The organism is Kitasatospora sp. NPDC091335 (assembly GCF_044757205.1).
GTDB lineage: Bacteria > Actinomycetota > Actinomycetes > Streptomycetales > Streptomycetaceae > Kitasatospora.
This window is the reverse complement of sequence record NZ_JBIVUM010000004.1, coordinates 284,035-340,803: the sequence shown is the minus strand read 5'-3', so window position 1 is coordinate 340,803 and position 56,769 is coordinate 284,035. Positions and strand designations below refer to the sequence as shown.

At 71.5% G+C, this 56,769-nt stretch carries 52 protein-coding genes and 2 riboswitches (2 of these 54 cut by a window edge); of the genes, 32 read left to right on the top strand and 20 right to left on the bottom strand.

Annotation, left to right across the window (positions count from 1 at the left end):
* From ACIQOW_RS12980 to ACIQOW_RS12960, 5 genes are all read left to right on the top strand, one after another.
* Positions 1–1,532, top strand: partial view of a multifunctional oxoglutarate decarboxylase/oxoglutarate dehydrogenase thiamine pyrophosphate-binding subunit/dihydrolipoyllysine-residue succinyltransferase subunit gene (locus ACIQOW_RS12980; protein WP_401083480.1) — the end only. It extends 2,215 nt beyond the left edge of the window; the window shows 1,532 of its 3,747 coding nt (coding positions 2,216–3,747); its start codon lies beyond the left edge, outside the window; its stop codon occupies positions 1,530–1,532.
* Between the two features lie 252 nt (positions 1,533–1,784).
* A complete protein-coding gene (locus tag ACIQOW_RS12975) occupies positions 1,785–3,740 on the top strand; it encodes a protein kinase (RefSeq protein ID WP_401083478.1) in 1,956 nt (651 codons plus the stop codon).
* Between the two features lie 46 nt (positions 3,741–3,786).
* Complete coding sequence (locus ACIQOW_RS12970; protein ID WP_188300118.1) at positions 3,787–3,966, top strand: DUF6104 family protein; 180 nt, start codon at positions 3,787–3,789, stop codon at positions 3,964–3,966.
* Between the two features lie 220 nt (positions 3,967–4,186).
* Positions 4,187–5,095, top strand: a complete 909-nt coding sequence (locus tag ACIQOW_RS12965) for a DUF4097 family beta strand repeat-containing protein (RefSeq protein WP_401083476.1) — start codon at positions 4,187–4,189, stop codon at positions 5,093–5,095.
* Position 5,096: 1 nt separating this feature from the next.
* Positions 5,097–6,137 (top strand): PadR family transcriptional regulator, encoded by a 1,041-nt coding sequence (locus ACIQOW_RS12960; protein ID WP_401083474.1) that lies wholly within the window; start codon positions 5,097–5,099, stop codon positions 6,135–6,137.
* Positions 6,138–6,278: 141 nt separating this feature from the next.
* Here ACIQOW_RS12960 and ACIQOW_RS12955 read toward each other — a convergent pair whose 3' ends face one another.
* Both ACIQOW_RS12955 and ACIQOW_RS12950 read right to left on the bottom strand, forming a co-directional pair.
* The gene (locus ACIQOW_RS12955) at positions 6,279–7,241 is read right to left on the bottom strand and encodes a zinc-binding dehydrogenase (RefSeq protein WP_401083472.1); all 963 of its coding nucleotides are present in this window, start codon (positions 7,239–7,241) and stop codon (positions 6,279–6,281) included.
* A gap of 98 nt (positions 7,242–7,339) precedes the next feature.
* Complete coding sequence (locus tag ACIQOW_RS12950) at positions 7,340–8,536, bottom strand: NADP-dependent malic enzyme (protein ID WP_401083471.1); 1,197 nt, start codon at positions 8,534–8,536, stop codon at positions 7,340–7,342.
* A gap of 942 nt (positions 8,537–9,478) precedes the next feature.
* On the opposite strand from ACIQOW_RS12950, the gene ACIQOW_RS12945 reads away from it, so the two are divergent.
* The 4 genes from ACIQOW_RS12945 to ACIQOW_RS12930 all read left to right on the top strand — a co-directional run bounded on the left by ACIQOW_RS12945 (position 9,479) and on the right by ACIQOW_RS12930 (position 12,965).
* Positions 9,479–10,405, top strand: a complete 927-nt coding sequence (locus ACIQOW_RS12945) for an ABC transporter substrate-binding protein (protein ID WP_401083470.1) — start codon at positions 9,479–9,481, stop codon at positions 10,403–10,405.
* A 37-nt stretch (positions 10,406–10,442) separates the two neighbouring features.
* On the top strand, positions 10,443–11,417 hold the full coding sequence (locus ACIQOW_RS12940; protein WP_317620390.1) for an amino acid ABC transporter permease: 975 nt from the start codon (positions 10,443–10,445) through the stop codon (positions 11,415–11,417).
* Positions 11,414–12,217 (top strand): amino acid ABC transporter ATP-binding protein, encoded by an 804-nt coding sequence (locus ACIQOW_RS12935; RefSeq protein WP_401083468.1) that lies wholly within the window; start codon positions 11,414–11,416, stop codon positions 12,215–12,217. The genes ACIQOW_RS12940 and ACIQOW_RS12935 overlap by 4 nt, the downstream gene beginning before the upstream one ends.
* Positions 12,218–12,377: 160 nt before the next feature.
* Positions 12,378–12,965, top strand: coding sequence for a CGNR zinc finger domain-containing protein (locus ACIQOW_RS12930; RefSeq protein WP_401083467.1), 588 nt, complete (start codon positions 12,378–12,380; stop codon positions 12,963–12,965).
* Here the strand turns inward: ACIQOW_RS12930 and sodX are convergent.
* Positions 12,962–13,420 (bottom strand): nickel-type superoxide dismutase maturation protease, encoded by a 459-nt coding sequence (gene sodX, locus ACIQOW_RS12925; protein ID WP_401083465.1) that lies wholly within the window; start codon positions 13,418–13,420, stop codon positions 12,962–12,964. The two genes, ACIQOW_RS12930 and sodX, sit on opposite strands and share 4 nt — an antisense overlap.
* A 177-nt stretch (positions 13,421–13,597) precedes the next feature.
* Between sodX and sodN the strand changes: the two genes are divergently transcribed.
* The 8 genes from sodN (at position 13,598) to ACIQOW_RS12885 (ending at position 20,069) form a co-directional block, all read left to right on the top strand.
* A complete protein-coding gene (gene sodN, locus ACIQOW_RS12920; protein ID WP_188300111.1) occupies positions 13,598–13,993 on the top strand; it encodes a superoxide dismutase, Ni in 396 nt (131 codons plus the stop codon).
* Positions 13,994–14,074: 81 nt separating this feature from the next.
* A riboswitch (cobalamin riboswitch) is annotated at positions 14,075–14,200 on the top strand.
* Between the two features lie 121 nt (positions 14,201–14,321).
* Complete coding sequence (locus ACIQOW_RS12915; RefSeq protein ID WP_401083463.1) at positions 14,322–15,401, top strand: FecCD family ABC transporter permease; 1,080 nt, start codon at positions 14,322–14,324, stop codon at positions 15,399–15,401.
* Entirely contained in the window at positions 15,398–16,240 is an 843-nt protein-coding gene (locus ACIQOW_RS12910) for an ABC transporter ATP-binding protein (RefSeq protein WP_401083461.1), read from the top strand. Before ACIQOW_RS12915 ends, ACIQOW_RS12910 begins: the two co-directional genes overlap by 4 nt.
* A gap of 24 nt (positions 16,241–16,264) precedes the next feature.
* Positions 16,265–17,257 carry an ABC transporter substrate-binding protein gene (locus ACIQOW_RS12905; protein ID WP_401083459.1) on the top strand — a complete coding sequence of 331 codons (993 nt, stop codon included), beginning with the start codon at positions 16,265–16,267 and terminating at the stop codon, positions 17,255–17,257.
* An 87-nt stretch (positions 17,258–17,344) separates the two neighbouring features.
* Entirely contained in the window at positions 17,345–17,728 is a 384-nt protein-coding gene (locus ACIQOW_RS12900) for a nuclear transport factor 2 family protein (protein ID WP_401083457.1), read from the top strand.
* A 10-nt stretch (positions 17,729–17,738) separates the two neighbouring features.
* Positions 17,739–18,215: a GNAT family N-acetyltransferase gene (locus tag ACIQOW_RS12895; protein WP_188300106.1), complete on the top strand. Its 477-nt coding sequence runs from the start codon at positions 17,739–17,741 to the stop codon at positions 18,213–18,215.
* Between the two features lie 188 nt (positions 18,216–18,403).
* Positions 18,404–18,814, top strand: a complete 411-nt coding sequence (locus tag ACIQOW_RS12890) for an anti-sigma regulatory factor (RefSeq protein WP_188300105.1) — start codon at positions 18,404–18,406, stop codon at positions 18,812–18,814.
* A 184-nt stretch (positions 18,815–18,998) separates the two neighbouring features.
* Complete coding sequence (locus ACIQOW_RS12885; protein WP_401083454.1) at positions 18,999–20,069, top strand: SigB/SigF/SigG family RNA polymerase sigma factor; 1,071 nt, start codon at positions 18,999–19,001, stop codon at positions 20,067–20,069.
* A 54-nt stretch (positions 20,070–20,123) separates the two neighbouring features.
* On the opposite strand, the gene ACIQOW_RS12880 is transcribed toward ACIQOW_RS12885, so the two are convergent.
* A complete protein-coding gene (locus ACIQOW_RS12880; protein WP_188300103.1) occupies positions 20,124–20,552 on the bottom strand; it encodes a hypothetical protein in 429 nt (142 codons plus the stop codon).
* Between the two features lie 50 nt (positions 20,553–20,602).
* Between ACIQOW_RS12880 and ACIQOW_RS12875 the strand changes: the two genes are divergently transcribed.
* Positions 20,603–21,574 (top strand): diacylglycerol/lipid kinase family protein, encoded by a 972-nt coding sequence (locus ACIQOW_RS12875; protein WP_401083452.1) that lies wholly within the window; start codon positions 20,603–20,605, stop codon positions 21,572–21,574.
* 369 nt (positions 21,575–21,943) lie between these two features.
* Positions 21,944–22,195 (top strand): WhiB family transcriptional regulator, encoded by a 252-nt coding sequence (locus tag ACIQOW_RS12870; RefSeq protein ID WP_014138019.1) that lies wholly within the window; start codon positions 21,944–21,946, stop codon positions 22,193–22,195.
* 458 nt (positions 22,196–22,653) lie between these two features.
* Here ACIQOW_RS12870 and ACIQOW_RS12865 read toward each other — a convergent pair whose 3' ends face one another.
* The 7 genes from ACIQOW_RS12865 to ACIQOW_RS12835 form a co-directional block, all read right to left on the bottom strand.
* A complete protein-coding gene (locus ACIQOW_RS12865; RefSeq protein ID WP_401083450.1) occupies positions 22,654–24,174 on the bottom strand; it encodes a sensor histidine kinase in 1,521 nt (506 codons plus the stop codon).
* A gap of 497 nt (positions 24,175–24,671) precedes the next feature.
* Positions 24,672–25,730, bottom strand: a complete 1,059-nt coding sequence (locus ACIQOW_RS12860) for an SIS domain-containing protein (RefSeq protein ID WP_188300100.1) — start codon at positions 25,728–25,730, stop codon at positions 24,672–24,674.
* 231 nt (positions 25,731–25,961) lie between these two features.
* Complete coding sequence (locus ACIQOW_RS12855; protein ID WP_401083748.1) at positions 25,962–27,263, bottom strand: extracellular solute-binding protein; 1,302 nt, start codon at positions 27,261–27,263, stop codon at positions 25,962–25,964.
* 437 nt (positions 27,264–27,700) lie between these two features.
* Entirely contained in the window at positions 27,701–29,254 is a 1,554-nt protein-coding gene (locus ACIQOW_RS12850) for a glycoside hydrolase family 3 protein (protein WP_401083447.1), read from the bottom strand.
* 6 nt (positions 29,255–29,260) lie between these two features.
* Complete coding sequence (locus ACIQOW_RS12845) at positions 29,261–30,091, bottom strand: carbohydrate ABC transporter permease (protein WP_188300098.1); 831 nt, start codon at positions 30,089–30,091, stop codon at positions 29,261–29,263.
* Positions 30,088–31,113 (bottom strand): carbohydrate ABC transporter permease, encoded by a 1,026-nt coding sequence (locus ACIQOW_RS12840; RefSeq protein WP_401083445.1) that lies wholly within the window; start codon positions 31,111–31,113, stop codon positions 30,088–30,090. Before ACIQOW_RS12840 ends, ACIQOW_RS12845 begins: the two co-directional genes overlap by 4 nt.
* A 91-nt stretch (positions 31,114–31,204) precedes the next feature.
* Positions 31,205–32,476: an extracellular solute-binding protein gene (locus tag ACIQOW_RS12835; protein WP_401083443.1), complete on the bottom strand. Its 1,272-nt coding sequence runs from the start codon at positions 32,474–32,476 to the stop codon at positions 31,205–31,207.
* A gap of 336 nt (positions 32,477–32,812) precedes the next feature.
* Between ACIQOW_RS12835 and ACIQOW_RS12830 the strand changes: the two genes are divergently transcribed.
* From ACIQOW_RS12830 to ACIQOW_RS12810, 5 genes are all read left to right on the top strand, one after another.
* Positions 32,813–33,604: a GntR family transcriptional regulator gene (locus ACIQOW_RS12830; RefSeq protein WP_223245170.1), complete on the top strand. Its 792-nt coding sequence runs from the start codon at positions 32,813–32,815 to the stop codon at positions 33,602–33,604.
* A 399-nt stretch (positions 33,605–34,003) separates the two neighbouring features.
* Complete coding sequence (locus ACIQOW_RS12825; RefSeq protein WP_401083441.1) at positions 34,004–34,267, top strand: DUF3311 domain-containing protein; 264 nt, start codon at positions 34,004–34,006, stop codon at positions 34,265–34,267.
* Positions 34,264–35,874: a monocarboxylate uptake permease MctP gene (gene mctP / locus ACIQOW_RS12820; RefSeq protein ID WP_401083439.1), complete on the top strand. Its 1,611-nt coding sequence runs from the start codon at positions 34,264–34,266 to the stop codon at positions 35,872–35,874. Before ACIQOW_RS12825 ends, mctP begins: the two co-directional genes overlap by 4 nt.
* A gap of 154 nt (positions 35,875–36,028) precedes the next feature.
* Positions 36,029–36,853 (top strand): histidine phosphatase family protein, encoded by an 825-nt coding sequence (locus ACIQOW_RS12815; RefSeq protein ID WP_188300093.1) that lies wholly within the window; start codon positions 36,029–36,031, stop codon positions 36,851–36,853.
* 87 nt (positions 36,854–36,940) lie between these two features.
* Positions 36,941–37,435: a GNAT family N-acetyltransferase gene (locus ACIQOW_RS12810; protein WP_401083436.1), complete on the top strand. Its 495-nt coding sequence runs from the start codon at positions 36,941–36,943 to the stop codon at positions 37,433–37,435.
* A gap of 38 nt (positions 37,436–37,473) precedes the next feature.
* On the opposite strand, the gene ACIQOW_RS12805 is transcribed toward ACIQOW_RS12810, so the two are convergent.
* The 3 genes from ACIQOW_RS12805 to ACIQOW_RS12795 form a co-directional block, all read right to left on the bottom strand.
* Positions 37,474–39,150 carry an ArnT family glycosyltransferase gene (locus ACIQOW_RS12805; protein WP_401083434.1) on the bottom strand — a complete coding sequence of 559 codons (1,677 nt, stop codon included), beginning with the start codon at positions 39,148–39,150 and terminating at the stop codon, positions 37,474–37,476.
* Between the two features lie 185 nt (positions 39,151–39,335).
* A complete protein-coding gene (locus ACIQOW_RS12800; RefSeq protein ID WP_401083432.1) occupies positions 39,336–40,772 on the bottom strand; it encodes a LamG-like jellyroll fold domain-containing protein in 1,437 nt (478 codons plus the stop codon).
* A gap of 108 nt (positions 40,773–40,880) precedes the next feature.
* On the bottom strand, positions 40,881–42,101 hold the full coding sequence (locus tag ACIQOW_RS12795; protein ID WP_401083430.1) for a ricin-type beta-trefoil lectin domain protein: 1,221 nt from the start codon (positions 42,099–42,101) through the stop codon (positions 40,881–40,883).
* Positions 42,102–42,553: 452 nt separating this feature from the next.
* Here ACIQOW_RS12795 and ACIQOW_RS12790 point away from each other — a divergent pair, with 452 nt between their 5' ends.
* The 5 genes from ACIQOW_RS12790 to ACIQOW_RS12770 all read left to right on the top strand — a co-directional run bounded on the left by ACIQOW_RS12790 (position 42,554) and on the right by ACIQOW_RS12770 (position 50,614).
* On the top strand, positions 42,554–43,972 hold the full coding sequence (locus ACIQOW_RS12790; RefSeq protein WP_401083746.1) for a glycosyltransferase family 2 protein: 1,419 nt from the start codon (positions 42,554–42,556) through the stop codon (positions 43,970–43,972).
* 5 nt (positions 43,973–43,977) lie between these two features.
* The gene (locus tag ACIQOW_RS12785) at positions 43,978–45,084 is read left to right on the top strand and encodes a glycoside hydrolase family 26 protein (RefSeq protein WP_401083428.1); all 1,107 of its coding nucleotides are present in this window, start codon (positions 43,978–43,980) and stop codon (positions 45,082–45,084) included.
* Positions 45,081–46,781 (top strand): glycosyltransferase family 39 protein, encoded by a 1,701-nt coding sequence (locus ACIQOW_RS12780; RefSeq protein WP_401083426.1) that lies wholly within the window; start codon positions 45,081–45,083, stop codon positions 46,779–46,781. Before ACIQOW_RS12785 ends, ACIQOW_RS12780 begins: the two co-directional genes overlap by 4 nt.
* Before the next feature lie 46 nt (positions 46,782–46,827).
* Positions 46,828–46,987, top strand: a riboswitch (cobalamin riboswitch).
* Positions 46,988–47,180: 193 nt separating this feature from the next.
* Entirely contained in the window at positions 47,181–49,598 is a 2,418-nt protein-coding gene (locus tag ACIQOW_RS12775) for a ribonucleoside-diphosphate reductase subunit alpha (RefSeq protein WP_401083744.1), read from the top strand.
* The gene (locus tag ACIQOW_RS12770; protein WP_188299268.1) at positions 49,598–50,614 is read left to right on the top strand and encodes a ribonucleotide-diphosphate reductase subunit beta; all 1,017 of its coding nucleotides are present in this window, start codon (positions 49,598–49,600) and stop codon (positions 50,612–50,614) included. The genes ACIQOW_RS12775 and ACIQOW_RS12770 overlap by 1 nt, the downstream gene beginning before the upstream one ends.
* A gap of 65 nt (positions 50,615–50,679) precedes the next feature.
* Here the strand turns inward: ACIQOW_RS12770 and ACIQOW_RS12765 are convergent, their stop codons facing one another.
* Positions 50,680–50,901, bottom strand: coding sequence for a DUF397 domain-containing protein (locus ACIQOW_RS12765; protein ID WP_401083424.1), 222 nt, complete (start codon positions 50,899–50,901; stop codon positions 50,680–50,682).
* Positions 50,894–51,763 (bottom strand): helix-turn-helix domain-containing protein, encoded by an 870-nt coding sequence (locus tag ACIQOW_RS12760; RefSeq protein ID WP_401083422.1) that lies wholly within the window; start codon positions 51,761–51,763, stop codon positions 50,894–50,896. Before ACIQOW_RS12760 ends, ACIQOW_RS12765 begins: the two co-directional genes overlap by 8 nt.
* 225 nt (positions 51,764–51,988) lie before the next feature.
* On the opposite strand from ACIQOW_RS12760, the gene ACIQOW_RS12755 reads away from it, so the two are divergent.
* From ACIQOW_RS12755 to ACIQOW_RS12745, 3 genes are all read left to right on the top strand, one after another.
* Entirely contained in the window at positions 51,989–52,426 is a 438-nt protein-coding gene (locus tag ACIQOW_RS12755; RefSeq protein WP_401083420.1) for an ATP-binding protein, read from the top strand.
* Positions 52,423–52,692 carry a hypothetical protein gene (locus ACIQOW_RS12750; RefSeq protein WP_401083418.1) on the top strand — a complete coding sequence of 90 codons (270 nt, stop codon included), beginning with the start codon at positions 52,423–52,425 and terminating at the stop codon, positions 52,690–52,692. The genes ACIQOW_RS12755 and ACIQOW_RS12750 overlap by 4 nt, the downstream gene beginning before the upstream one ends.
* A gap of 154 nt (positions 52,693–52,846) precedes the next feature.
* Complete coding sequence (locus ACIQOW_RS12745) at positions 52,847–53,257, top strand: DUF6879 family protein (RefSeq protein WP_401083416.1); 411 nt, start codon at positions 52,847–52,849, stop codon at positions 53,255–53,257.
* A gap of 21 nt (positions 53,258–53,278) precedes the next feature.
* On the opposite strand, the gene ACIQOW_RS12740 is transcribed toward ACIQOW_RS12745, so the two are convergent.
* From ACIQOW_RS12740 to ACIQOW_RS12725, 4 genes are all read right to left on the bottom strand, one after another.
* Entirely contained in the window at positions 53,279–53,926 is a 648-nt protein-coding gene (locus ACIQOW_RS12740) for a nucleotidyltransferase domain-containing protein (protein WP_401083415.1), read from the bottom strand.
* A gap of 9 nt (positions 53,927–53,935) precedes the next feature.
* Positions 53,936–54,400: an SRPBCC family protein gene (locus ACIQOW_RS12735; protein WP_401083413.1), complete on the bottom strand. Its 465-nt coding sequence runs from the start codon at positions 54,398–54,400 to the stop codon at positions 53,936–53,938.
* Between the two features lie 201 nt (positions 54,401–54,601).
* The gene (locus tag ACIQOW_RS12730) at positions 54,602–55,459 is read right to left on the bottom strand and encodes a sugar ABC transporter permease (protein WP_401083411.1); all 858 of its coding nucleotides are present in this window, start codon (positions 55,457–55,459) and stop codon (positions 54,602–54,604) included.
* On the bottom strand, positions 55,456–56,769 hold the 3' portion of the coding sequence (locus tag ACIQOW_RS12725) for an ABC transporter permease subunit (RefSeq protein ID WP_401083409.1). Its footprint extends 306 nt past the window's final position; 1,314 of the gene's 1,620 nt are visible here — the last part of the coding sequence; its start codon lies beyond the right edge, outside the window; the stop codon is at positions 55,456–55,458. The genes ACIQOW_RS12730 and ACIQOW_RS12725 overlap by 4 nt, the downstream gene beginning before the upstream one ends.

Genomic DNA, 56,769 nt, shown 5'->3' with positions numbered 1-56,769 from the left:
ACCCGGAGGCCGTGGTCCGCATCGCGCGGCTCGCCTTCGAGTTCCGCCAGGAGTTCCACAAGGACGTGGTGATCGACCTCATCTGCTACCGCCGCCGCGGTCACAACGAGGCCGACAACCCGTCGTTCACCCAGCCGCTGATGTACGACCTGATCGACAAGAAGCGCTCGGTGCGCAAGCTGTACACCGAGGGCCTGATCGGTCGCGGCGACATCACCATGGAAGAGGCGGAGCAGGCGCTCCAGGACTTCCAGGGCCAGCTGGAGAAGGTCTTCGCCGAGGTCCGCGACGCGGCCCAGGCGCCGGCCGACGCCACCGCCGGCAAGCCGGTCGCCGACTTCCCGGTCTCCATCAGGACCGGCATCTCCCAGGAGATGGTCAAGCGGATCGCCGCCTCCCAGGTCAACCACCCGGACTGGCTGACCGTCCACCCGCGTCTGCTGCCGCAGCTGCAGCGCCGCGCCGGCTCGGTCGAGGACAACACCATCGACTGGGCGATGGGCGAGACCCTCGCCATCGGCTCGCTGCTCATGGAGGGCCACCCGGTCCGCCTGGCCGGCCAGGACAGCCGCCGAGGCACCTTCGGCCAGCGGCACGCCGTCCTGATCGACCGCAAGACCGGCGAGGACTACACCCCGCTCCAGTACCTCACCGAGGACCAGGCCCGCTACACCGTCTACGACAGCCTGCTGTCGGAGTACGCGGCCATGGGCTTCGAGTACGGCTACTCGCTGACCCGCCCGAACGCGCTGGTCATGTGGGAGGCGCAGTTCGGCGACTTCGTCAACGGCTCGCAGACCATGGTGGACGAGTACATCGCGTCCTCCGAGCAGAAGTGGGGCCAGCACTCCGGCATCACCCTGCTGCTGCCGCACGGCTACGAGGGCCAGGGCCCGGACCACTCGTCCGCCCGCCCGGAGCGCTTCCTCCAGCTGTGCGCGCAGAACAACATGACGGTCGCCATGCCGACCCTGCCGTCGAACTACTTCCACCTGCTGCGCTGGCAGGCGCACAATCCGCACCACAAGCCGCTGGTCGTCTTCACCCCGAAGTCGATGCTGCGTCTGAAGGCCGCGGCGAGTGCGACCGAGGAGTTCCTGTCCGGCTCGTTCCGCCCGGTCATCGGCGACTCCACCGTCGACCCGGCGCAGGTGCGCAAGGTGGTCATCACCGCCGGCAAGTTCTACTACGACCTGGAGGCGGCCCGCACCGAGCGCGGCGTCACCGACACCGCGATCGTCCGGGTCGAGCGGCTCTACCCGCTGCCGGTGGCCGAGCTCCAGGAGGAGCTGGCCCGCTACGGCGACGACGTCCAGTTCGTCTGGGCCCAGGAGGAGCCGGCCAACCAGGGCGCCTGGCCGTTCATCGCGATGAACCTGGTCGACCACCTCCAGGTCGTCATCGGCCGCAGCGGCGGCGACTCCCGGCTGCGCCGCGTCGCCCGCACGGCGGCCTCGTCCCCGGCGGTCGGCTCGGCCAAGCGGCACATCGCCGAGCAGCAGGCACTGGTCGAGGAGGTCTTCGCGCTCTGACGCGCCGAGACCCCCACGGTCCGAACGCCCGCGGCCCCGCACTCCCCACCGGGAGTGCGGGGCCGCGGGCGTTCGCGGTCCACCGCGCCGCCGGGCCCAGGTCCCAGCTCTGCAACCAAAACCGCACCGCGGTGCACGGGCTCCTGACGGATCGATAGGTTATGCCTCGCCGCTCGGCGACCCCCGGTGCCCGTCATCGCACCGGGCCGCCGCGGCCGTACCGCCTCACCGCTCTCCCAGGGGGATCACCACATGACCGCCGACACGCCTCGGGACGCCGGCAAGCTCCCGCCGGTCTTCCAGCCGCTCCTTCCGGACGACCCCAGGGAGGTCGGCGGCTACCGGCTGTTCGCCCGGCTGGGCGCCGGCGGCATGGGCCGGGTCTACCTGTCCTACACCCCGGGCGGGCGCCCGGTCGCGCTCAAGGTGGTGCGCCCCGAGTTCGCCGAGGACGGCGAGTTCCGCCGCCGCTTCGCCCAGGAGGTCAGCAACGCCCAGCGCATCCACGGGCTCTACACCGCGCAGGTGATCGACTCCGGCGGCCTGGACGGCGACGCCCCCTGGCTGGTCACCGCGTACGTCCCCGGCCCGTCCCTCCAGCAGGTGGTGCGCGAGAACGGCGCGCTGCCGGTGCGCACCGTGCTGCTGCTGATGGGCGGCATCGCCGAGGCCCTCCAGGCGATCCACAGCGTCGAGGTGGTCCACCGCGACCTCAAGCCCGCCAACGTGCTGGTCGCCGGGGACGGCCCGCGGGTGATCGACTTCGGCATCGCCAGGGCCGCCGACGCCACCGCGCTGACCGGCACCGGCTACCGGATCGGCTCCCCCGCCTTCATGTCCCCCGAGCAGGCCCAGGGCCGCGCGATCACCCCGGCCACCGACGTCTTCGCGCTCGGCGCCCTGGCCGCGTACGTGGCCGGCGCCACCGCGCCGTTCGGCGACGGCCCGGACACCGCGGTGCTCTACCGGGTGGTGCACGAGGAGGCGGACCTCACGGCCGTCCCCGCGGACCTGCGCGAACTGATCCAGCGCTGCCTGGCGAAGTCCCCCGAGGACCGCCCCACGCCCGCCGAGATCATCCGGATCGCCCGCAGCCACCCGGAGGTCGGCGGCCAGCTGCGGTTCGGCGAGGACTGGCTGCCCCGCGAGGTCAACACCGAGATCACCCGTCGCTCGGACCTGCCCAGGACGCCGCCGACCCCGCTGCCGGCCGCGCCCTCGACCCCGCCCACCCCGCTGCCCGCGATGCCGGCCGCTCCCCCGCCGCCGGCCACCGCGCCGACCCACCCGGCGACCGCGGTGCACCCGCCGCGGCAGCCGGTGACGCCCCCGCCCGGCTTCGGGCCGCCGCCGATCGGCTCGTACGCCGCGCCGCAGCCGCCCACCGGCGCCCCGGCCGCGCCGGTGCCGCCCACCCGGCCGACCGTCCGGCTCCAGCCGGAGCCGCCGTCCTACGACACCCCGCCGCCCGGCCCGGTGGTGAGCTCCGACCCGGCGCCCGCACCGGAGCCCGCACGCAGGGGCGGGGTGTCCTGGAAGGTGTTGCTCACCGTCGCGCTGGTGATGGCGGTCGGCGGCACCGCGGGCGGCGTGGTGCTGATGAAGAAGCTGGGCAAGGCGGACGACAAGCCGGCCGCCGCGGCCACCGTGTCCCGGAGCCAGGAGCCGACGAAGCCGAGCGCCTCCCCGAGCGCCTCCCCCTCCGCCACCCCCTCCGCCGCCCCGGTGACGGCCGCGCCCTCGAAGTCCGGGCAGAGCACCGTCTCGGCCCCGGCCCGCCCGGCCGGCTACTCCGCGATGCTGGACAAGAAGTCGCTGGCGATCCCCAGCGCCGAGTACTCCTCCGACGCGTACCGGATCGACCTGGACTCCGGCACCGTGGTGCCCCGCTCCACCGACCTCAAGTGGGGCCTCGGGGTGATCAACGCCGGCGGCACCGGCGGCAGCCGGGCCAACTCCTTCACCAGCTACGGCGACGACAAGTCGGACTTCGCGGTGATCACCGAACCGGCCGTCACCGCCGAGGAGTGCGCCGCCGCGATCGACTCCAGGCCGGACACCGACCTCTCGTTCAACCGGGCCGCGCCGGGCCGCCTGCTGTGCGTCCGCGACCGGGTCACCCGCAACGTCGCCATCGCGGCGATCGAGCAGGCCGACCCGGTCTCCGGGGCCGCCAAGGTCACCGTCAGCACCTGGCGGGCAAGCTGACCGGACTATCCTGACCAGGTCAATCCCCACCGGACCGGAGCGAACCGTGTACTTCACCGACCGTGGCATCGAGGAGCTGGAGAACCGGCGCGGCGAGGAGGAGGTCACCTTCGGGTGGCTGGCCGAGCAGCTGCGCACGTTCGTCGACCTCAACCCGGACTTCGAGGTCCCGGTCGAGCGGCTGGCCACCTGGCTCGCGCGGCTCGACGACGAGGACGACGAGTGACCGGGTGACGCCCGCCGAGGGCCCGGGAGGCAACCGCCTCCCGGGCCCCGCGCATGTTCGGGCGCCGTTCCGAACGCCCCCCGTAGGGGAGACCTCGGGGACGGATCGGGGTCGGATCGGGGTCGGGACGGGGGTGAACACGCTTGACTCTGCCAGCACGCGATATATCGTCTTTAAAAGAGAACGCGATACATCGCGATCGACGAGGGAGGCGGCAGAGATGAGCCAGTGGACGGTCGACGGCCCCGAGAGGATCACCTTCGACGAGACGGTGCGCGCGCTGCACGTGCGGACCATCGAGGGCACCGTGAACGTGGTGGCGGCCGAGGGCCCGGCCCGCCTGGAGATCACCGAACTCGTCGGCGACCCGCTGCACGTGACCCTGGTGGACGGCGTCCTGACGGTCACCTACAAGGACATCAACAGCTGGGGCGAGTTCGGCGACTGGCTCAAGTCGGTCGGCTCGGTGAAGAGCTTCTTCGGCTCCCTCAAGCGCAAGCGGATCGCCGGCGTGACGGTGACCGTCCCGGCCGAGGTCGAGGTCAAGGTCGGCACCGTGTCGGCCCACGCCACCGTCAGCGGCGTCGACGGGCACGTCTCGGTGCAGAGCGCCAACGGCGACACCACCCTCGCCGGGGTCACCGGCCGGATCGACGCCAGCACCGTCACCGGCGACGTGGACGCCCAGGCCGTCGGCGGCCGGCTCAAGGTCAACACCGTCTCCGGCCGGCTCACCGTGATCGCCGGCACCGCCGACCGGGTCCAGGCCAACACCGTCACCGGCGCCGTCACCCTGGACCTCGACGTGGCCGGCGAGACCGAGGTCAAGGTCAACACGGTCAGCGGCGCGGTCGTGGTCCGCATCCCCTCGCTGGCCGACGCCACCGTCGAGGCCGGCTCCACCAGCGGCGACGTCTCCAGCACCTTCGAGGAGCTCCAGATGAGCAGCACCTGGGGCGCCAAGAAGATCTCCGGCCGGCTCGGCGAGGGCCGCGGCAGCCTCCACGTCACCACCGTCTCCGGCGCGGTCACCGTGCTGCGCCGCCCCGAGTCCGAGGACGAGGGCCCGGTGGTGGTCAAGGAGCTGCCGGCCGGTCCCGGCACGCCGAACCTCACGAAGGAGGCCTGAGATGACTCCCGTGTTCGGCCACGGCCGGCTGCGACTCTACCTGCTGAAGCTGCTGGACGAGGCGCCGCGGCACGGCTACGAGGTGATCCGGCTGCTGGAGGAGCGGTTCCAGGGCCTGTACGCCCCCTCCGCCGGGACGGTCTACCCGCGACTGGCCAAGCTCGAACAGGAGGGCCTGGTCAGCCACAGCACCGAGGGCGGCCGCAAGGTGTACCGGCTGACCGACGCCGGCCGCACCGAACTCGAAGCCAGACAGGGCGAGTTGGACGACCTTGAGCTGGAGATCCACGACTCCGTGGCACAGCTCGCCGGGGCGATCCGCGAGGACGTCAGGGACAGCGCCAAGGACCTGCGCGAGGAGCTGTGGAACGCCGCCAAGCAGGCGCCCCGGCCGGAGCGCGCCGAAGGCGGCGACCCGTGGGCCGGGCCCTGGGGCGACAACGAGTCCTGGCAGCGCGCCAAGGAGGAGTTCGCCCAGTTCAAGCAGCAGGCCAAGGAACAGGCCAAGCGCGCGCGGGAGCAGGAGAAGGCCGCCAAGGCCAAGGCGAAGGCCGCCGAGGCGGAGGCCCGCCGGCTGCGCGAGCAGGCCAAGGCCTCGCGCAACGCCGCGCAGCAGGAGGCGCTGCGGATCAAGCGCCGGGTCGAGCAGCAGGTGCGTGAGCACGCCGCGAAGGGCGACTGGCCGACCGGGCTGGCCGAAGGCCTGTCCGAGCTGACCAAGGGCCTGGCCGGGCTGGCCGACGCGGCCCGCTGGGGCCAGGGCGCGGAGGGGCCGGCCGCACCGGCCGGAGCCGCCGAGCAGGTCACCGTGACCAGGATCGACCTGGACGAGGACGGCCCCGGCGCCCCGGCCGACCTTCCGGCGTGGGCCCGCACCGACCCGGCCGGGGACCCGGCCCGCGAGCTGGAGCGGCTGCTCGACCGCTTCCGCGACCAGGTCCGCGACACGGCCAGGGACGGTGGAGTGAGCGCGGACAAGCTGGCCGAGGCCCAGACGGTGCTGGGCACCGCGGGCGAGCGGCTGAAGCGGCTGCTCGGCTGAGCCGGCCGCGGGAACCGGACGGCGCCGGTGGCCCGGTGCTCCCCGACGGGGACACCGGGCCGCCGCGCGTCACGACGCCGCAGGCTCAGGGCCTCAGGGCCTCAGGGCCTCAGGGCCTCAGGGCCTCAGGGCCTCAGGGCCTCAGGGCCTCAGGACGATCTTCCCGAAGACGTCCCCCTCGGCGAGCCGGGCGAAGCCGTCCCCGGCCTCGGCCAGCGGCAGCACCGAGTCGATCACCGGCCGGACGCCGGTGTTGGCGCAGAACGAGAGCAGCCCGGCCAGCTCCTCCTTGGTGCCCATGGTCGAGCCGACCACCCTGAGCTCCAGGAAGAAGATCCGGTTCAGCTCGACCGCGCTCGGGTTGGGCCCCGAGGTGGCCCCGGAGATGACGATGGTGCCGCCCGGGCGCAGCGACTTCACCGAGTGCGACCAGGTCGCGGCGCCGACCGTCTCCAGGACCGCGTCCACCCGCTCGGGCAGCCGGGCGCCGCTCTCGAAGGCCGCGTCGGCGCCGAGTTCCACCGCCCTGGCGCGCTTGGCCTCGTTCCGTCCGGTGACCCAGACCCGCAGGCCGGCCGCCTTGCCGAGGACGATCAGCGCGGTCGCCACCCCGCCGCCCGCCCCCTGCACCAGGACGGTGTCACCGGGCTTGACCCCGGCGTTGGTGAACAGCATCCGGTAGGCCGTCAGCCAGGCGGTGGGCAGGCAGGCGGCCTGCTCGAAGCTCAGCCCGGCGGGCTTGGGCAGCAGGTTCCAGGTGGGCACCGCGACCCGCTGGGCGAAGGTGCCCTGGTAGCGCTCGGTCAGGATGGAGCGCGGCTCGTCCGGGCCGACCCCGTGGCCGCTCTGGCCGATCACCGAGTGCAGGACCACCTCGTTGCCGTGCTCGTCGACGCCGGCGGCGTCGCAGCCGAGGATCATCGGCAGCCTCTCGGCGGGCAGGCCGACCCCGCGCAGCGACCACAGGTCGTGGTGGTTGAGGCTGGCGGCCCTGACCGTGACCACGCTCCAGCCCGGACGGGCCTGCGGCTCGGGGAGGTCGCCCAGCTCCAGCCCGCTCAGCGGGTCGGCGGCGTCGGTACGTGCGGCGTAGGCAGCGAACATGCCCCGGACGATAGCCCCGACGGCCGGGGCCGGGAACCACGCGGACGTGTGACGCGTGTCCCGGCCCCTGGCCGTCGGCCGGATGTGCGGCCGGATCGTCAGATCCGCGCCACGCCCTCCGCCCGGGCGGCCTCGGCGACGGCCTTGGTGACGGCCGGCGCGACCCGCTCGTCGAACGGCGAGGGGATGACCTTCTGCGGCGTCAGCTCGTCGGCCACGACGCCGGCCAGCGCCTTGGCGGCGGCCAGCTTCATGCCCTCGGTGATCCGGGAGGCGCGGACCTGGAGGGCGCCCGCGAAGATGCCGGGGAAGGCCAGCACGTTGTTGATCTGGTTCGGGAAGTCGCTGCGGCCGGTGGCGACCACCGCGGCGTACCTGTGCGCGACCTCGGGGTGGATCTCCGGAGTGGGGTTGGCCATCGCGAAGACGAACGCGCCCTCGGCCATGGTCGCGACGACCTCCTCCGGCACGGTGCCGCCGGAGACGCCGATGAACACGTCGGCGCCGGCCAGCGCGTCGGCCAGCGAGCCCTTGAGGCCGGAGCGGTTGGTCCGCCCGGCGATCTCGGCCTTGACGTCGGTGAGGTCGCCGCGGCCCTCGTACACCACGCCCTTGCGGTCGCAGACGGCCACGTCGCCGATGCCGGCCGCGACCAGCATCTTGGCGATGGCGATGCCGGCCGCGCCGGCGCCGGAGATGACGGCCCGCAGCGAGCCGATCTCACGGCCGGTCACCTTGGCCGCGTTCCACAGGGCGGCGGTGGTGACGATCGCGGTGCCGTGCTGGTCGTCGTGGAAGACCGGGATGTCCAGGGCCTCCTGGAGCCGGCGCTCGATCTCGAAGCAGCGGGGGGCGGAGATGTCCTCCAGGTTGACGCCGCCGAACGAGGGCGCCAGCCGGACCACGGTCTCGACGATCTCGTCGACCCCGGTGCAGGCGAGCGCGATCGGCACCGCGTCCACGCCGCCGAACTGCTTGAACAGGATGGCCTTGCCCTCCATCACGGGCAGCGAGGCCTGCGGGCCGATGTCGCCGAGGCCCAGCACCGCGGTGCCGTCGGTGACCACCGCGACGGTGTTGGACTTCCAGGTGTAGTCGTTGACCAGCTCGGGCTGCTCGGCGATGGCCGTGCAGACCCGCGCGACACCGGGGGTGTAGGCGAGGGACAGGTCGTCCGCGTCGCGCACCGGGACGGTCGCCCGGATCTCCATCTTGCCGCCGCGGTGGAGCGCGAAGACCGCGTCGACCGGATCGTCGGTGTCCTGGGTGCTGCTGTGAATGATCTCCGCTGCCACGATGACCTCTTCGTCATTGATCGGCGAGGACGCACGGGCCGACGGACAGGACGACCCGTCCGGAAACCGGAAACCGGGTACGCCGAAGCGGACCCGGGTGTTCAGGGTCGGGGCGCTGCCGTCGGGCGGCGCCCTCGGATGAGGGTTTTATGGGGTCTGGTGTTGCCCGCGTTGTGCTTCCGGGCCGAGCCTAGGTCGGACGGAGGCATCGCACCTATGCCTTTTCGTCCTCGTCACGCACGGTTCATCGCCGCGCCGTCGCGCTCGGGGGCCCGGAGTCGGAAACACCGGGCTCCGGCGGCGGCGGACGGCGTGAGCGCACGCGTACCCGCAGGAGTGAAACAGATCCGAGGGGAGTCGGAGCCCCGGATACGGAGCCGCGTTGAGGCTTCCGTTCCTGAGCACCCCGAGCCTGTCGGGGCTCGTCGGTCTGGTTCGAGCGTTCGGGGGTCACCCGGTGACGAATTCTGACACACCCGCCGGTGGGCCCGGCAGGCCGGGACCACCGGCGGCGGCATCCGGGGCGCGGGCGGCGGGCCTCCGGGAACGACACCCACCGGTCCGCATACTTATGCGCAGAGTGACAGGGTCACGGAATAAGTCCGAATAGCGGACAGCGTGACCCCTCGTTATCCGATTTTGATCTGGATGAGGGCCACCTGACCGTCATCAGATGGCAGGATTCCCCCCATCTCGGATCGAGCAGGCCCCTGGTCGAGGCGGTTCGGTCAACGTCCACCTCGGCGGAGGGTGGCGGAAGCAGTACCTCGTAAGGCCCCGGGTGGCTCCCGCGCACCCGGGCAACTGCACGACCCGGCCTGCACGTACGACGACGTACGGCACCACGCACCCGTACCCGGACGTCCGGCTCGCTGTTCCGGTGCGCCGCTCCCGCGGCGCGCTCCGCCCGACCTCTCTCCCCCAGGATGGAGATCCCCCTTCATGACCGCCCGTACCAAGCGCAACCGGCTCTTCGCAGCCGGCGTCGTCGCCGCCTCCGTCTCCCTCGTGCTGACCGGTTGCAGCAGCAGCAAGACCGAGAGCGGCGGCGCCCCCAACGCCTCCGCCACCGTCAACGAGGTCAAGGCCGACCCCAAGCTCGCCGCGCTCGTCCCGGACGACGTCAAGACGGCCGGCAAGCTCGTGGTGGGCGCCGACGCGTCGTACGCGCCGGACGAGTTCAAGGACGACAGCGGCAAGGTCATCGGCATGGACGTCGACCTGGCCAACGCCATCGCCGCCAAGCTCGGGCTGAAGGCCGAGGTGCAGGACTCCGGCTTCACCGCGATCATCCCCGGCATCCAGTCGAACAAGTTCCAGCTCGGCATGTCGTCCTTCACGGACAACAAGGAGCGCGAGCAGATCGTCGACATGGTCACCTACTTCAACTCCGGCAGCGCCGTCGCGGTGAAGAAGGGCAACCCGGAGAAGGTCGACCCGAAGGACCTCTGCGGCAAGAAGGTCGCCGTCCAGACCGGCACCACCCAGGCCGACGAGATCAAGGACACCCGCGACCCCGACTGCGCCAAGGCCGGCAAGCCGGGCGTCCAGAACGGCGGCGACAAGTTCGACCTCCAGACGGACGTCACCAACGCCGTGGTCTCCGGGCGCGACCAGGCGCTGATGGCCGACTCCCAGGTCGTCGACTACGCGATCAAACAGTCCGGCGGCCAGCTGGAGAAGGTCGGCGAGACCTACGGCACGGCCCCCTACGGCGTCGCCCTGGCCAAGGGCTCCAAGCTCACCCCGGCCATCCAGGGCGCCGTCCAGTCGCTGATCGACGACGGCACCTACAAGCAGATCCTCACCAAGTGGGGTGTCGAGGCCGGTGCCATCGAAAAGTCGGCCGTCAACGGCGCCGTCAGCTGACCCTCGTACGCTTCATCTTCTCCCCCGAGGCCACACCGTGAACTCTTTGGACAAGGGGACGGCGCAGAGGGGGCGGCCTGAGATCATCAAGGCCGTCCCGGTCCGCCACCCCGGACGCTGGGCGGGCGCCGTCGTCATCGCCGTGCTCGCGGCCATGCTGCTGAGCGCCGCCTTCACCAACCCCGCCTTCAAGTGGGACATCGTCGGTCAGTACCTGTTCCACGACAGCATCATGCACGGCCTGCTGGTGACGCTGGAACTGACCGTGCTCGCCATGCTCATGGGCGTGGTCGGCGGCATCATCCTCGCGGTGATGCGGCTGTCCCCGAACCCGCTGCTGGCCGGCGTCGCCTGGGTCTACATCTGGATCTTCCGCGGCACCCCGGTCCTGGTGCAGCTGGTGTTCTGGAACTTCCTCGGCCTGATCTGGGCCAAGCTGTCGATCGGCGTCCCGTGGGGGCCGGAGTTCTGGTCCGAGCAGACCAACGTGCTGATCCCGACGTTCGTCGCGGCACTGCTGGGCCTCGGCCTCAACGAGGCCGCCTACATGGCGGAGATCGTCCGCGGCGGCATCCAGTCGGTGGACGAGGGCCAGGCCGAGGCCTCGCACGCGCTCGGCATGAGCCGGTTCCAGACCATGCGCCGGATCGTCCTGCCGCAGGCCATGCGGGTGATCATCCCGCCGACCGGCAACGAGACCATCTCGATGCTCAAGACCACCTCGCTGGTCTCGGTGATCTCCCTGGAGGAGATCTTCCGGGCCGGCCAGGTCATCTACTCCAGGAACTACCAGAACATCCCGCTGCTGATCGTGGTCAGCCTCTGGTACCTGTTCTTCACCTCGGTGCTGACCATCGGTCAGTACTACATCGAGCGCCACTACGCCCGAGGCTCCAACCGCACCCTCCCGCCCACCCCGCTGCAACGGCTGCGGGGACTGTTCGCCGGGAAGCCCGCCCCGAAGACGAGTGCCGACGTCGTTCCCGGCCTCGAGGGAGGTGGTCACGTATGACCGACCTGACCAAGACCCCGGCCGGCGCCGCCGCGTCCGCCGAGCCCATGGTCCGCGCCGAGAACGTGCACAAGTCCTACGGCCTGGTCGAGGTGCTCAAGGGCATCGACCTGGAGGTCAGGAAGGGCGAGGTGTTCTGCCTGATCGGCCCGTCCGGCTCCGGCAAGTCGACCTTCCTGCGGTGCATCAACCACCTGGAGAAGATCAACGGCGGCCGGCTCTGGGTGGACGGCGAGCTGGTCGGCTACCGGCAGAAGGGCGACCGGCTGCACGAGCTCAAGGACCGCGAGGTCGCCCTCAAGCGGCGCGACATCGGCATGGTCTTCCAGCGCTTCAACCTGTTCCCGCACATGACCGCCGTCGAGAACGTCATGGAGGCGCCGGTCCAGGTCAAGGGCGAGAGCAAGGCCGACGCCCGCGAGCGCGGGATGGCCCTGCTGGAGCGGGTCGGCCTCGCCGACAAGGCGCGGAACTACCCCTCGCAGCTCTCCGGCGGCCAGCAGCAGCGCGTCGCGATCGCCCGCGCGCTGGCCATGAAGCCCAAGCTGATGCTCTTCGACGAGCCCACCTCGGCGCTCGACCCGGAGCTGGTCGGCGACGTCCTGGACGTCATGCGCGGCCTCGCCGAGGAGGGCATGACCATGGTGGTCGTCACCCACGAGATGGGTTTCGCCCGCGAGGTCGGCGACGCGCTGGTGTTCATGGACGGCGGCGTGGTGGTCGAGTCCGGCAACCCCCGCGAGGTGCTCACCGACCCGCAGCACGAGCGGACCAGGGCCTTCCTGTCCAAGGTGCTCTGAACCCGTGCCCCAGGCGCCCGGCAGGCCTCCCCTGCCGGGCGCCGACCGTTTTCCGCCCGGGCCGTGGGCCGCAGCCGCCGCCCGGGCCGTAGGGTGGAGTCCCCGCCCGGGTAATAGGCTGGAGGCAGTAAGCCCGTTACCGCATTCTGGAAGGACCCCTGTGGAGCTCGCCGCGTACGCCGATCTCGCCGTTCGGCTGGTGAACACCGAGGAGCCCGAGCGCGGCACCGACGCGCTGACCTCCGTGGAGGCGGTGCGCGGCCTGTTCTCCGACTCCTCGCGGGCCGCCACGCTCGCCGACGAGTCCGACCTGCCCAGGCTCCGGGCCGTGCGGACCCGCCTGCGCGGGGTCTTCGAGGCCGCCGCCGAGGGGGACGAGATCCGCGGCGTCGACCTGCTGAACAGCCTGCTGATGGAGTACCCCGTCAGCCCGCTGATCTCCGGGCACGACTTCCTGGACGACGCCGGGCGGCCGCGCTGGCACCTGCACCTGGCCGACAACTCGCCCACCGCCACCGCGCACTTCAGCGCGGTGGCCTGCATGGGCCTGGCCGTCCACCTGACCGAGCTGGGCGCCGACCGGCTCGGCATCTGCCAGGCCGCGCCCTGCCGCAACGCCTACCTGGACACCTCGACCAACCGCTCCCGCCGCTACTGCTCGGACCGCTGCGCGACCCGCGCCAACGTGGCCGCCTACCGGGCCCGCAAGCGCCAGGAGGCCGCGGCCGGGGCCGGGGCCGGGGCCTAGGGTTCCTCGACCCACACGCCGAACCGGCGGGCCAGGCCCGGCAGCCGGGCCAGCCGGGGGGTGAGCAGCAGCCGCTCCAGCCGGCGGCCCGGCGCCAGCCAGACCGGGTCGGGACGCAGCCGCAGCAGCACCCGGCCGAGCACCAGCTCGTCCGGCACGGCGCCGTAGCTGCGGCTGTCGCTGTCCACCGGACGGTTGTCGGACAGCAGCCACCAGCCCTCGGCCCGGCGCCCGGCGGCCCGCTTCACCACCAGCAGGTCCTGCTGGAACGGGTGCCGGAAGAGCACCACCGCGCCCGGCCGGACCGGCGCGCCGTAGCGGACCAGCAGCCGGTCGCCCTCGCGCAGGGTCGGCACCATGGACGGCCCCGCCACGTCGACCAGCCCCAGCGGCAGCACGCCGCCCCGGCCCCGCCGCCCCGCTCCGGCGCCCTCCGGCCGCGTGCTCCGCTCCACGGCTCCTCCTCCCGCTCGGCCCGCCCCCAGTCTGCCGTACGGGCCGTCACCTGTTCGATGTCCGGATTGGCCCGTTTCCTGGTCCGTCTTTCGCCCTGGGCCCCCCGCCCGATCGCGAAACCGGGAGGACGGAGGGGTAATCTCGGGCGCGGGAAGACGATCTAAGGAAGGACTCCCATGTTCTCTCGTCTGTTTGCACCGCGCGCCACCGCCCACGCCCACTGCGACCTGCCCTGCGGCGTGTACGACCCGGCGCAGGCCCGGATCGAGGCCGAGTCCGTCAAGGCCACCCAGGAGAAGTACCAGGCCAACGAGGACCCGCACTTCCGCGCCCGCGCCGTCATCATCAAGGAGCAGCGCGCCGAGGCCGTCAAGCACCACATCTCGGTGCTGTGGAGCGACTACTTCAAGGCTCCGCACTTCGAGAAGTACCCGCAGCTGCACCAGCTGGTCAACGACACCCTGAAGGCCGCCTCGGCCGCCAAGGCGTCCACCGACCCGGCCACCGGCCAGGCCCTGCTGGACCTGATCGCCGAGGTCGACAAGATCTTCTGGGAGACCAAGCAGGCCTGAGCCTGACGCGTCGCCAGCCGACCGCCCCCGTCCGCACCGTCGGACGGGGGCGGTCGTGCGTTCACGTCCAGCCCTGCCCGGTAAGGGTTGCCTGCCCTGAGTGGCTGTTATGCTGCCAGGGCGTCCGAGGGGGAAGTCCGGTGTGAATCCGGCGCTGACCCGCAACGGTGAGCACGGCCCGTACCCGCCCGTACGGCCGCGCCAGCCCGATCGCCCCCGGCCGCTGACCTCCCGACAACTCGCCGCGGACTGCGAGGGGACCGGCGCCCCGGCACGCCCCGGCACGCGCCCGGCCCGGCGCACCCGCGGCCCGAGGCAAGGCGCACCCGTGAACCGCGCACCCGCAGACCGTGCAGCCGGCCCGCCCACCCGCCGGATACCCGTCGTCCCGCTCGCCGCCGGCCTCGCCGCCGCGCTGCTGCTCTCGCTGGTCTGCGGAGTCGCCCTCGGCTCCTCCGGGCTCGGCCTGCCCCGGGTGCTGCGACTGCTGGGTGCCGGGCTGACGGGCGGCCGGCTGGAGGCGGACGAGGCGGCCGCGTACGCGATCGTCTGGGAGATCCGGCTGCCGCGCACCGTGCTGGCCGCCGTGGTCGGCGCCGGACTCGCCGCCTGCGGGGTCGCCGTCCAGGCCCTGGTGCGCAACGCGCTGGCCGACCCCTTCGTGCTCGGCATCTCCTCCGGCGCGGCCGTCGGCGCCAACGCCGTGCTGCTGTTCGGCGCCTTCGCCTCGCTCGGGGTGTGGGCGATCTCCGCCTCCGCCTTCGGCTCCGCGCTGGCCGCCATGACGCTGGTGTACCTCGCCGCCCGCACCGCGTACGGGCTCACCCCGCTGCGCCTGGTGCTCACCGGCACCGCCCTGTCCTACGGCTTCTCCGCCGCCACCACCCTGATGGTCTTCGCCGCCGACCGCGGCGAGGCCGCCAGGGACGCCATGATGTGGCTGCTCGGCAGCCTCGGCGGCGCCACCTGGGGCAAGGTGCCGATCGCCGCCGTCACCGTGCTGGCCGGCCTCGCCTACCTGGCCTGCGCCGCCGGGCGGCTGGACGCGCTCGCGATGGGCGACGAGACCTCCGCCTCGCTCGGCGTGGACCCGGACCGGCTGCGCCGCGAGCTGTTCGTGGTGACCGCCGCCGTCACCGGCACCGTGGTCGCGGTCAGCGGGGCGATCGGCTTCGTCGGACTGCTGATGCCGCACCTGGCGCGGATGCTGGTCGGCGCCGGGCACCGCCGGGTGCTGGTGATCGCGCCGCTCGCCGGGGCGCTGCTGCTGGTCTGGGTGGACATCGCGTCGCGCACCCTGCTGGCGCCCGCCGAACTGCCCGTCGGGGTGTTCACCGCGGTGCTCGGCGTGCCCGCCTTCCTGATCATGATGCGCCGCCGCGGCCAGGCCTTCGGAGGCACCCGATGACCGACGTGACCACGCCGTCCGAAGCGGCCGGAGCCACCGGCCCGGCCCTGGCCCAGGACCTCGCCGTCGACGCCGTCTCGGTGGAGCTGGCCGGCACCCGGCTGGTCCACGAGGTGAGCCTGGCGGCCGCCGCCGGGCAGGTGGTCGGCCTGGTCGGCCCGAACGGCAGCGGCAAGTCGACCCTGCTGCGCTGCGTCTACCGGGTGCTGAAGCCGGCCGGCGGCGTCGTCCGGCTCGCCGGCGACGACCTGCACGCGCTCACGGCGCGCGAGTCGGCCCGCCGGGTGGCCGCGCTGACCCAGGAGCACTCCGCCGAGTTCGACTTCACGGTGGCCGAGGTGGTGGCCATGGGCCGGCTGCCGCACCGCCGGGGCTTCGGCGCCCCGTCCGACGGGGACGAGGAGCGCTGCGCCGGGGCACTGCGCAAGGTCCGCGCCGGACACCTCGCCGAGCGGGGCTTCCTGAGCCTGTCCGGGGGCGAGAAGCAGCGGGTGCTGTTCGCCCGCGCGCTGGTCCAGGAGCCGCGCCTGCTGGTGCTGGACGAACCCACCAACCACCTCGACGTCGCCCACCAGCTGGAGGTGCTGGCGCTCGCCCGCGAGGCCGGACCGACGGTGCTCACCGCGCTGCACGACCTCAACCTGGCGGCGGGCCACTGCGACCTGCTGTACGTGCTGCGGGGCGGCCGGATCGTCGCCTCGGGCCCGCCCCACGAGGTACTCGAACCCGCCCTGCTGGCCGAGGTGTTCGGCGTCCGGGGCACCCCGGTGCGGCACCCGGTGACCGGCGCCCTCCAGCTGCTGTTCGACCGCCTCGCCCCCTCCGACCACTCCGCCTGATCCGCCCCCTCCGAAGGAACCACCGTGCGTACCAAGGCCGTTGCCACCGCCGCCCTGCTCGTCCTCGGACTCACCGCCTGCGGCGCCGAGATCGCCCCGAAGGAGGCCGCAGCCGACTCCGCCCACTACCCGGTGACCGTGCGCAACTGCGGCGACGAGCTCACCTTCGACCGGAAGCCCGCCCGGGTGGTGACCAACGACGTCGGCATCACCGAACTGATGCTCTCGCTCGGCCTCGCCGACCGGATGGCCGGCTACGTGATGCCCGACGACAAGGGGCAGCTCGACAAGGTCGCCTGGAAGGACGGCTACCAGCAGACGAAGTGGCTCTCCAAGCAGCGGATCACCAAGGAGATCGCGCTGGACGCCAAGGCCGACCTGGTCTTCGCCGGCTGGCACTACGGCTTCGACGAGGGCAGCGGCGTGACCCCGCAGGCCTTCAAGGCGCTCGGCGTCGACTCGTACGTGCTCAGCGAGTCCTGCCGCAGCGGCAAGGGCACCGAGCGCGGCGTGATGGACCCGCTGGAGGCGCTCTACACCGACCTGGCCAACCTCGGCGAGATCTTCGACGTCAAGGACCGTGCCGACAAGCTGGTCGCCGGCTTCAAGGCGCAGATCGCCGCCGTCCCGCAGCCGGAGCGCCGCCCGTCCGTCTTCCTGTACGACAGCGGGCAGGACAAGCCGTACACCGCGGGCAAGTTCGCCGCCGCCGACGAGATCATCGCCAAGGCCGGCGGGACCAACATCATGGGCGACCTCGCCGACAGCTGGGTCACGGCCGGCTGGGAGAGCGTGGTGGAGCGCGACCCCGAGGTGATCGTGATCAACGACTACGCGACGCCCGGCGCCGAGGAGAAGCGGAAGTTCCTCACGTCCTTCCCGCCGCTGGCGAACGTCTCCGCGGTGAGGAACGGCCGGATCTTCGTCATGGACTACGTCGACCTGGTGGAGAGCCCGCGCAACCCGGCCGCGATCAGCGCGCTGGCCGAGTACCTGCGCACCGTACCGGCCCGCTGACCGGCCCCGGTCCCGCTCCTCCGGCCCCGGCGGCGGGCGTACGCTCAGAGGTACGAGCCGACGGAACCCGACCGGAGGAGCGAGATCATGGCCACCATGGCGGCCCCCACCGCCTTCGACACCCGCGCGCTGCGCGAGGGCATCGAGCGCCGCGACGCCGAGACCCTCCTGGCGCTCTACGCGGAGGACGCCGAACTGCGCATGGTCGATCGCAGGACCCAGCCCAGCCACCCCCTGGTGATGCACGGGCGGGAGGAGATCGGCGCCATGCTGGACGACGTCTACGGCCGCGAGATGACCCACAAGCTGGAACAGGTGGTGGTCCAGGGCGACCACGTCGCCTTCCTGGAGTCCTGCCGGTATCCGGACGGGGTCCGGGTGCTGATGTCCTCGATGGCCGGTCTGCGGGACGGCCGGATCGTCGACCAGACCTCCCTCCAGGCCTGGGACGAGACGGGTCCCGAGCAGTAGGCTCACAGGCATGATCCGCACCGCCGTCGCCACCGACGTCCCCGTCATCCACGCCATGGTCCGCGAACTCGCGGACTACGAGAAGGCCCTGCACGAGGCGAAGGCCACCGAGGAGCAGCTGCACGAGGCCCTGTTCGGCGCCGACCCGGCGCTGTACGGTCTGATCGCCGAGGACGACGTCACCGGCGAGCCGGTCGGCTTCGCGGTCTGGTTCCGCAACTTCTCGACCTGGCGCGGCACCTACGGGATCTACCTGGAGGACCTCTACGTCCGCCCGGAGTCGCGCGGCGGCGGCCACGGCAAGGCACTGCTGCTGGAGCTCGCCCGGATCGCCGTCGAGCGCGGCTACTCCCGGGTGGAGTGGTCGGTCCTGGACTGGAACCAGCCCTCGATCGACTTCTACAAGTCGATCGGCGCGGTGCCGATGAACGAGTGGACGGTGTACCGGCTCACCGACGAGGCGCTGACCGCCGTCGGGCGGCCCTGAACGGCCTTCCGCAGTCCGGAGAAAGGGTCTGCCACCCTGCGTCGCAATGCCTTACCATGAGTAACTCCCGAACCGGGGTGCGGAAGGCAGAGCGATGGCGGATCCGCGACGCCGGACCCCCTTCGGGGGTAGCAAGCGGTAACAAGCGGGGTACCAAGAAAGCACAGCGCGTCACCCAGGAGGCAAGGGTGTCCAAGATCGACGGCGATCTCGGTGTTCAGGACTTCGTGGAGGTCCGGCTGCCCGCAGCCGGGGCCTACCTCTCCGTCCTGCGAACAGCGACGGCCGGGTTGGCCGCCCGGCTGGACTTCACCCTCGACGAGATCGAGGACCTGCGGATCGCGGTCGACGAGGCCTGCGCCATCCTGCTCCAGCAGGCGGTGCCCGGCTCCGTCCTGTCCTGCGAGTTCCGGCTGGTCGGCGACTCGTTGAAGGTGACCGTCGCCGCACCGACCACCGACGGCAAGGCCCCCGAGCGGGACACCTTCGCCTGGACCGTGCTCTCCGCGCTGGCCGGTGAGGTCGACTCCTCGGTCGCCGAGGACAAGACCGTGACGATCAGCCTGCACAAGAAGCGCGGCGGGTCACCCGCCCACTAGTCGGGCGCAGCACCGCACCGCACGACCGAGCAGCACCGAGCACCACCCGCGCAAGGGCCGTCCGCCGCTCCCCGCTCCGGGGACCGACGGACGGCTCCGGTACCGCCACCCATGCGGTACGACCAACGAGACGATTCCGGGGCCACCGGCCCCGGTGCTCCCGGAACGGAACGGGGGAATGGCCGTGAGTGATCTGGACCGTACCGGCCTCGCGACGGCGGGACCTGCCGTACCGACCCAGGCGAGCGTTCCCGGCCTCGCCGCCAACGACGAAGCGCACCCGAAGGACGCCCACCGGATGAGCCACCCCACCGAGCCGACGTCCGAGCCGACGCCTGCCTCCACGCCCCCTCCGGACCCGGTGGACCAGACGGCCGCGACGGACGAAGCCGGCGAGGCGAACGCGACGGACGAGGCGAACACGACGGACGCGACGGCCTCGGCGAACGAGGCCGGGCCGCACGTCGCCGTGCCCACCCAGGTCTCGCACCGCTCGGGCGCCCCGGACCGGGAGGCCGCCCGCGCGCTGTTCGTCCGGCTGTCCGCACTGCCCGAGGGCTCCCCGGAGCGGGTCGAACTGCGCAACCAGCTGGTGCGGATGCACATCCCGCTGGTCGAGCACCTGGCCCGGCGCTTCCGCAACCGGGGCGAGCCGCTGGACGACCTGACCCAGGTCGCCACCATCGGCCTGATCAAGTCGGTGGACCGCTTCGACCACGAGCGCGGGGTCGAGTTCTCCACCTACGCGACGCCGACCATCGTCGGCGAGATCAAGCGGCACTTCCGCGACAAGGGCTGGGCGGTGCGCGTCCCGCGCCGGCTCCAGGAGCTGCGGCTGTCGCTCACCACGGCGACCAGCGAGCTCTCCCAGCGGCACGGCCGCTCCCCCACGGTGCACGAGCTGGCCGAGCACCTGGGGATCTCCGAGGAGGACGTCCTGGAGGGCCTGGAGTCCGCCAACGCGTACTCCACGCTGTCCCTGGACGTGCCGGACAGCGACGACGAGTCGCCGGCCGTCGCGGACACCCTGGGCGCCACCGACGAGGCGCTGGAGGGCGTCGAGTACCGCGAGTCGCTCAAGCCGCTGCTGGCCCAACTGCCGCCCCGGGAACAGAAGATCCTGGTGCTGCGGTTCTTCCGGAACATGACCCAGTCGCAGATCGCCGCCGAGGTGGGGATCTCCCAGATGCACGTGTCCCGGCTGCTCGCCAGGACCTTGGCCCAGCTGCGGGAGAAGCTGCTGGTGGAGGAGTAGGACTGACGGCCGCTCAGCTCGGGCTGGGCGGCCGCACGGTCGGCCCTGTGGGCCCTAGTCTTCGGACGGGGCGTACAGGGCCGCCGTCGACTTCGGGTTCAGCAGGCAGCCGATGCCCACCAGGCCGAGCACGCCGATCAGCGCGCCGACCGCGACCATCGCGCCGCCGTTCTCGACCATGTAGTAGGCGACCGGCAGGCAGATCGAGTTGGTCAGCACCGCCGGGCTGCGGCCCCAGCGGCGCTCCTTGAGCAGCGCGCGGGCGGCCAGCACCGGCAGCACGCCGAGCAGCACGATCACCGCTCCGCCGAACTCGTTCAGGGCCAGGTGCCTGGCTTCGCCGGACAGCGCGGCCACCATGTCCCAGACGCCGACGAGGGCCAGCGCGGCGCCCTCCAGGGCGGTGATGGCGGCTCCCAGGGTCAGGGAGGCCGGGCGGCCGGAGCCGGCCGCGGGTACGGGTGCGGAGGTTTCTGCGGTCACTCCAGCAGGGTAGCCGCCGGTCGGTGCGTACCGACCCGTAGGCTTTCCCCATGCGCGCTCTCCTGGTCGTGAACCACAAGGCCACCACCACCAGTGGCCGGACCAGGGACGTCCTGATCCACGCCCTGCGCAGCGACCTCAAGCTGGAGGTCGCCGAGACCAGGTACCGGGGCCACGCGCGCGACCTGGCCCGTGAGGCGGCGGAGGACGGCGCGGTCGACCTGGTGGTGGCGCTGGGCGGTGACGGCACCGTCAACGAGGTGGTGAACGGGCTGCTGGCGCACGGCCCGGGCGAGAAGGTCCCGCGACTGGCCGTGGTGCCGGGCGGTTCGACCAATGTGTTCGCCCGCGCGCTGGGACTGCCCAACGACCCGGTGGAGGCCACCGGTGCCCTGCTGGACGCGCTGGAGCACGGCCGCGAGCGGCCGATCGGGCTGGGCAAGGCGATGACCGACGGCCTGCCGGACCGCTGGTTCACCTTCACCGCGGGGCTGGGCTTCGACGCAGGGGTGGTCGGCCGGGTCGAGGACCAGCGCAGGGCCGGGCGCAAGTCCACCCACGCCCTGTACGTCGGCCAGGCGCTCCGGCACTACTTCACCCAGCGTGACCAGCGCCGCTCCGGCCCGGTCTCCCTGGAACTGCCGGGCCGCGCGCCGGTTCCCGGCCTGGTCCTGTCGATAGTCAGCAACACCTCTCCCTGGACGTTCCTCGGCAACCGTCCGGTCTACCCTTCACCGCTCGCCTCCTTCGACACGGATCTGGACGTCTTCGGCATCACCCGGATGACGGCGTTCGGCACTGCTCGAACGGTCCGTCAGATCCTGCGGTCGTACACGTCTTCGAGCGACGACGCCCCTCCGGCCGGCCCCTCGGGGAAGCACGTCGTCTCCTATCACGACGTCAGACACTTCACCTTGGTTTCAGAGGAACCCAGCCCCTTCCAGGTCGACGGCGACCACCTTGGAGACAGGAGTCGCGTCAGTTTCACAGGCGTACGGCGGGCACTGCGTGTGATTGTGTGACCGGAAGGGGGGTTCCTCCTTCTTCTCGAACGCACAAGCCCCCTTCACTCCATAGAAGTACTGGCTGTGAGCTAGGCGACACCGAAGAATCCAAAATTCCTCCCCGAAGGGGGTTGTATCCGAGCCCGAGGTTTGCGAACCTCTACATGGCGATCGGGACACATCGCAGCGACGGCAACTCCGGAAGTACAGGAGCGCCGACCGCGGGGTGTCCCTCGAATCGCCGAATCCCCCCCAGCACAGACCACCCGGGCCCGGTAGGCCTTTGGTCTCTTTTGCTGTTGCGGGATTCGTGAAAGCGTTCACATTCACAAGCCATTCGATTGTGCCGATCGGGCCACCCCCCGCGGCAGGAGGAGTTGGACGACCATGGACTGGCGCCACCGCGCTGTCTGCCGCGAAGAGGACCCGGAGCTGTTCTTCCCGATCGGGAACACCGGTCCTGCTCTGCTGCAGATCGAGGAAGCCAAGGCCGTGTGCCGCCGTTGCCCGGTGATGGAGCAGTGCCTCCAGTGGGCTCTCGAAACCGGTCAGGACGCCGGCGTCTGGGGCGGCATGAGCGAGGACGAGCGTCGCGCGATGAAGCGCCGCGCCGCCCGCAACCGCGCCCGCACCGCCTGATCAGCGCCGTCTGATCACACGCCGTAGCACCGACGGCCACCGCAGTACCGATCGACACATGATCAAAGGCTTCCCTGCACCTCCTGGTGAAGCCTTCCGAACAAAGGACCCGGCCCAGTCGGGTCCCGCGACACCGGACCCGCCCGGCCACTTGATACTGTTCACTTAGAGCAATATTGTGGAGCTGTGGCGCTCACCGTGTGCAACGCACCGGCGAGGTGTCGCACCACCCAGAGCCCCCGTTCCGGCCGACTCCCCCCGACGGCCGGAACGGGTTGAGAGGCCCTGTCGACCCACCCCCCCCGGTCGACAGGGCCTCGTTTCTGTTTCCGCACTCCGGCGCGCGGGGCGTTCACCCGGCGCTCTCGCCGAGTGCGCGCCCCCGCTGCGCTCCTTCGCACCACGGATTCCCGGCAGGCCGGGGTCCCCCCGGCCCGGAGCCTCGACGGAGCGGAGCCTCAGCGGACCGGGATCTCCAGGACCACCTTGGTCCCGCCGTTCGGGCCGGCCACCATGTCGAAGGTGCCGCCCAGTTCGCCGGTGGCCAGCGTCCGGACGATCTGGAGACCGAGGTTGCCGGCCGTCTTCGGGTCGAACCCCTCCGGCATCCCGCGACCGTCGTCCTGCACCGTGATCAGCAGGTACTCCTCCGGCCTGGCGCCGCCGTTCCAGCTGTCCGACCAGCCCATCCCGGTCGCGGGGGCCCGTCCGCGCAGCGCGCTGACCTCCAGGTTCCCGGAGGCGGTCGGACCGAACGCGTGCTCCAGGGCGTTCTGGAGCAGTTCGGTCAGCACCATCGACAGCGGGGTGGCCACCTCGGCGGACAGGATGCCGAAGCTGCCGCTGCGGCGGGTCGCCACCCGCCCGTCCTGGGACAGCTCCATCGCCATCGCCAGCACCCGGTCGGCGATCTCGTCGAAGGCCACCTTCTCGTCCAGCGCCTGGGAGAGCGTCTCGTGCACGATGGCGATCGAGCCGACCCGGCGCACCGCCTCGTCCAGCGCGGCCCGGCCGGACTCCGAATCCATCCGGCGGGACTGGAGCCGCAGCAGGGCCGCGACGGTCTGGAGGTTGTTCTTCACCCGGTGGTGGATCTCCCGGATGGTGGCGTCCTTGGTCATCAGCTCGCGGTCGCGGCGGCGCAGCTCGGTGACGTCCCGGCAGAGCACCAGGGAGCCGGTCAAGACGCCCTTGGGCTTGAGCGGGATCGCCCGCAGGGTCACCACTCCCCCCTGCGCCTCCACCTCGGTCTGCCGCGGCGCCCAGCCGCTGGCCAGCTTCACCAGCGCCTCGTGGACGGCCGAGCGGGACGGCGGGGCGAGGTCGGCGGTGGCCCGGCCGAGGTGGCTGCCGACCAGGTCGGTGGTGAGGCCGAGCCGGTGGTAGGCGGAGAGGGCGTTGGGGCTGGCGTAGGTGACCACGCCGTCCGCGTCCAGCCGGATCAGGCCGTCGCCGACCCGGGGCGCGGCGTCCATGTCGGCCTGCTCGACGCCGGGGTAGGGGAAGGAGCCGGCCGCGATCATCTGGGCCAGGTCGGAGGCGCTCTGGAGGTAGGTGAGCTCCAGCCGGCTCGGGGTGCGGACGGTCAGCAGGTTGGTGTTGCGGGCGATCACCCCGAGGACCTTGCCCTCGCGCCGGACCGGGATCGACTCGACCCGGACCGGGACCTCCTCGCGCCACTCCGGGTCGCCCTCGCGCACGATCCTGCCCTCGTCGAAGGCGGCGTCCAGCAGCGGACGGCGGCCGCGCGGGACGAGGTGGCCGACCATGTCGTCCTGGTAGGAGGTGGGCCCGGTGTTGGGCCGCATCTGCGCCACCGAGACGTAGCGGATGCCGTCCCAGGTGGGGATCCACAGCACCAGGTCGGCGAAGGAGAGGTCGGAGAGCAGCTGCCACTCCGCGACCAGGTGGTGGAGCCACTCCACATCGGTCCCGGTGAGGGTGGTGTGGCGGCGGACGAGTTCGTTCAGCGAGGGCACATGGCGAGGGTAGCGCCGCCGGTCCCGGCGGGGCGCGGCGGACCGGTGGGCGGGCTTCCGCGGGGGTCCGGCCGGCGGCTCGGCGAGGGTCCGGCGGGGGCTCCGCGGTGGCCGGCCGCCCCCCCCTGAAGTTGTTTAGACCAATTTGCCGAGAGGCCTGGACAACCGAGATTGGTCTAGTCCACAATGAAAGGGCACCAAGGAGAGGCCCCCGCGCAACTGCCCTGACCGCGCGCGGCCCCTCCTCGGTCGGACGCCGCCGAGCGAGGACCCCGCACAGTTCTCGGTCGACTCCGGTGCCCGACGACAGCTCCGGGCTACGGTGCCGCATGGGTTGAGGGTCCCGTGTCGGCGCCGTGGCCCGTAGTGTTTTCGGCCCCGCGGCCCCAGGACCCGCGACCTCGTGCTCGCGGCCCCCCGAACCATGTTCCGCCGCTCAGAGATCCGGCCCCCGGCCCACGACTGTGGACCGGGGGCCGGCTCGCGTCCGGCCCCGGCTACCTCGTCTCGGTGACCTTGGCCAGGGCGCGCGGGGCGTCCGGATCCTGGCCGCGGGCGATGGTGACCTCGTAGGCCAGCAGCTGGAGCGGCAGGATCTCCAGGATCGGCTGCACCTCCTCCGGCACGCCGGCCGGCAGCGCGAAGCCCGCCGAGGCGGCCTCCACCTGCGCCTGCTGGCCGACCACCACCAGGTCCGCGCCGCGCCCGCGCAGGCGGTCCAGGACCGGCTGGAGGGCCTCGCCGCCCTTGCCGTCCGGAACGATCGCGATGACCGGCGAGACGTTGTCCACCATCGCCAGCGGGCCGTGCAGCAGGTCGGCGCCGGAGAACGGGGTGGCCGGGATGTAGGTGGTCTCCATCAGTTTGAGCGCCGCCTCGCGGGCGGTCGGGTAGCCGTAGCCGCGCGAGGTGATGACCAGGCGCTGGGCGAAGCGGTAGCGCTCGGCGAGCGCCTTCACCTCGGCCCTGCGGGCCAGCACCCCGGCGGCCAGCCCCGGCAGCTCCTTGGCGGCCGCCCCGTCGCCCCCGCGCAGGCCCTCGACCAGCAGGTAGAGCGCCAGCAGCTCGGCGGTGTAGGTCTTGGTGGCCGGCAGCGCCTTCTCCGGGCCGGCCAGCACGTCGATGTGGAACTCGGAGACCTCGGCCAGCGGCGAGGCGGCGTTGTTGGTCACCGCGAGGGTGATGGCACCGGCCTCGCGGGCGGCCTTGGTGGAGGCCACCAGGTCGGGCGACCCGCCGGACTGGCTGACGGTGACGACCAGGACGTCGGTGAGGTCCGGCCTGGCACCGTACGCGGTGGTGGTGGACATCGAGGTCAGGCCGGCCGGCTTGCCGAGCAGGATCTCGATCAGGTACTTGGCGTACAGCGCGGCGTTGTCGGACGTGCCGCGCGCGGTGAGCAGGACGAAGCGCGGGCTGCGGGCGGCGATCTGCGCGGCGACCTCGCGGATCTTCGGGGCACCCTCGTCGAGGATGCGCTGGAGGACAACCGGCTGCTCGGCCATCTCCGCCGCCATGATCCGGCCGGGGACGGAAACAGTCTGCGGGTCGGACATCTGGGTCTGCCTCCGATGTGACGGTTCGACCCCGCTCGGGCGGCTGCCCGGCGGGGACCTCCACGGGCGGCGAGTCCGCACACTCGCTGCGGTTCTGCGTGCCGCAATCCTACGGGCGCACCCGCCGCCGGGCACCTCCGTCGGCACGTGCGCGCGCCCCTCGGCGCGCCCCCGCCGGAAGCGGGAGGGGCGCGCCGAGGGGCGCGGCGACCGGTCAGGACGCCCCGTCGGTCAGGACGCCTTGTTGATCAGCTGGTCGATCGCGGCGTCCGCCTCCTTGGTGGCCTGGTCCACCGACTTGCCCTTGAGGATCGCGGTCAGCATGTCCGGGATGATCTTCTGCTTCTCGATCGCGCCCCAGCCGGGGGCCAGCGGGGTGAACCAGGCGTCCGGGACGGCGTTGGCGGCCGCCGCGGTGGCCGGCTTGTTCTTCAGCGGGTTCAGCTGGGTGAGGTTGTTCGGGAGGATGTCCTTGTCGGCCAGCGCCTGCTCGGACTTGGTGCTGGTGAACATCCGGACCCAGTCGGTGGCCAGCGCGACCTGCTGGGACTTGGCGGTGACGGCGAGGTCGGAGCCGCCGATGAAGGTCGGCAGCGGCTTGCCGTCCGGGCCCGGCATGGTGGCCAGCTTGACGGCGTCCTTGATGCTCGGGTCGCCGGTGACCGGCGCGGTGACGCTGGCCGCCTCGTAGCCGTTGCCGTAGAAGGACGCGGTGCGCCCGCGGGCCATCGCCTCGAACTGGTTCTGCTCGTTCTGCGCCAGGTCGCCCTTGTTGTACTTGCGCACCAGGTCGACGAAGTGGCTGATGCCCTGCTGGGACTTGGGGTCGTGCAGGGTGCCGTGCCAGTTGCCGGAGCTGTCGAACTTGGCTATGCCGCCGCCGTACGCGGCCACGTAGCTCATCGCGGCGTACCAGTACGGCCCCGGCAGGTAGAGCGGGGAGAAGGACTTGTCGCCCTTGTTCTTGTCCGCGATCTTGTCCAGGGCGACCAGCAGGTCCGCCTCGTTCTTCGGGAAGTCGGCGCTGCCGGTGGCCTGCTGGAAGGTCGAGGAGTTGTAGATGGCGACGCGGGAGCCGGCGTAGTAGGGCACGCACCAGAGCTTGTCCTGGTACGTGCAGGTGTTGGCGAGCGCCTTGATCCAGCTGTCGGAGTTGTCGAAGGTGCCGCGGTCCACCGGGGCCAGGGCGCCGGAGAGCACGTACTTCATGGTCTCCGTGTTGCCCAGCTCGACCACGTCGGGGGCGTTGCCGTCGGCGATGGCCTTGTCGAGCTTGCCCACCTTGTCGGCCCAGCCCTGGTAGACGAGCTTGAGGCTGACGTTCGGGTACTTGGCCGCGAACTCGTCGTTGACCCGCTGGACCAGGTCCGGCCAGTTCTTCTGGGCGTCGTCCATCAGCCAGACGGTGACGGTGCCGCCGGCGGCCTTCGCGTCGGCGGAGCCGTTCGCGCTGCCGCCGTCCGACGCGGGTGTGCCGGACGAGGAACAGGCTGTCAGCCCGACCGCCAGTGCCATGGTCCCGAGCGTCGACATGAGCTGACGCTTCTTCACGCCATCCTCCGAGGGGTGTAGAGCCGTGTTGCCCGCCGGCAGCGTGATTGGCGCCCGCGGCGGAAAACCGGACAGGGGGCGGCGAAGAGCTTCAGGGAGGGCCGATACCACATCCGGCGAGGTTGAAATTCGAACCGGATGACTGGACTCTGGCCTAGACCATAGGTGGTGTCAACGACCAAAAGCCTTACTTAGGGCGGCCGTTGCAGAGCTGTTGTACCGCGTGGCCGCCAGTTGTCGTTCCGTCACCGTAAGTAGAACTTAAGATGGATTTAAGGCCCGCTTGAGGGAACACGGTCAGTTGACGGATTCGCAGGTCAACGCGGGGAAAACGGAACGGGCCCGCCATGCGACATGCGCATGACGGGCCCGTCGCCCGACGCCTACCGGACACGGCCGGTGACGTCTCGTCGATCGTTTCAGCCGACCGCTCCCGGCTGTCCGGTGAGGACCTCCACGGCCGCCAGTCCGCAGACCCGGGCGGCGCCGTGGGTGGCGATGTAGAGCGCGCCGACCGGCTCGGACTGGGGCAGGCCCATCTCGACCACGGCGGCGTCCGGCCGGGCCGCCACCAGGCGGTCCAGCGCGGCGGACATCCACGCGTGCCGGTGCGCGTCCCGGACCACCAGCACCAGGCGGCGACCCTCGGCGCCGGCCAGCACCTCGCCGACCAGGGCGTCCAGCAGCTCCGGCGCGGCCTGGGCCGCCGACACCTCGCGGGTGCGGGTGCCGGGGAAGCGGTCGGCCAGCATGCCGGCCACGCCCCACGGGGTGACGTCGCCGACGGCGATGTTCGGCTCGTCCGAGAACGAGGCCACGTACGGGCGCTCGCTCACCGGCTGCGCCGCCCGGCCCGGTGCCCGGACCACCTTGAGCGCCCGGCGCGCGGCCCGCAGGCCGACCGCCAGGTCCGGCTCGACCCGCTCGCCCTGGGCCGCGATCCGGCCCCAGCTGCCCAGCGCCCTGACCCGCTCGGCGGCGTCCGCCAGCCGCTCCTCGGCGAGCCGGCCGGAGCGCACGCCCGCCACGATGGCGTCGCGCAGCATCAGCACGGTCTCCTCGTCGGCGAGCCCGCCGCCGACGCAGATCGCGTCCGCGCCGGCCACCAGGGCCAGCACGGTGCCCTCGCCCATCCCGAAGGTGTCGGCGATGGCGCCCATCTCGATCGCGTCGCTGACGATCAGGCCCTGGTAGCCGAGGCCGCCGTCGGCCGGCGCGGCGCGCAGCAGGTCGCTCAGCACGGCCGGGCTCAGGGTGGCCGGCAGCTTCGGGTCCAGCGCCGGGATCATGATGTGGGCGGTCATCACGGCCTTGGTGTCGGCCGCGATCGCCGCCTGGAACGGGATCAGGTCGCGGGCCCGCAGCACGTCCAGGTCGACGTCGATGACCGGCAGGCCGTGGTGCGAGTCCACCGCGGTGTCGCCGTGACCGGGGAAGTGCTTGGAGCAGGCGGCCACGCCGGCCGACTGGAGGCCCTCGACCCAGGCGGCGGTGTGCCGGGCGCACAGCTCGGGGTCGGCGCCGAAGGAACGGACCCCGATGACCGGGTTGCGCGGGTTGGAGTTGACGTCCGCGGTGGGCGCCCAGTTGTAGTTGACGCCGGCCGCGGCCAGCGCCCGGCCCAGCTCGCGGGCGACGTCCCTGGTCAGCGCCGGGTCGTCGATCGCGCCGAGGGCGAGGTTGCCGGGCCAGGACGAGCCGGAGCCCGCCTCCAGCCGGGTGACGTCGCCGCTCTCCTCGTCGATGGCGATCAGCAGGTCGGGGTTCTCGGCGCGCAGCGCCCCGGTGAGCGCGGACAGCTGGTCGAGGTCGACCACGTTGCGGTCGAACAGCGCGACCGAGCCGAGGCCGGCGGCGAGGTGGCGGCGCAGCCACTCCGGCGGCTCGGTGCCGACGAAGCCGGGCTGGAGGACGGTCAGGGCGTCGCGGTGCAGCTGGTCGCTGTCCGTGACGGTGGGAACGAGGATGCTCACGTTGACTCAGCCCTTCACGGCGCCGTCGGTCATGCCGCTGACCGCCTTGCGCTGCAGGAAGATGAACAGGATCAGGATCGGCACGGCGAACAGGGTGGACGCGGCCATGGTCGCGCCCCAGTCGGTGCCGAACGCGGTCTGGAAGGAGGAGAGCCAGAGCGGGAGGGTCTGCGCCGCCTCCTTCTTGTTCAGCATGTTGACCAACGGGAACTCGTTCCACGCGGTGATGAAGCCGAACAGCGAGGTCGACATCAGACCGGGGGCGAGCAGCGGGAAGATGACCTTCACGAAGGCCTGGGTGCGGGTGCAGCCGTCCACCATGGCCGACTCCTCCAGCTCCTTCGGCACCGCGGCGATGAAGCCGCGCAGCGTCCAGATCGTGAAGGGCAGCACCATCATCAGATAGAAGGCGGTCAGCGGCACCAGGCTGTTGAGCATGTCGTTGTTGCGGGCGATCAGGTAGGCCGCGATGACCATGACCTCCCAGGGCGCCATCTGGGCGGCCATCACCACGAGGACGAAGCTCTTGCGGCCGCGGAAGCGCATCCGGGCGATCGCGAAGGCGGCCAGGGTGGCGATCAGCAGCGAGCCGACCACCGCGCCGACGGTGACGATCAGGCTGTTGGTGACGTACGTCCAGAAGTGCGGGACGTGCACGGCCCGGTCGAAGTGCTCGAACGTGCCGTTCAGCGGCAGGAAGACGGGGTCCCGGCTGACGATGTCCTTGTTCTGCTTGAACGCGGTCGAGAACATCCAGTAGACGGGGAAGATGAAGAAGACGAAGAGGACGACCGCGATCACGTTCGGCCAGGTGCGTCCGAAAAGCGAGCGCCTCACAGCTCGTCCTCCTGCTTGAGAATGATGCGGAAGTAGTAGGCCATCAGCGCGCCCAGCATCAGGATGGTGAGCACCGCGATGGCGGAGCCGACGCCGAAGCGCTGGGACCCGATGCCCTCCAGGAAGGCGTGCACCGGCAGGGTGCGGGTCAGGCCGTCCGGGCCGCCCTTGTTGATCAGGTAGACCTGGGTGAAGGCCTTGAACACCCAGATGACCTCGAGGAAGGTCGTGGCCAGGAGGAAGGGCTTCATGATCGGGTAGATCACCGAGGTCCAGATCTTGCCCGAGCCGGCGCCGTCCATCCGGGCGGCCTCGTAGAGCTCCTTGGGGATCGTGGTCAGGCCCGCGTACATGTTGAACGCCACGAACGGGACGGACTGCCACACGATCAGCAGGATGATCACGAAGAAGGTGGAGTACTGGCCGCTGGTCCAGTTGAAGGTGGCCATGGAGTGCCAGCCCAGCTTGTCCAGGAACCAGTTGACGACGCCGAAGTGCTGGTCGAAGAGCCAGGTGTAGACGGTGGTCGCGGCGACCACCGGCATCGCCCAGGCCAGCAGCAGGCCGACCGAGAGCAGCAGCCGCATCCCCTTGCCGAGGGTGTTGAGCAGCAGGCCGATCAGTGTGCCGAACACCATGATCAGCACGACGTTGACCGCCGTGAAGATCACCGTGCGCAGGGTGATCGCCCAGAACTCGGAGTTGCCGAGCTGGTCGGTGTAGTTGGCGAAGCCGTTCCACTCGGTCAGGTGCTGGATGAACTGCCGCTTGTTGAGGTTCTGGAACGAGACCACGACGGTCTCGATCAGCGGCCAGATCAGCAGGACGAGCGTCGCCGCGAGGGCCGGCAGCAGCAGCAGGTAGGGGGCGAACCTGGACGCCGTACTCGGCCTGTCCGATGGTCTGCCGCTCCTCTTCGGGGTGCGTTCGGCACCGGGGGTGGTGGACCTGTCTGTCGACGCCACCACGGAATTCGTTGACTCCGGGGACTGTGTCTGCACCCGTTCCGACTGCGCAGCCATCGCTCTCTCTTCCTTGCAAACCCGACCACGACGGAAGGCGCCGCCCACCGACCCCCCGCCGGGAGCCGGTGAGCGACGCCGCTCAACTGCCTTACTGCTTCTGGTTGAGACGCTTCGCGATCTCGTCGTCGGCCTTCTTGGCCGCGGCGACGGGGTCGCCGGTCAGCGCCGCGGTCAGGAACTCCTTGATGGGGTTCGGCTCGTTCTCGACGTTGGTCCAGGTCGGAACGTTCGGGGTGGTCGCGCCGTTGGCGGAGGCCGGCAGGGCGGCCTTGGCGAAGTCGCCGGTGACCTTGCTGTTGAGCGAGACCTTGTTCGGGATGAGGCCCGAGGAGGCGATGAGGCCCTCGTTCTTGTCGCTCATCGCGATCTTCAGGAAGCCCTTGGCGAGCTCGGGGTTCTTGCTCTGCTGGGCGATCGCCAGGTTCGAGCCGCCGAGGAAGACGCTGGTCGGCTTGTCCGCGGTCGCGCCGGGGAGGGCGAAGTAGCCGATCTTGTCGGCCGCCAGCTCCTCGGGCTTCGGGATCTCCCAGCCGAGGCCGATGATGGTGCCGATGTCACCCTTGGCGAAGAGGTCCTTCTGCTGCGGGGTGGCCTCGTCCTTGTCCTTCGGCGCGGTGACCGAGTGGCTCTGCAGCTTCTTGTAGGTCTCGAACGCCCTCTGGCCCTCGGGGCTCGACAGGCCGCCGACCCACTTGTCGCCTTCCTTCTTGGCGACCTTGCCACCCTCGCTGGTCAGCAGGCCGAAGTAGACGTACCACTCCTGGCCGGGCATGTAGAGGGCGTCGCTGACACCGGAGACGGCCTTGACCTTGTCCAGGTCGGTGTAGAACTCCTCCAGGGTCTTCGGCGGGGCGGCGATCTGGGCCTTGGCCCAGATGTCCTTGTTGTAGGTCACCACGCGGTTGGTGAACAGCCACGGGGCGGCGTACTGCTTGCCGTCGATGATCGAGGACTCGTTCAGGTTGGCGGCCCAGTCGGCGCCGCCCAGGTCGGACTTGTCCTTGGTGATGTCGAGCAGACCACCGGTGGCCGCGTAGCCCGCGGTCTGGGTGTTGCCGATCTCCAGGACGTCCACCGAACCCTCGGAGAGGGCGGCGGTGACCTTCTGGCCGATGCCGTTCCACTTCTGGGTCTGGACCTCGAGCTTGGCGCCCGGGTAGGCCGCGGCGAAGTCGGCCTTGACGCTCTCCTCCCAGCCCTTGGGGGCCGAGCCGTCCATCAGCCACACGGTCAGGGTCTTGCCGTCGTAGTTCTTGGCCGCCGAGGACGAACCGCCGCTGTCCTTGCCGTCCGAGCTGCAAGCCGCCAGGCCGACGACCATTGCTGCGACGCCGACCGCCGCGATGAGCTGACGCTTCACGCCATCCTCCTGAGGGATGCCTGGGTGCCCCCGTCGGACGGTAGCGGCAGACCCACACAAAGCGGGGGGAAAGGTGCCGCCGACCCCTTCGAACGGGTGGGGGGATTCATAGTGACCGGTCTAGTGGTGTAGACCAGATGCCTGGAGCTTGGCCTAGACCAATGGGCCTGTCAACGGCTGTTCGACCGATCTCGACCACCCGTTATCAAGCCGACACCGCACATCGTTCATCGCGTGATGAGGTATTCGTTCCGTAGCCATACATGCAACGATGTGAGCCGTTAACGATGTGGCGGGGTCGGCGAAGGCCTCGCGAGAAGCGGGAGAACAGGTCCGATGAGCAGCGACGGGGGAACCACGGCCCAGGTCAACGGCCCCGAGGTGAACAACCTCCCGACGCAGGCCGGCACCGACCCGACCGCGCGCGTCCCCAAGTACTACGGCCTGAAGCGGCACCTGCTGCAGCTCACCGAGACCCAGCCCGCCGGCACCCCGGTGCCGCCCGAGCGTGCCCTGGCCGCCCAGTTCGACACCTCGCGCACCACCGTGCGCCAGGCCCTCCAGGAGCTGGTCGTCGAGGGCCGGCTGGAGCGCATCCAGGGCAAGGGCACCTTCGTGGCCAAGCCCAAGGTCGCCCAGGCCCTCCAGCTCACCTCCTACACCGAGGACATGCGGGCCCAGGGCCTGGAGCCCGCCTCCCGGCTGATCGAGATCGGCTACATCACCGCCGACGACCGGCTCGCCCCGCTGCTCGACATCAAGCCCGGCGGCCGGGTGCTGCGGATCGAGCGCCTGCGGCTGGCCAACGGCGACCCGATGGCCATCGAGGTCGCCCACCTGTCCGCCAAGCGCTTCCCGGCCCTGCGCCGCAACCTGGCCAGGCACAACTCGCTGTACGCGGCGCTGCGCGAGGTGTACGGGGTCACCGTGGCCGAGGCCGAGGAGACCATCGAGACCACCCTGGCCAACCCGCGCGAGGCCGGCCTGCTCGGCTCCGACCTCGGCCTGCCGATGCTCCAGCTCTCCCGGCACTCCTTCGACGCCGAGGGCGATCCGGTCGAGTGGGTCCGCTCGATCTACCGCGGCGACCGCTACAAGTTCATCACCCGACTGAAGCGTCCGGAGTAACCGCACTCCCCCACCGCACTTCGGGCACCGGCGCACGCGACTCGCGCGCCGGTGCCTTCTGCGTTGCGCGCCGACAGCTTGACGACGTCCGGCGACGGCGAATCCTTTTCCGTTGCCATGACAACGTATTTCCGCGCCCCCGCCGACGGCTCCTTTGCGCCCTTCGACGGCGCACACCGGTCGGTTACGTCCGTCTGGTGGGAAGTTGCGTCAACTCCGGTGACACGGATCACCCCATGCTCTAGATTGCGCAGCCGTACCGATCTGACTGCCGATCACCGATGGTGCTGCTCGGCGGGCTCGTACGGCTTCGCGCCGGCCGGGCTGCGGCGCCGACGGGGAACCCCTCCGGAGCGGAGCCGAAAGATGCCCTCTGATCACCCTGCCGTCGAAGATGTCATGCCCGAGCCACCCGGGAGGCCCGTCCCCGCGGTGACGCCCGAGCGGGTACTGGCCGGTCTCGCCCTGCTCGTGCCGATCGTCGCGATGCTCTGGGTGTCCTCCTACAGCAAGAGCGACCCGGCGGTGGCCGGGGTGCCCTTCTTCTACTGGTACCAGCTGCTCTGGGTGCCGGTGTCGGCGGTGTTCACCGTCGCCGCCTACCTGCTGATCAACCGGGACGAGAAGGCCCGCACGGCGGCCCGGAAGGGCGGTGCGCGATGAGGGACGTCAACGTGCCGGCCCTCGTGGTCTTCGTGCTGTTCTTCGTCCTGGTCACCGTGATGGGCTTCCTCGCCTCGCGCTGGCGCCGCGCGAGCGACGCCGCGCACCTGGACGAGTGGGGCCTGGGCGGCCGCAGCTTCGGGACCTGGGTGACCTGGTTCCTGCTCGGCGGCGACCTCTACACCGCGTACACCTTCGTCGCCGTCCCGGCGGCGGTGTACGCGACCGGCGCGGCGGGCTTCTTCGCGGTGCCGTACACGATCATCGCCTACCCGCTGGTCTTCCTCTTCCTGCCCAGGCTCTGGTCGGTCTCCCGGGTGCACGGCTACGTGACCCCGGCCGACTTCGTGCGCGGCCGGTACGGCTCCCGGCCGCTGTCCCTGGTGATCGCGCTCACCGGCATCCTGGCCACCATGCCGTACATCGCCCTGCAACTCGTCGGCATCCAGGCCGTGCTGGACGTACTGGGCGTCGGCGGCGGGGAGAACGCCAACTGGTTCGTCAAGGACCTGCCGCTGTTCCTGGCCTTCGGCGTGCTGGCCGCCTACACCTACTCCTCCGGCCTGCGCGCCCCGGCGCTGATCGCCTTCGTCAAGGACGCCCTGGTCTACATCGTGATCATCGTCGCGGTGATCTACATCCCGATCCGGCTCGGCGGCTACGGGCACGTCTTCGACTCGGCCGCGCAGCACTTCAAGGAGGCCAAGGCCGGTTCGCTGACCATCCCCGAGAACAAGCAGTGGACGTACGCCACGCTCGGGCTCGGCTCGGCGATGGCCCTGTTCATGTACCCGCACTCGGTGACCGGCGTCCTGGCCTCCAAGTCCCGCAACACCGTGCGCCGCAACATGGCGATCATGCCCGCCTACTCGCTGATGCTGGGCCTGCTGGCGCTGCTCGGCTTCATGGCGATCGCGGCGGGCGTCGGCAAGGGCGTCAAGGGGTTCAACGCCCAGCTGTCGGTGCCGCGGCTGTTCGCCGACATGTTCCCCGACTGGTTCACCGGCGTGGCCTTCGCCGCGATCGGCATCGGCGCGCTGGTGCCGGCCGCCATCATGTCCATCGCGGCGGCCAACCTGTTCACCCGCAACGTCTACAAGGAGTGGCTCAGGCCCGCCGCCACCCCCGCCGACGAGACCCGGATCGCCAAGCTGGTCTCGCTGCTGGTGAAGGTCGGCGCGCTGATCTTCGTGCTCGGCATGGACAAGCAGGCCGCGATCAACCTCCAGCTGCTGGGCGGGCTGTGGATCCTCCAGACCTTCGTGGCGATCGTCGGCGGCCTGTTCACCCGCTGGTTCCACCACTGGGCGCTGTTCGCCGGCTGGGCGGCCGGCATGGCGTACGGCACCTGGAAGGCGTACGGGATCGCCAGCCCGGCCACCAAGCACTTCGGCGGCAGCGCGGCCGGGATCCCCGGCATCGGCGAGATCGGCTACATCGGCCTGACCGCCTTCGTGCTCAACCTGCTCGTCGCGGTGGCGCTCACCCTGGTGCTGCGGGCGCTCAAGGCGCCGGACGGCCCGGACGAGACCAGGCCGTCCGACTACAGCGCCGAGGCCGGCGAGGAGGAGCCGAAGAACGCGCCGGAGCCTGTAGCGGCGCACTGATTCGCCCGGTACGCGCCCTGTGATCGCGCCGCCTTCTCCGTGAACACTGGAGAAGGCGGCGCGATCATATGTATGAACAGGCGTGCACGCCGGGCACCACCAGACCGGACCGGCATCCGGCCGGAACCTGATCGACCACGGGGAGCTCGCGGCCATGGCAGAACTCGGCACCACCCTCAACGGCCAGCACCAGTCCACCCAGAGCCAGCACCAGCAGCACGTCACCCCCCAGAACCCGCACCTCCACGCCACCGCCCACCGCCCGGTGGCGGCCGGCCGGCTGCCGTCCGTGCTGATCGCCACCCGGCACGGCGAGTCCACCGCCAACGTCGAGTTCCAGCTGGCCGACGCCACCGGTGCGCTCAGCGTCCCGATCAGCTGCCGCGACGCCGACATCCCGCTGTCGCTGCACGGCCGGCAGCAGGCCCAGGCGCTCGGCCACTGGTGGGCCGGACTGCCCAGCGCCGACCGCCCGCGCAGCGTCTGGTGCTCGCCGTACGCGCGCACCGCCGAGACCACCAGGATCGCGCTCGCCCAGGCCGCCGGGCTCGGCGCCGTTCCCGTCACCCTCGCGGTCCGCTACGACGAGCGGCTGCGCGACCGCGAACTCGGCGTCCTGGAGATGCTGCCGAAGGCCGCGATCGAGGCCAAGCACCCGGAGGAGGCGGCCCGCCGGCGCAAGATGGGCGAGCTGTACTACCGCCCGCCGGGCGGCGAGTCCTGGGCCGACGTCGCGCTGCGGGTGCGCAGCGTGCTGCGGGACCTGTGCGAGGAGGAGGCCGGACGGCCCGTCCTGCTGGTCGCGCACGACTGCACGGTGCTGATGCTCCGCTACGCGCTGGACCGGCTCACCGAGGAGCAGCTCACCGCGCTCGGGCCGGTGCACAACTGCTCCACCAGCCTCTGGCGGGCCCAGGAGGGACGGCTGCGGCCGGACGGCTGGAACGGGGTCGAGCACCTGGCGACCAGGGAGGACTGACGGGCCGGTGGCCGGTGACCGCTCCGCCGCCCCGGGCCGCCCGACCCCGGAGGTCCGCGCCGCACGGGGTTCCGGCACACTGGCCCGATGGACTTCCTCATCCGCCAGGCCCTCCCCGAGGACCTCGACGACGCCGGCCGGATCACCGTCGAGGCCTTCGTCGGCGACGGCTTCACCCAGCCCACCAGCGACTACGTCGAGCTGCTGCGCGACGCCGCACGACGGGCCCGCGAGGCCGACCTCCTGGTGGCCGTCGACCCGGCCGGTGCCGGCGTCCTCGGCTGCGTGACCTTCGCCGTCGGCGGCACCGAGTGGGCGGACATCGCCTCCCCGCGGGAGGGCGAGATACGGATGCTCTCCACCGCCGCCGCCTCCCGCGGCCGCGGTGTCGGCGAGGCGCTGGTGCGCGCCACCGTCACCCGCAGCCGCGAACTCGGCCTGGCCGGCATGGCCTTCTCCACCCGCCCCGAGATGACCACCGCCCACCGGATCTACGAGCGGGTCGGCTTCCTGCGCACCCCCGGGCGCGACTGGTCGCCGTACCCGGGGCTGGACCTGATGGTCTACACCATGGCGTTCTGAGCGGGCCGCGGGCGCCCGTCACCGCCTCCCGCCGCGCCTCACTGCTTCTTGTCGTACCCGGGTGCCACGTAGACGGTGTACCGGCCGTGCTTCCCGCTCGTCACCACGGTGACCACCCGGTACCCGGCGGCCTTCAGGGTGGGCTGGATCGCCTTGTCGACGGCCGCGGTCTGGGTGAAGTCCAGGACCACGACCTTCCACTCGTGGGCCTGGATCCCGGCCTGGATCGCGGGCACGCCGTTCTGCATCTGACCGGTGTCCGGGTCCCGCCGGAAGACGGCCACCAGGTCGTGCCACTGCTGCCAGTTCGTCTGCTTGCGCAGGTAGTACGCGGGGACGTTGTAGTTCTCGACCAGGTAGCGGTCCTCGCCCTTGACGATGTACGGCTCCAGCGCGGCGACGAACTCCGTCGAGTTCGACCACTCGCCGTTCATCTCCCGGCCCTGGGCCGCGCCCACCCAGGCCAGCGGGCCGACCACCAGGGTGGCGGCCGCGACCCCGGCCACCAGGTGCAGCCGGCCCTTCAGCCACAGCACCGTACGGGCCAGGACCAGGCCCACCACGATGCAGGAGAACCAGGCGCCGAAGTCGACGTGCTTCTGCAGCGACAGCCAGGTGTGGATGCGGATCTGGTTCACCGGCGCCATCAGCCCGGCCAGCAGCAGCAGGGTGGCGAGCCAGAACTCGGGCCAGGCCGCGCCGCCGCGCCGCCGCGCCCGCACCAGCTGCACCAGCACCCCGGCCAGTGCCACCACCAGCAGCGGACCGACCCAGCGGGCGGCCTCCGAGGCCACGTAGGAGTACGAGTCGTGGCCGGGGGCGCGCTTGAGCGTGGTGTGGTTGAAGCCGTTGACGTACTTCTCGCCGGCCGCCAGCGCCACCGCGCCGACCGCCACCACGAAGGTGAGCAGGAGCAGCAGCCCGCGCCGCCAGGCCTCCCGGGCGCGCAGCGAGCCGCGCGGCCCGGCCAGCACCGCGATGCCCGCCACCACCGGCACCCACAGCAGCGCCGCGTACTTGGTGGCGCCGGCCAGCGCCAGCAGCAGCCCGGAGGCGACCAGGCTCGGGTACCCGCCGCCGGTGGTCAGCCGCACCGCGAAGTACCCGGCCCAGGCGAGGACCGCCAGCGCCATCGCGTCGTAGGTGGCCAGGCCGCCGAGGAACTGGGTCGGGCCGAGCGAGGCGAAGGCCGCCGCCGCGCAGAACGCCGCGAGCGAGCCGTACAGCCGCCGGGTGGCCAGGTGGACGGCCACGGTGGCGGAGAGCATGAACGCCAGGCTCAGCAGCCGGGCGCCGTTCAGCCCGCCGAGGAAGTCGGCGACGGCCACCACCACCGGGTAGATCAGCGGGGAGCCGGAGAAGAACGTCTCGTACGTCGACACCGGGGTGCCGTGCCGCAGGTGCGCGACCTCCTGGTAGCCGGCGTAGATGTAGGTGCCCTCGTCGATGAAGGCGGTGTTGCTGAGGATCAGGTGGTACGAGAGCGCCGCCTGCACCAGCAGCACGGCCAGCAGCGGCAGCCAGTCCGCCCGCAGGACCGGCCGGGCCGGGTGCGGCACCGGGGGCGGGCCCGGCCTGCGGCGGCGCCGGTCGGCCGGGGCGGGCCCGGCGGCCGTGCGGGCACGCTCGCCGAGGGCCGTCCCGGCCGGCCCGGCCCCACCGAGGACGGGCTTGCGGGTGGACTCGGGCCGGATCCAGCGGCCGTCCGCGCTCATCAGTACTGCTCCTCATCTGGGACTTCGCATCCGGACGCGCCCCGACGGGGGCGCACGCCCCGGGGCGCGCATCGGCCGCCGCCCCACACTGCCGGGGGCGGCGGCCGGAGGTTCACGAGGGCCGGTCGGCCCTGCGGCGGGCTCCGCGGACCGGCTTCACCGGACCGCGGCACCGCCCGGCGGGGTCAGCCGCCGAGCCAGGCACCGACCGGCGCGACGGACGGCGGCGAGCTCGGGCCGGCCACGATCTTGACGATGTCGGCCTCGGGCAGCACCTGGTCCCACACCTGGATGTCGGCCACCGCGCCGTGCCAGGGGTCGGCCCACTGCGAGTTGGAGCTCAGCCGCCCCACCTGCAGCGAGTTGGTGCCGCTCGGCTGCACCCCGGCCGACTTGGCCGAGGACTGCGGAGCGCCGTTGACGTACAGGGTGAGCTGGCCCGACGGGTCGTCGTACACCCCGGTCAGCAGCACCCACTGGTTGGGCGTCGCGTCGCCCTTGGACCAGGCGATCGCCGAACCGCCGCCCGGCACCTGGACCTTGAAGTACCACTGGTCGTGCCCGTTGTTGGAGGCCCGGCCCAGCGAGTACGCGTAGTACTGGCCGTCGCCCTGGCTGATCGCGCTGCGGTTGCCGTTGGGCACGTCGACCAGCACCCGCGCGGAGACGGTGAAGCTCTTGCTCACGTCGACGACCGACGCGGACGTCGAGGCGAAGGAGTCCGGGCCGCTGGGCAGTTTGAGGACCTGTCCGGAGAAGCCGGCCATCGTCCCCTGCTTGGCGTCGGCGCCCAGGTTCAGCGCCGACGGGCCCTTCTTCGCGGGCAGCGAGCCGACGGTCGGCGGGCTGTCGATGCCCTTGCCGGCCGGCGCGCCCGCCGGACTCGACGGACCTGACGGACTGGACGGACTGGACGGACCCGACGGGCTGGAGGCCTTCGGGCTGGGCGTGCCGGTGGCGTGGACCGGCGGCTTCTTGTCCTTGTCGTGCTGGTAGTACCAGTACCCGCCGCCACCGGCGGCGGCCAGCACCGCCACGGCGGTCAGCCCGCCGACCAGCTTGAGCCGGCGGCCGCGCTTGGCCGCCTGCTCGTTCCGCTCGGCCAGCGCCTCCCAGTTCGGCGTCGCGGACGAGGAGGCCGGCCCGCCGGACGCGGGGGCCGACGGCTGGAAGCCGCCCTGCTGCTGCCAGTGCACCACGGGCTGCGGGGCCTGCCCCTGCGGGCCCGGCGGCTGCGGGGCGGGCGGGAAGGGCTGCCCGCCGAAGGGCTGCCCGCCGAGGGGCTGCGGCACCGGCGGCTGTCCGGGCAGCGGCACGCCGGGCGGCTGCGCCTGCTGCGGCGCCACCGGCCCCGGCTGCACCGGCCCGGGCACCACCGGGGCGGATCCGCCGCCCGGCTGGGGCACCGGCGGCACCGGCTGCGGGACCGGATACGGCGTCATCTGCTGGGGCTGCGAGGGAGCAGCGGGCGGCGGCGGCCCGTAGCCGGACGCGGGGCCGAAGGCTCCGCTCGGGGACTGCGGTGGCACACCGGTGGCCGGAGCGGCCCCCCCGGCCGGTGCCTGCTGCGGTGGCGTGGACGGCTGACCCGGCTCGCCACTCGGTACCGGTCGATCGCTCATGGCCCGAATGCTAGGGCATCCGCCCCGACACGCCCATGGGGGGTGCGCGGACGAATCGTCAGTGCGGCCGCCTTCCGCGGCACCCGACGCCGGCTCACCGGGCCCCGCTCACGCCACCCCGTTGTACGGCAGCTTCCAGCGCTGCGAGACGGTGTCCGCGCACGGCCTCAGGAGCACCGCCGTACCGTCCGCGAGCGCGCCGCCCGCGGTGCCCAGGCACAGCCCGGTGCCCTGGTTCCTCAGCCGCTGCCCGGGGGCGGTGACCCAGCGCTGCGCCGGGCCCGCGGTGCACTCGGCCAGCGTCACCGAGGAGCGGTCGGCGCCCGCCGCCAGGCAGGCCGCTCCCCCGCGCAGCGAACCGTCGTTGCCCACCGTCCAGCCGGTCGAGACGGCCTGGTCGCCGCAGGACCCGACGGTCACCGGCGTGCCGGCGAGCCCGCCGCCGCCGTGCCGCAGGCAGATCCCGGGCGCGCCCGCCGGGACCTCGCCGGCCGGCAGGCCGACCCGGTTGTGGAAGGCGAAGGAGTCGCTGCGCAGGCCGGTCCCGCCGCTCCAGACCTCGAAGCCCGCCTGCACCCGGCACAGGTAGGAGTCCTTGGGGACGTACCCGCGGGCCATCGCGTCGGCGGTGAACAGCCGCAGGTTGAGGCCGCGGGTGGTGTGGGTGGGCGACGTGCGCACGTAGCTGATCACGCTGTGCGGGCCGGTGACCGGCGCCTGGTAGACGTGGTACGTCGCGTCCCCGAACGGCTGGGCGTCCGCCACCTTCTCACCGGCCGGCCGCACGTTGTCGGTGGCGTCCAGCCAGATCATCACCTCGGCGCTCTCCCCCGGCAGGCAGTTGGCCGGGCTGGAGCCGTACCAGAGGTCGAAGGAGAGGTTGAAGGAGCCGCTCACCCGGCCGTTGGCGTCCCAGTCGGCGGTGGCGTCGCCGAGCGCGCTGACCGGCACCGGCAGTCCGCCGGCGCCCGGGGCGGTGGAGACGTTGGGGTAGGCGCCCGGGGCGAGCGGGTTCTTCGGGACGAAGCCGTCGATCCGGGAGACCGTGAACCCGGTGTCCCCGACCGGGTCCACGCAGACCGTGCCCGCGGTGTTCCACGGGTTCGGTTCGAGGATCTTGGTGCCGCCGTCCATCGCCAGCTTGGGGAACGGCTCCTGGGCGGTCGAGCAGATGCCGGGGCCCGGCGTCACCGCCGCCGTGGCGGCCGGCGGTTCCACCGCCCCGACCTCGCCGCTGCACCCGGCCAGCAGTACGGCGACCGCGCCGAACGCGGCGACCGCCCGCAGGCTCCGCGCCAGGCGCCCGGCCGTGCCCTCCTCGATGATCATCACTCTTCCCCGAACCGTCCTCGCCCGTCGAGCGGACAACCGTACACAAGCGCCCCGGCCGCACTGCCGTTCACCTCACGCTCGTTCACATCACGATCGGAACTCGATATCGGTTCCGGACAGCCCACGTAAGAGGGGGAAGCGAACGGGGAGCGACCGGTCCCGTACGATCCTGCCGTCCCCCCTCTCGCCCGGCCGACAACGGCCGCCGCACGGGGACGGTTCAGACTCGATACGGTTCCGGGGGAGTAGAGCACGTGACGGTCACCGAGAGCGCGCGACGCGCGGGAAGCGGTCAGCCGCCCGCCTCACGACGCCGGAACCGGCGCGATCCGGCCGCCCGCAACCGCTGGGGCCTGCTCCCCCAACCGCCGGACAACACCGAGAAGTACCTCTACGCCCGCACCAACCTGTGGGTGCTGACCTGCTTCTCCCTCATCAGCTTCGCCTGCATGGTGGCCAGCGAGATCGGCCTGCTGAGCGCGACGCCGTGGTTCCTGTTCTTCATACCGCCGCTCGCCTTCACCGTCGTCTACTACCTGATCTCCCGCTGGGTGCACGGCTTCAACGAGACCTTCGACCTCTCCGCCCACCGAGCCCTGGTCAAGTCCTGGCAGCCCGAGCTCTATCCGACCGTCGACGTCTTCCTGCCGGTCGCCGGCGAACCCATCGAGGTGCTGCACAACACCTGGACCCACGTCGCCCGGCTGCGCGACCAGTACCCGGGCGACGTCACCCCGTACGTCCTCGACGACAGCAACAGCCCGCAGCTCGCGCAGATGGCCGTCGACTTCGGGTTCGTGTACGGCACCCGCGACAAGCTCGGCTGGTTCAAGAAGGCCGGCAACCTCCAGTTCGGCTTCCGCAACTCCGACGGCGACTACATCCTCATCCTGGACGCCGACTTCGCGCCCCGGCCGGACCTGCTGAACGAGACGCTCCCCTACCTGGAGACCGACCCGCGCCTCGGCATCGTCCAGTCCCCGCAGTTCTTCCGCATCCTGGACTCGCAGAACTGGATCGAACGCGGCGCCGGAGCCGTCCAGGAGCTGTTCTACCGGACCGTCCAGGTCTCCCGGCAGCGCAGCGACGGCGCCATCTGCGTCGGCAGCTGCGCGGTGTACCGGCGCGCGGCGCTGGAGGAGAACGGCGGCACCACGCTGATCGGCCACTCCGAGGACGTGCACACCGGCTTCGACCTGCGCCGCCTCGGCTGGGACCTCCAGTACATACCCGTGGCGCTGGCGACCGGCGTCTGCCCGGACAACGTCGGCGGCTTCTTCAACCAGCAGTACCGCTGGTGCACCGGCTCGATGAGCCTGCTCGCCAGCAAGAAGTTCTGGCAGACGAAGCTGCGGCCGGTCACCCGCGCCTGCTACCTGTCCGGCTTCTTCTACTACATCCACACGGCGCTGTTCACCCTCGTCTCGCCGCTCATCCCGATCGTCCTGCTGCTCGCCCGCCCCGACCTGATCCGCTGGGAGAACACCGCGCTGGTGCTGCCGGGGCTGATCTACGCGACGGTCATCTTCCCGCTCTGGCACCGCAATCCCTACCGGCTGGAGGCCTGGGCCGCCCGCATGATGTACGGCTGGGCGCACGTCTTCGCCATCTGGGACATCCTGCGCCGCAACCGGATGGCCTGGCAGCCGACCGGCTCCACCGGCGCCAAGAAGAACAAGACCCGCCGGTTCTGGACCGGCGTCATCGTCTGGGGCGGCGGCACGGCCCTGCTCTGGGTGCTGCTGAGCATCTGGCGGATGCTCACCATGGGCCCGCTCAACTTCGCCCTCGTCCTCGCCTCCGGCCTCTTCTACGCCACCATCGTCGGCCGGGTCCTCGTCCAGCCGCGCCCCACGGAAGCAGTGTGATCGCCATGCCCGCCCACCTCCGACGGGCCGGCCGGCTCCGTCGCCGGCCGGCGCTCCTGCTGCTGACCGCCGCCGGCCTGCTGCTCGCCACCGGGTGCGGCCCCGAGGACCCCGGCTTCGCCATGCAGGAGGGCCTCGACCGGCCCGCCGCCGCGGCCACTCCCGGCGCCGCCCCCGCGACGGCCCCCGGCACGGCCCCGGGCGCCGCGCCGAGCGCGCCTGCCGGGACGCCCAGGGCCCTGCCGGCCGGCGTCCCGTACGACGTCACGCCGCTGCTCAAGCCCGACCACAAGTACCTCGGCGCCGCCCTGCCCGACGTCCCCGCCACGATGGACGCGCTGCCCGGCTACAGCGCCGCGATCGGCAAGCAGCCCAACGTCCTGGAGTTCTACGCCCACTGGAAGGGCGGCTTCGACACCGCCGGCGCACGCCGGATCCACGAGGCCGGGGCACTGCCCTTCATGGCCTGGGAACCGCACGACCGCTCGCTCGCCTCGATCGCGGCCGGCGACACCGACGACTACGTGCGCGGCGTCGCCAAGTCCGTCGCCAGGTTCAACCTGCCGATCGCCATCAGCATCGCCCACGAGATGAACGGCGACTGGTACCCGTGGGGCCGTCAGGCCGCCACCCCCGAGGACTTCGTGGCCGCCTGGCGCCACGTCCACGACATCTTCGACCAGGCCGGCGCCACCAACGTGATCTGGGTCTGGAGCCCCAACATCACCGACCCCGCGCCCAACACCCGCCTGGCGCCGTACTACCCCGGCGACACCTACGTCGACTGGGCGGGCATGACCGGCTACTTCACCCGCACCGGGCCGAAGACCTTCGAGGCGCTGTACGGGCCGACCATGGCCGAGATCCGCGGCTTCTCCAAGAAGCCCTTCTTCATCAGCGAGACCGCCTCCGAGCAGGGCAAGCGCCAACGCGCGGACGTCGACCAGCTGTTCTCCGGCCTGGAGGCGCACGACGACGTCGTCGGCTTCGTCTGGTTCAACATCGTCAAGCGGGCGGACTGGCGGGTCGAGGCCGTCCCGGACACCCTCGCCGCGTTCAAGCAGCGCGTGTCCGACCCCCGTTACGGCTTCGACATCCGGAACCCCAGATGAGCACTGAGTCCGAGTTCCCCTCCGTCCCGCACGGCCGCGCGGCCCGCCGCCGGGCCGCCGAGCCCGAACCCGCCGAACCAGGACCGGACACCGCCGAGCCGGGACCGGACACCGCCGGGCCCCGCACGGCCGTGGCGGTGGACAACCCCGACAACATAGAACTGGCCCCGTACACCATCCCGCAGGTCCCCGCGATCAGCTGGGACCCGGGCCCCAGCCCGCGCCGCCGCTGGATCGCCCGCGGCCTGCTGGGCGCCGTCCTCACCGTCCAGGCCGCGCTCTCGCTGCGCCTGCTGGCCGCCGCCCACCCCGACGAGGCCGCCGCCATGGTCTCCGGCCGCCGGCAGCTGGCCCACCTGCTGCACGGCACCCCGGTCACCACCGACCTGGTCGACCGGGTGCACGGCTCGCCCTGGCTCTACCCGCCGCTGGCCGGCGCCGCCGCGAACGCCGGTGGCATCTGGGGCACCCGGCTGCTCAGCCTCGGCTTCGCGCTGGTCACCACCGTCCTGCTGTACTCGCTGACCCGGCGGCTGTTCAACGAGCGGGTCGCCATCTGCGCCATCGCCGTCTACGCCGTCCTCCAGTCCACCGTCGTGGTCGGCTTCTACGCCGCGCCCGAGTCGCTCGCCGTCCTGCTGGTCGCCGTCGCGGCCTGGACCACCGTGTTCACCGCCCGACGGCATCCGGCCCTGGCCCTGCTCGCCGCCCCACCCACGGCGCTGGCCTGCGCCGTCGCCTACTCCGCGGCCTTCGCCGTCCCCGCCCTGGTCGCCCTCGCGTTCGCCTGCGCCCGGCCGTACCAGCGGCCGGGACCAGCAGCCCTGCGCGCGCTGCTGACGGGCGCCGGCACCCTCCTGCTGCTGCTCCCGTACGGCACCCTCGGCAGGGTCGCGGGGTGGTCGCCCTCGCGCGGCAACGCCCCCGGCTCAGCCGGCTCGATCCTGCTCGGCACGCTCCAGTGGGCCGGCCTGTTCACCGTCCTCGCGGTGGCCGGCACCATCGCCTACGCGCGCCACGAGCAGATCAACGAGCACGACGCGCCGGAGAAGGACGCCGTCCCCACCACCCGGGGCCGGCGCGCCCTGCTCGGGGCCGTCCTGACCGTCACCACCCTGCTGGTCCCCGCCGCCCACCTGTGGACCGGCACCTCCGGCGCGCTGTTCCGCCACCTCGGCTACGGCATGCTGCTCGCCGCCCCGCTCGCCGGGGTCGGCCTGACCCGGCTGGTCGGCGCCCACTTCCGCCACCCCCAGCTGGGCATCCTGGTCTGGGTCGCGCTGCTCGCCCTCGGCCTGGAGCAGTCCGCCCTGCGCTACCAGAACGGGCCCGACTCCGGCCGCCTGCTGGCCGTCCTGCGGGTCCACGCGGAGCCCCAGGGCCGCTACCTCACCGAGGTCGACGGACTCGCCGAGTACTACCTGGGCGGCGTCTCCCGACCCGAGCAGTGGGTCTCCGCGCGGGCCGGCACGAACTACCGCGACGGCGCCGGGGTGCAGCACCACGGCGACGCCGGCAGCGTGGCCGCGATCCGGGACGGCTGGTTCACCGTGGTCGTCCTCGACAGCACCGCGCCGAAGGCCACCGACCGGGCCCTGAGCGACGCCCTGACCGCCGCCGGACACTACCGGCTGGTCGCCCAATTCACCTCACCGACCGGTGATTCGAGCACGTACAAGGTCTATCTGAAGCACTGACGGGCCACCCCGCTCAGCCACACCCGCGACACGACAGCCACAACATATGGTGCCACCGCAGTCCGGCGGCACAACATGTATGCTCGCTTCTGCTGTCGACGCAGGGGAACCCGGTGCGAATCCGGGACTGCCCCGCAGCGGTGAGCGGGCGGCTCCAGCAGCCGTGCCCGCGAGTCCGATTACCTGCCGGACAGTGTGCGCCACGGCCCTCCCGCAGAGGCCGCGCCAGCACGAGCAGTACCCCTCCGGGCCTCGCGGGCGGGCCGGGGAGTAACCGTCGCGCGACGCCGTGTGCGTTCGTGCCGTGCTCCCCTGCCCCCATCGGCCCGGTGGCCCCCCGATCACAGCCGCCGATCGCCGCCAGGAGAGAGCGCCTTGACCACCGCAGCCTCAGCCACCCTGCCCGCCCAGGGCACCGGTACCGTTTTCACCGACCCGACGGTCTCCGACCCCGGCGGCGCCCTGCTGCGGCTGCTCACCGACCGCAGCGTCGACCTCACCGAGGTGGACCCCGGCCATGTCGCCGCCGCCGCGCTGCGCGGCCGCCACGCCGGCTCGGACTTCGCCGAACTGCGCGGGCTGGCCGTGGACGCCGCCGCGTCGATGATCGCCGAGGACCCCCAGTACTCGAAGCTGGCCGCCCGGCTGCTCGCGCTGGAGATCGTCGACGAGGCGAACAGCCAGGGCTCGGTGTCCTTCTCCGCCTCGATCACCGTCGGCCACGACGAGGGCCTGATCGGCGACGCCACCGCCGACTTCGTCGCCAAGCACGCCGCCGCGCTGGACGCGCTGATCGACCCCGAGGGCGACGACCGCTTCGAGTACTTCGGCCTGCGCACCGTGCAGTCCCGCTACCTGCTGCGCCACCCGATCACCCGCAAGGTGATCGAGACCCCGCAGCACTTCCTGCTCCGCGTCGCGTGCGGCCTGGCGGTCGGCGACAGCGAGCAGTCGGTGCGCGAGGTGGCCGAGCTGTACGGCCTGATGAGCCGCCTGGAGTACCTGACCTCCTCGCCGACGCTCTTCAACTCCGGCACCCGGCACCCGCAGATGTCGAGCTGCTACCTGCTCGACTCGCCGCTGGACAACCTGGACTCGATCTACAACCGCTACGCGCAGATCGCCCGGCTGTCCAAGCACGCCGGCGGCATCGGCCTGTCCTACTCGCGCATCCGCTCGCGCGGCAGCCTGATCCGCGGCACCAACGGCAAGTCCAACGGCATCGTGCCGTTCCTGCGCACCCTCGACTCCTCGGTCGCCGCCGTCAACCAGGGCGGCCGCCGCAAGGGCGCGGCCTGCGTCTACCTGGAGACCTGGCACGCCGACATCGAGGAGTTCCTGGAGCTCCGCGACAACACCGGCGAAGAGGCCCGCCGCACCCACAACCTCAACCTGGCGCACTGGATCCCGGACGAGTTCATGCGCCGGGTCAACGCCAACCAGGACTGGTCGCTGTTCTCCCCGGCCGACGTGCCGGAGCTGGTCGACCTGTGGGGCGCCGACTTCGACGAGGCGTACCTCAAGGCCGAGCAGGCCGGCAAGGCCGTCCGCACCATCCCGGCGCAGACCCTGTACGCCCGCATGATGCGCACCCTGGCGCAGACCGGCAACGGCTGGATGACCTTCAAGGACGCCTCCAACCGCGCCGCCAACCAGACCGCGCTGCCGGGCCGCACCGTGCACTCCTCCAACCTGTGCACGGAGATCCTGGAGGTCACGGACGACTCCGAGACCGCCGTCTGCAACCTGGGCTCGGTCAACCTGGGCGCCCACGTGGCCGCCGGGGCCTCCGCCGGCGACCTCGCCGGCGCGATGGACTGGGAGCGGCTGGACGCCACCGTGCGCACCGCCGTCACCTTCCTCGACCGCGTGGTGGACATCAACTTCTACCCGACCACCGAGGCCGGCACCTCCAACTCCCGCTGGCGGCCGGTCGGCCTCGGCGTGATGGGCCTCCAGGACGTCTTCTTCAAGCTGCGGATCGACTTCGACTCGGCCGAGGCGAAGGCCCTTTCGACGCTGATCGCCGAGCGCATCATGCTCACCGCGTACGAGCGCTCCGCCGACCTGGCCGAGCAGCTCGGCCGCCACGAGGCGTACGGCGAGACCCGCGCGGCCCGCGGCGAGCTGCACATCGACCACTTCCCGACGGCCGCCCCGCAGTGGGCCGACCGCTGGACCGCGCTGCGCGCCCGGATCGCCGAGACCGGCCTGCGCAACTCGCTGCTGCTCGCGATCGCGCCGACCGCGACCATCGCGTCCATCGCCGGCGTGTACGAGTGCATCGAGCCGCAGGTGTCCAACCTGTTCAAGCGCGAGACGCTGTCCGGCGAATTCCTCCAGGTCAACCCGTACCTGGTGCGCGAGCTCAAGGACCTCGGCGTCTGGGACCAGCAGACCCGCGACGCGCTGCGCGACGCCAACGGCTCGGTGCAGGAGCTGAACTGGCTGCCCGCCGAGGTGCGCTCGCTGTACCGCACGGCCTGGGAGCTGCCGCAGCGCGCGCTGATCGACCTGGCCGCGGCCCGCATGCCGTACCTGGACCAGAGCCAGTCCCTGAACCTGTTCATGGCGGCGCCGACCATCGGCAAGCTCAGCTCGATGTACGCCTACGCGTGGAAGGTCGGTCTCAAGACCACCTACTACCTGCGTTCGCGCCCGGCCACCCGCATCGCCCAGGCCGCGTCCGGCACCGCACGTGCCGCCGCGCCCGCGCCCGCGCCGGTGCCCGTGAACAGTCCGACCCTCACCCCGGAGCAGGAAGCCGCCATCGCCTGCTCCCTGGAGAACCCCGAGTCCTGCGAGGCCTGCCAGTAATGTCCGACGACCGCCAGAAGATGCTGCTCGACCCCGGCTTCGAGCTGACCCTGCGCCCGATGCGCTACCCGTCGTTCTACGACCGGTACCGGGACGCCATCAAGAACACCTGGACCGTCGAGGAGGTGGACCTGCACTCCGACGTCGCCGACCTGGCGAAGCTCAGCGAGGGCGAGCGCCACCTCATCGGGCGACTGGTCGCGTTCTTCGCGACGGGTGACTCGATCGTCTCCAACAACGTGGTGCTGAGCCTCTACAAGCACATCAACTCCCCGGAGGCGCGGCTGTACCTGTCGCGTCAGCTGTTCGAGGAGGCCGTGCACGTCCAGTTCTACCTGACGCTGCTGGACACCTACCTGCCCGACCCGGAGGACCGCAACGCGGCCTTCGCGGCGGTGGAGAACATCCCCTCCATCCGCCAGAAGGCGCAGTTCTGCTTCAAGTACATGAACGCGGTCGACCACATCGACTCGTTGCAGACGAAGGAAGATCGCCGGGCGTTCCTGCTCAACCTGATCTGCTTCGCGGCGTGCGTCGAGGGCCTGTTCTTCTACGGCGCGTTCGCGTACGTGTACTGGTTCCGGTCGCGCGGTCTGCTGCACGGTCTCGCGACGGGGACGAACTGGGTGTTCCGCGACGAGTCCATGCACATGGACTTCGCCATGTCGGTGGTCGACACCGTGCGCGAGGAGGAGCCCGACCTCTTCGACGACGAGATGGCGAAGCAGGTGACGGAGATGCTGGAGGAGGCCGTCGAGGCCGAGCTCCAGTTCGCCCAGGACCTGTGCGGCGACGGTCTGGCCGGCATGAACACCGACTCGATGCGCGAGTACCTGGAGGCCGTGGCCGACCAGCGCCTGGCGCGGCTGGGCCTGCCGATCCGGTACGGCTCGACCAACCCGTTCGGCTTCATGGAGCTCCAGAACGTGCAGGAGCTGACCAACTTCTTCGAGCGTCGCGTGTCGGCGTACCAGGTGGCCGTCGAGGGCTCGGTCGCCTTCGACGACGACTTCTAAGCCAGCAGATACGACATCAGCGGTGCCCCGCACGGCCACAGCCCGTGCGGGGCACCGCTGATGTTTCAGCCGGTCGGAAAGTCGCCGGACTTGACCCCGGAGAGGAACGAGGCCCAGGCCTCGGCCGGGAAGAGCAGCGCCGGCCCGTTCGGATCCTTCGAGTCACGCACCGGCACAACCTCGGTGACACCAGCCGCGATCTCAATACAGTTGCTCTGAGCCCCTGAGAACGATGACTTTCGCCAGATGAGGTCGACAGCGGCCGCACCCTGCGGGGTGCTACTCATCGCTGTACCTTCCTTTCGCAATGCGCTTGATGAGCGCGATCGATTCCTTGCGCGGCAGAGACTCGGCCAACGCCCGGCGGAACAGGTTGGAGTACTTGAAGACCTCGCCCGGCTCCTCGATGTAGAGGGTGCTGAGGAGGCTGTCCACGTACACGACGTCCGTCTCAGTGCTCTCAGGGAAGCTGAGGATCACCAGTGGCCCGAAGAGCGCGGCATGAACATCCGATTCCTCCGGCAGCACTTGAATGTTGATGTTCGAGCGGTCCGCCATGGTGACCACATAGTCGAGTTGCTCCCGCATCACCGCCCGCCCACCGACCTGGTGCTTCAACGCGGACTCTGAGAGCACGACCCACAGCCGCAGCGGAGACTCGCGAGCCAGCACCGACCTCCGCTCCAACCTGACCTTGGTCAGCCTCTCCACCTGTCCATCGTCGGCATCCTCTATCTGCGCCCGCACGACGGCCCTGGTGTAGTCCTCCGTTTGCAGGAGGCCCGGGATCAGGAAGGTCTCCACGCTGTAGGCGTCGGAGGCATCGGCCTCCAATGAGATGTAGTCGGCATACAGCGGCGACAGGGTGTCGGAATACCTGTCCCACCAGCCACGCAGACGTCCATCCCGAGACAGGTCCTCCAGCTGACCGCGCGTCGCCTGATCCACCACTCCATAGAGGTCGAGCAGCAGCCGAAGATCGACGAGCCTGATTCCGGACTGCGCTGCCTCGATCCGACTGATCTTGCTCTCGGCGCAGACGAGCTGTCTGGCCGATTGGGCAATCGTCATTCCCGCAGCAAGCCGCATCTCTTTGAGAGTTCGAGCGAGCCGCCGCTGTCGGACGGTCGGATTCCTGTTCACCGGCACGCGTGACCTCCCCGCTTCTGTGCGCAGTCAGTCTGCCGCCCCAGGCCCGCCGCAACAATCTTTGATCACTTCCAAAGTGGGGACTTGCACTTTGGAAGCCCCCAGGAGCATGCTACTCACCGTAGCTTGTTGATCGACACATCGTGATCGCAGTGGGCTACTCACCGGGCATCCCCATGCCCTCTTCAGCCGCTTTCACCTGCACACCCCATAGGTGGCCCTGCCATGCCTGAAGACCTCTCCCCCTCACCCGCCCCCATCGAGCGGAGCTGCTGGCTCCCCCGGCACCGCTCCTCCCCCCGGGCCGCCCGCTGGGCGCTCCACAAGTTCCTCCTCCCCCACCCCTCCGGCGAACTCCTCGTCTTCACCGGCGAGTTGCTGGTCAGCGAGCTGGTCACCAACGCCGTCCGGCACTGCCGCGCCCCGCACAACCTCCTCATCCTCGTCCGCTTCCAGCTCTCCCCGGACGACACGCTCCGCATCGAGGTGCACGACGCCGACGGCGAGGAGCCCTCGTACCGCCCCGCCTCCACCACCGCCGAGAGCGGCCGAGGCCTGCTGCTCGTCAGGGAGTTGGCCACCCAGTGGGGCTGCTGCCCGCGCGAGGGTGGCGTCGGGAAGTTCGTCTGGTGCCACATCTCCCCCGAGGCGGCCGCCGCGTGAGCGTCGTCCGGGCCGGAATCGCCGGCATCATGTGCCCCACCGACTTCCCCAGCCTCGACCACGCCCTCCCCGTCCTCTGGGAGCGCGTCCGCGACCTCCCCATCCGCGAGGCCCACCGGGACTTCATCCGGCTCTGCATCGGCCCCGGCGGCGGCGAGGGCGTCACCAACTGCCTCTCCCGCAACGACAGCTGGAGCGTCACCCTCTACGTCGGCGACATGACCGACTGGACCAGCCACCTGATCACCATCACCACCAGCCCCTGAACTCCCCCGCTCCCGCCCGACGTTCACGCCGGGCGGGAGCGGATTCGAACAGCTTTCCTGTTCTCGAAAGATGGCGTCCTTGACCGTGTTCCCCGGTGATCGGGAGCATCAAGACAGGTCACAATCACCACGCCGCCCCTGGAGGAAGACGTCCATGCTCAAAGGTGAGCACTTCGGCCGGCTCTTCGAGACGTTCAAGCGAACGGCGTTCCGACTCCAAACGCTGGCCGTCTACGACGTGGACGAGGAACGCGAGGAGTTCGCGGACTTCCTCGCCGGCAAGGGGTTGCCGGCCGAGGCCTCGGACAACCCCTGGGTCCGCGCCATGACCGACCTGGGCAAGCAGGTGGCCCGCAGGAATGGGCCTCCCGCCACCGGGAGGCATGACGCCGGAGTCGGCCGGTCCGACTTCCGGCGCACGCCCGGCCCGGCCGCCCGGCCCCTCGCGCTCACCCGCGCGAGGGGCCGCCTCTCATTTCCAGCCGGATCCGGACGGAAATTTCCGCACGTGCACCGCTCACCTCCCACCTGGCCGCTCCTCCCCTGCCCTGCCGGGCTGCGCTGACGCGGCACCCCGGCCCCCGGGCTACCCCGCCAGGTCCCCCAGCTCCGCCAGCCACGGATGACCGGGGTGCACCCGCCGCAGCCACCCGCCGAGCGCGTCCCGCCGCGCCCGGCTCAGCAGCGGCAGCACCCCGTCGAAGTCCGCCTGGTCCTTCGGCCGCGCCGCCTTCGCCTTGAACAGCAGCACCAACTCCGGTACCAGGTACGGAATCCCGTCGGCCGTCCGCTCGGTGACCGTGTCGTAGGGCATCCGCAGCCCCTCGTCCCGCCGGCAGATCCAGGTCCCGCCGTCGTGCGGCTCACGGAAGACGTCGAACAGGAACCGGCCGCTCGCCGGATCCCGCAGCCAGGTCTGGTGCGTGGCCGCCAGCGCCTCGGCTCCCCCCGCCGGCCAGACCCGTCCCGAGCCCACCGCGTCGAACACGTACTCGGGGAAGCGCTCCCGGACCTCCGGGAATCCCGCCGCCGGCACCGCGATCTCCAGATCCCCGTGCGGCCGCGACTGCCCACCGCGGAACAGGTCCAGTGCCCAGCCCGCCGCGACGCACCACGGTGTGCCGAGCCCGTCCAACCGCTCCGCGACCTGTTCCGGCCGCCACGCGTCCGCCCACCGGGCATCCAGTTCGTCCGCGTCGAACACAACGCCGCCGGGCGGCAGGGAGTCAGTCATCATCACAACCTACTGCCGACCCCCGCCCGCTCGCCCCGCGGTGAGCGCGGCGTCGGCGGCGGCGAGGATCCGGCCGAAGGTGTGGGCGATGACGGGCTTCGCCACCGCCCGGGTGAGGGCCGCGCCGAAGGGCAGGCGGACCTGGAAGGTGGTCGTCCACACGACCTCCGTCCCGCCGGCGACCTCGGTGAAGGTCATCCGGCCGAGTTCGTGCCGGGACGGCGGCACGCTGCGCTCGACCGTGTAGTCGAAGCCGTACGGCCGGTCGTACGTGGTGACCCGCTCGCGGAACCAGCCGATCGCCCAGGTGTGCAGCCGCACCGCCCCCACGCCGTACGGGGCGTCGGCTCCCGGCCGGGCCAGCCGGGCCCGGAGGATGAGCGGGGAGCGGGTGTGGTTGGTGGTGGTGGCACACCAGTCGAACACGTCCTCGATCGGTGCGGCGATGACGCGTCGAACGGTCAGGGTCTCCATGGTCGTTCCCCTCTCTCGGCGGGCGGCGGCGCGGACGTCGGCGACCGCACCCGACAGATGGACCGGGCAGCCACCGGAAAACGTGACATGGGCGTGCCCCCGCCCGGCGCGCGGACGCCGGACGGGGGCACCAGGCCCGGACACCGGGCCGGGACACCGGACGAGGACAGGCCCCGCCCTCACACCCTCTCTCCCCCCGGTTCAGCCCTTGACCGACCCCGCGGTCAGCCCCTGGGCCAGGAACCGCTGGAGGAACTGGTAGACCACGATCACCGGCAACGAGGTCACCAGCGCCCCGGCCGCGAACAGCCCGTAGTTCTGGTCCTGCTGGCCGGAGATGATCCCGTAGAGGCCGACCGCGACGGTCTTGGAGTCGTTCGAGGTCAGGAAGATGTTCGCCAGGATCACGTCGTTGAGCGCGGCGGTCAGCGACAGGATGGAGATCACCACCAGCATCGGCGCGGCGAGCGGCAGGATCAGCCGGAAGAAGATCTGGGCGTGTCCGGCGCCGTCCACCTTGGCGGCCTCGTCGATCTCCCGCGGGATGGTGTCCAGGTAGCCCTTCATCAGCCAGGTGTTCACCCCCATCGCGCCGCCGAGGTAGACCAGCACCAGCCCCCACGGGGTGTCCAGGCCGATCGCCGGCAGCACGTCGCCGATCTTCGCGAACATCAGGTAGAGCGAGATCACCGCGAGGAACTGCGGGAACATCTGCACCAGGAAGACCGCCATCAGCCCGAACCGCCGCCCCCGGAAGCGGAACCGCGAGAAGGCGTACGCGGCCAGCACCCCGAGCAGCACGTTGAGCACCGCGAAGGTGCCGCAGACCAGCGCGGTGTTCCCCAGCCAGCGGGCGAACGGGTACTGCCCGTCGGTGAAGAGCGCGGTGAAGTTGGCGAGCGAGGCGTGCCGGGGCAGCAGGGTGGACGACTGGAGCGTGCCGAGCGGGTTGAGCGCCGCGGAGAGCACGAACAGCAGCGGGAAGAGCGCGAAGCAGACGGCGAGCACGGCGATCAGGTGCCGCCAGCCGAGGCGGCGCAGCCAGCGGGTGGTGGTCATGCGTTCAGCTCCTCAAGGGCGCGGGTCCGGCGGAAGCCCACCAGCGTGATCAGCCCGACCAGCAGGAAGATGACGATGGACAGCGCGGCGGCGAATCCGTACTGGGCGCCCTGCCCGCCGAAGGCCAGCCGGTAGGTGTAGCTGATCAGGATGTCGGTGGAGCCGGCCGTGCCGCCCGCCCCGTCGAACGGCCCACCGCCGGTGAGCAGTTGGATGGCGTTGAAGTTGTTGAAGTTGAAGGCGAAGGACGAGATCAGCACCGGTGCGGCGGCGACCAGCAGCAGCGGGAAGGTGACCGCCCGGAACGCCGTCCACGGCCCGGCGCCGTCGATCCGGGCGGATTCGTTCAGTTCGGCGGGCATCGCCTGGAGCACGCCCGTGCAGATCAGCAGCATGTTGGGGAAGCCGAGCCACAGGCTGGTGAGGACCACCGCGAACCGGGCGCTCCAGGCCTCGCCCAGCCAGTCGATCCGGGTGTGCAGCAGCTGGTTGAGCAGGCCGAAGTCCCGGTTGTACATGCTCTGCCAGATCAGGATGCCGATGAACGCGGGCATCGCGTACGGCAGCAGCAGCAGCGAGCGGTAGACCCGCTGACCGCGCAGCCGCGGGTGGTTCAGGGTGAGCGCGAGCCCGAGGCCGAGGGCGAAGGAGGCGCCGGTGGAGAGCAGGGCGAAACCGAAGGTCCAGGCGAGCACCCCCAGGAAGGGGCCGCGGATGGCGGGGCTGGTGAGCACGGCCGTGAAGTTGGCGAAGCCGACGGTGCGGTGCCAGCCGACGGGCAGGGTGCGCCCGGAGCCGTCGGCGGCGGTGAACCGGCCGTCGACGGGGTGGTAGACGGTGCCGTCGCGGGTGTCGGTGAGGGTGTCGGCCGCCCGGTCGTGGACGAGGGCGGGCCGGGCGGTGGTGGCCGTCGAGAGGCCCTGGCTCACGACGAAGGCGTCGCCGCCCACCGGCACCCGCAGGCCGGCCAGTTCGGCGGAGCGGGCGTTGACCTGGCCGAAGGTGAGCAGCCTCAGCCCGGGGGCGGCGGTCACCCGGCCGTCCGGCCCGGCCACCGTCCCGGCGGGGGCGGGGGCGAGGCCGCGCGCGGTGCCCGCCGAGACCTGCCCGGTGTCCGGGTCGGTGAGCAGCAGCACCAGGGGACCGCCCTCCGGTCCGGTGGCGATGGTGAGCGCGTACGAGGAGCTGCCGGGGACGGGCTCGACGGACTGCTCGACGAGGCTGCGGACGGCCTGGTCCTTGGTGAGCAGGTGGCCGTCGCCGTAGTCGGTGAAGGAGACCGCGACGATGTACAGCACGGGGTAGGCCAC

Excerpts from the sequence above, each read along its gene's own strand:
- ACIQOW_RS12830 (WP_223245170.1), top strand. The coding sequence starts at position 32,813 with ATGAGCAGCGACGGGGGAACCACGGCCCAGGTCAACGGCCCCGAGGTG.
- ACIQOW_RS12955 (WP_401083472.1), bottom strand. The coding sequence starts at position 7,241 with ATGTTCGCTGCCTACGCCGCACGTACCGACGCCGCCGACCCGCTGAGC.
- ACIQOW_RS12960 (WP_401083474.1), top strand. The coding sequence starts at position 5,097 with ATGACTCCCGTGTTCGGCCACGGCCGGCTGCGACTCTACCTGCTGAAG.
- ACIQOW_RS12840 (WP_401083445.1), bottom strand. The coding sequence starts at position 31,113 with ATGGCTGCGCAGTCGGAACGGGTGCAGACACAGTCCCCGGAGTCAACG.
- sodN (WP_188300111.1), top strand. The coding sequence starts at position 13,598 with ATGTTCTCTCGTCTGTTTGCACCGCGCGCCACCGCCCACGCCCACTGC.
- mctP (WP_401083439.1), top strand. The coding sequence starts at position 34,264 with ATGAGGGACGTCAACGTGCCGGCCCTCGTGGTCTTCGTGCTGTTCTTC.
- ACIQOW_RS12770 (WP_188299268.1), top strand. The coding sequence starts at position 49,598 with ATGTCCGACGACCGCCAGAAGATGCTGCTCGACCCCGGCTTCGAGCTG.
- ACIQOW_RS12870 (WP_014138019.1), top strand. The coding sequence starts at position 21,944 with ATGGACTGGCGCCACCGCGCTGTCTGCCGCGAAGAGGACCCGGAGCTG.
- ACIQOW_RS12795 (WP_401083430.1), bottom strand. The coding sequence starts at position 42,101 with ATGATCATCGAGGAGGGCACGGCCGGGCGCCTGGCGCGGAGCCTGCGG.
- ACIQOW_RS12945 (WP_401083470.1), top strand. The coding sequence starts at position 9,479 with ATGACCGCCCGTACCAAGCGCAACCGGCTCTTCGCAGCCGGCGTCGTC.
- ACIQOW_RS12965 (WP_401083476.1), top strand. The coding sequence starts at position 4,187 with ATGAGCCAGTGGACGGTCGACGGCCCCGAGAGGATCACCTTCGACGAG.
- ACIQOW_RS12815 (WP_188300093.1), top strand. The coding sequence starts at position 36,029 with ATGGCAGAACTCGGCACCACCCTCAACGGCCAGCACCAGTCCACCCAG.
- ACIQOW_RS12860 (WP_188300100.1), bottom strand. The coding sequence starts at position 25,730 with ATGTCCGACCCGCAGACTGTTTCCGTCCCCGGCCGGATCATGGCGGCG.
- ACIQOW_RS12755 (WP_401083420.1), top strand. The coding sequence starts at position 51,989 with ATGCCTGAAGACCTCTCCCCCTCACCCGCCCCCATCGAGCGGAGCTGC.
- ACIQOW_RS12745 (WP_401083416.1), top strand. The coding sequence starts at position 52,847 with ATGCTCAAAGGTGAGCACTTCGGCCGGCTCTTCGAGACGTTCAAGCGA.
- ACIQOW_RS12735 (WP_401083413.1), bottom strand. The coding sequence starts at position 54,400 with ATGGAGACCCTGACCGTTCGACGCGTCATCGCCGCACCGATCGAGGAC.
- ACIQOW_RS12780 (WP_401083426.1), top strand. The coding sequence starts at position 45,081 with ATGAGCACTGAGTCCGAGTTCCCCTCCGTCCCGCACGGCCGCGCGGCC.
- ACIQOW_RS12855 (WP_401083748.1), bottom strand. The coding sequence starts at position 27,263 with ATGTCGACGCTCGGGACCATGGCACTGGCGGTCGGGCTGACAGCCTGT.
- ACIQOW_RS12790 (WP_401083746.1), top strand. The coding sequence starts at position 42,554 with ATGGTGGCCAGCGAGATCGGCCTGCTGAGCGCGACGCCGTGGTTCCTG.
- ACIQOW_RS12825 (WP_401083441.1), top strand. The coding sequence starts at position 34,004 with ATGCCCGAGCCACCCGGGAGGCCCGTCCCCGCGGTGACGCCCGAGCGG.
- ACIQOW_RS12785 (WP_401083428.1), top strand. The coding sequence starts at position 43,978 with ATGCCCGCCCACCTCCGACGGGCCGGCCGGCTCCGTCGCCGGCCGGCG.
- ACIQOW_RS12875 (WP_401083452.1), top strand. The coding sequence starts at position 20,603 with ATGCGCGCTCTCCTGGTCGTGAACCACAAGGCCACCACCACCAGTGGC.
- ACIQOW_RS12805 (WP_401083434.1), bottom strand. The coding sequence starts at position 39,150 with ATGAGCGCGGACGGCCGCTGGATCCGGCCCGAGTCCACCCGCAAGCCC.
- ACIQOW_RS12800 (WP_401083432.1), bottom strand. The coding sequence starts at position 40,772 with ATGAGCGATCGACCGGTACCGAGTGGCGAGCCGGGTCAGCCGTCCACG.
- ACIQOW_RS12765 (WP_401083424.1), bottom strand. The coding sequence starts at position 50,901 with ATGAGTAGCACCCCGCAGGGTGCGGCCGCTGTCGACCTCATCTGGCGA.
- ACIQOW_RS12975 (WP_401083478.1), top strand. The coding sequence starts at position 1,785 with ATGACCGCCGACACGCCTCGGGACGCCGGCAAGCTCCCGCCGGTCTTC.
- ACIQOW_RS12895 (WP_188300106.1), top strand. The coding sequence starts at position 17,739 with ATGATCCGCACCGCCGTCGCCACCGACGTCCCCGTCATCCACGCCATG.
- ACIQOW_RS12900 (WP_401083457.1), top strand. The coding sequence starts at position 17,345 with ATGGCCACCATGGCGGCCCCCACCGCCTTCGACACCCGCGCGCTGCGC.
- ACIQOW_RS12935 (WP_401083468.1), top strand. The coding sequence starts at position 11,414 with ATGACCGACCTGACCAAGACCCCGGCCGGCGCCGCCGCGTCCGCCGAG.
- ACIQOW_RS12810 (WP_401083436.1), top strand. The coding sequence starts at position 36,941 with ATGGACTTCCTCATCCGCCAGGCCCTCCCCGAGGACCTCGACGACGCC.
- ACIQOW_RS12910 (WP_401083461.1), top strand. The coding sequence starts at position 15,398 with ATGACCGACGTGACCACGCCGTCCGAAGCGGCCGGAGCCACCGGCCCG.
- ACIQOW_RS12730 (WP_401083411.1), bottom strand. The coding sequence starts at position 55,459 with ATGACCACCACCCGCTGGCTGCGCCGCCTCGGCTGGCGGCACCTGATC.
- ACIQOW_RS12740 (WP_401083415.1), bottom strand. The coding sequence starts at position 53,926 with ATGACTGACTCCCTGCCGCCCGGCGGCGTTGTGTTCGACGCGGACGAA.